The organism is Streptomyces sp. NPDC014006 (genome assembly GCF_043088925.1).
Classification (GTDB): domain Bacteria; phylum Actinomycetota; class Actinomycetes; order Streptomycetales; family Streptomycetaceae; genus Streptomyces.
Genome location: NZ_JBICAJ010000007.1, coordinates 257136 through 313017 on the forward strand (window position 1 = coordinate 257136; position 55882 = coordinate 313017).

General features: G+C 72.5%; 49 protein-coding genes (1 of these 49 running past the window's edge). 23 read left to right on the forward strand and 26 right to left on the reverse strand.

The window, feature by feature from the left end; all coding sequences use genetic code 11:
• Nucleotides 1-106: 106 nt before the first annotated feature.
• The 3 genes from ACF1GV_RS24560 to ACF1GV_RS24570 all read right to left on the reverse strand — a co-directional run bounded on the left by ACF1GV_RS24560 (nt 107) and on the right by ACF1GV_RS24570 (nt 3476).
• The gene (locus ACF1GV_RS24560; protein ID WP_391684587.1) at nt 107-1159 is read right to left on the reverse strand and encodes an alcohol dehydrogenase catalytic domain-containing protein; all 1053 of its coding nucleotides are present in this window, start codon (nt 1157-1159) and stop codon (nt 107-109) included.
• A gap of 22 nt (nt 1160-1181) precedes the next feature.
• The gene (locus ACF1GV_RS24565; RefSeq protein WP_391684590.1) at nt 1182-2198 is read right to left on the reverse strand and encodes an NADP-dependent oxidoreductase; all 1017 of its coding nucleotides are present in this window, start codon (nt 2196-2198) and stop codon (nt 1182-1184) included.
• A gap of 165 nt (nt 2199-2363) precedes the next feature.
• Entirely contained in the window at nt 2364-3476 is a 1113-nt protein-coding gene (locus tag ACF1GV_RS24570) for a catalase family protein (RefSeq protein ID WP_391684593.1), read from the reverse strand.
• A gap of 219 nt (nt 3477-3695) precedes the next feature.
• Between ACF1GV_RS24570 and ACF1GV_RS24575 the strand changes: the two genes are divergently transcribed.
• Both ACF1GV_RS24575 and ACF1GV_RS24580 read left to right on the forward strand, forming a co-directional pair.
• Nucleotides 3696-3947, forward strand: coding sequence for a hypothetical protein (locus tag ACF1GV_RS24575; protein ID WP_391684595.1), 252 nt, complete (start codon nt 3696-3698; stop codon nt 3945-3947).
• 11 nt (nt 3948-3958) lie between these two features.
• Nucleotides 3959-5158, forward strand: coding sequence for an SPFH domain-containing protein (locus ACF1GV_RS24580; RefSeq protein WP_363263448.1), 1200 nt, complete (start codon nt 3959-3961; stop codon nt 5156-5158).
• Between the two features lie 76 nt (nt 5159-5234).
• Here ACF1GV_RS24580 and ACF1GV_RS24585 read toward each other — a convergent pair whose 3' ends face one another.
• Together ACF1GV_RS24585 and ACF1GV_RS24590 are read right to left on the reverse strand one after the other, a co-directional pair.
• Entirely contained in the window at nt 5235-6002 is a 768-nt protein-coding gene (locus tag ACF1GV_RS24585; RefSeq protein WP_391684598.1) for a hypothetical protein, read from the reverse strand.
• 94 nt (nt 6003-6096) lie between these two features.
• Nucleotides 6097-7044: a hypothetical protein gene (locus ACF1GV_RS24590; RefSeq protein ID WP_391684601.1), complete on the reverse strand. Its 948-nt coding sequence runs from the start codon at nt 7042-7044 to the stop codon at nt 6097-6099.
• Nucleotides 7045-7380: 336 nt separating this feature from the next.
• Between ACF1GV_RS24590 and ACF1GV_RS24595 the strand changes: the two genes are divergently transcribed.
• From ACF1GV_RS24595 to ACF1GV_RS24605, 3 genes are all read left to right on the forward strand, one after another.
• A complete protein-coding gene (locus tag ACF1GV_RS24595; protein ID WP_391684603.1) occupies nt 7381-8133 on the forward strand; it encodes an ASCH domain-containing protein in 753 nt (250 codons plus the stop codon).
• Nucleotides 8134-8221: 88 nt separating this feature from the next.
• Nucleotides 8222-8509, forward strand: coding sequence for a hypothetical protein (locus ACF1GV_RS24600; RefSeq protein ID WP_391684606.1), 288 nt, complete (start codon nt 8222-8224; stop codon nt 8507-8509).
• 601 nt (nt 8510-9110) lie between these two features.
• Nucleotides 9111-9992 carry a prohibitin family protein gene (locus ACF1GV_RS24605; RefSeq protein ID WP_391684609.1) on the forward strand — a complete coding sequence of 294 codons (882 nt, stop codon included), beginning with the start codon at nt 9111-9113 and terminating at the stop codon, nt 9990-9992.
• Nucleotides 9993-10004: 12 nt separating this feature from the next.
• Here the strand turns inward: ACF1GV_RS24605 and ACF1GV_RS24610 are convergent, their stop codons facing one another.
• A complete protein-coding gene (locus tag ACF1GV_RS24610) occupies nt 10005-11207 on the reverse strand; it encodes an MFS transporter (RefSeq protein ID WP_391684612.1) in 1203 nt (400 codons plus the stop codon).
• 89 nt (nt 11208-11296) lie between these two features.
• Between ACF1GV_RS24610 and ACF1GV_RS24615 the strand changes: the two genes are divergently transcribed.
• From ACF1GV_RS24615 to ACF1GV_RS24625, 3 genes are all read left to right on the forward strand, one after another.
• The gene (locus ACF1GV_RS24615; RefSeq protein ID WP_391684614.1) at nt 11297-12307 is read left to right on the forward strand and encodes an ArsR/SmtB family transcription factor; all 1011 of its coding nucleotides are present in this window, start codon (nt 11297-11299) and stop codon (nt 12305-12307) included.
• Between the two features lie 23 nt (nt 12308-12330).
• Nucleotides 12331-12831, forward strand: a complete 501-nt coding sequence (locus tag ACF1GV_RS24620) for a glutathione peroxidase (RefSeq protein WP_391684616.1) — start codon at nt 12331-12333, stop codon at nt 12829-12831.
• Between the two features lie 67 nt (nt 12832-12898).
• A complete protein-coding gene (locus ACF1GV_RS24625; protein ID WP_391684619.1) occupies nt 12899-13774 on the forward strand; it encodes a MerR family transcriptional regulator in 876 nt (291 codons plus the stop codon).
• Nucleotides 13775-13933: 159 nt separating this feature from the next.
• On the opposite strand, the gene ACF1GV_RS24630 is transcribed toward ACF1GV_RS24625, so the two are convergent.
• The 3 genes from ACF1GV_RS24630 to ACF1GV_RS24640 form a co-directional block, all read right to left on the reverse strand.
• Nucleotides 13934-14125 (reverse strand): DUF397 domain-containing protein, encoded by a 192-nt coding sequence (locus tag ACF1GV_RS24630; RefSeq protein ID WP_363263461.1) that lies wholly within the window; start codon nt 14123-14125, stop codon nt 13934-13936.
• 205 nt (nt 14126-14330) lie between these two features.
• Nucleotides 14331-15188, reverse strand: coding sequence for a helix-turn-helix transcriptional regulator (locus ACF1GV_RS24635; protein ID WP_363263462.1), 858 nt, complete (start codon nt 15186-15188; stop codon nt 14331-14333).
• Nucleotides 15189-15500: 312 nt separating this feature from the next.
• Complete coding sequence (locus tag ACF1GV_RS24640) at nt 15501-16250, reverse strand: GPP34 family phosphoprotein (protein ID WP_391684623.1); 750 nt, start codon at nt 16248-16250, stop codon at nt 15501-15503.
• Nucleotides 16251-16475: 225 nt separating this feature from the next.
• Here ACF1GV_RS24640 and ACF1GV_RS24645 point away from each other — a divergent pair, with 225 nt between their 5' ends.
• The 3 genes from ACF1GV_RS24645 to ACF1GV_RS24655 all read left to right on the forward strand — a co-directional run bounded on the left by ACF1GV_RS24645 (nt 16476) and on the right by ACF1GV_RS24655 (nt 22829).
• Nucleotides 16476-19073, forward strand: coding sequence for a D-alanyl-D-alanine carboxypeptidase (locus ACF1GV_RS24645; protein ID WP_391684626.1), 2598 nt, complete (start codon nt 16476-16478; stop codon nt 19071-19073).
• A gap of 157 nt (nt 19074-19230) precedes the next feature.
• Nucleotides 19231-21093, forward strand: a complete 1863-nt coding sequence (locus ACF1GV_RS24650; protein ID WP_391684628.1) for an MFS transporter — start codon at nt 19231-19233, stop codon at nt 21091-21093.
• Nucleotides 21094-21278: 185 nt separating this feature from the next.
• Nucleotides 21279-22829 carry a sodium:solute symporter family protein gene (locus ACF1GV_RS24655; protein ID WP_391684631.1) on the forward strand — a complete coding sequence of 517 codons (1551 nt, stop codon included), beginning with the start codon at nt 21279-21281 and terminating at the stop codon, nt 22827-22829.
• 116 nt (nt 22830-22945) lie between these two features.
• Here ACF1GV_RS24655 and ACF1GV_RS24660 read toward each other — a convergent pair whose 3' ends face one another.
• Nucleotides 22946-24061, reverse strand: coding sequence for an ADP-ribosylglycohydrolase family protein (locus ACF1GV_RS24660; protein WP_391684634.1), 1116 nt, complete (start codon nt 24059-24061; stop codon nt 22946-22948).
• 252 nt (nt 24062-24313) lie between these two features.
• On the opposite strand from ACF1GV_RS24660, the gene ACF1GV_RS24665 reads away from it, so the two are divergent.
• Nucleotides 24314-24850 carry a DUF2165 domain-containing protein gene (locus ACF1GV_RS24665; protein WP_391684637.1) on the forward strand — a complete coding sequence of 179 codons (537 nt, stop codon included), beginning with the start codon at nt 24314-24316 and terminating at the stop codon, nt 24848-24850.
• On the opposite strand, the gene ACF1GV_RS24670 is transcribed toward ACF1GV_RS24665, so the two are convergent.
• The 3 genes from ACF1GV_RS24670 to ACF1GV_RS24680 form a co-directional block, all read right to left on the reverse strand.
• Entirely contained in the window at nt 24843-25400 is a 558-nt protein-coding gene (locus tag ACF1GV_RS24670; RefSeq protein WP_391684640.1) for a L,D-transpeptidase, read from the reverse strand. The genes ACF1GV_RS24665 and ACF1GV_RS24670 overlap by 8 nt on opposite strands.
• Nucleotides 25401-25482: 82 nt before the next feature.
• Nucleotides 25483-28068 carry a bifunctional FO biosynthesis protein CofGH gene (locus ACF1GV_RS24675; protein ID WP_391684643.1) on the reverse strand — a complete coding sequence of 862 codons (2586 nt, stop codon included), beginning with the start codon at nt 28066-28068 and terminating at the stop codon, nt 25483-25485.
• A gap of 51 nt (nt 28069-28119) precedes the next feature.
• Nucleotides 28120-28968, reverse strand: coding sequence for an LLM class F420-dependent oxidoreductase (locus tag ACF1GV_RS24680; protein WP_391684646.1), 849 nt, complete (start codon nt 28966-28968; stop codon nt 28120-28122).
• 143 nt (nt 28969-29111) lie between these two features.
• Between ACF1GV_RS24680 and ACF1GV_RS24685 the strand changes: the two genes are divergently transcribed.
• The 4 genes from ACF1GV_RS24685 to ACF1GV_RS24700 all read left to right on the forward strand — a co-directional run bounded on the left by ACF1GV_RS24685 (nt 29112) and on the right by ACF1GV_RS24700 (nt 34520).
• Nucleotides 29112-30635 carry a CehA/McbA family metallohydrolase gene (locus ACF1GV_RS24685; RefSeq protein ID WP_391684648.1) on the forward strand — a complete coding sequence of 508 codons (1524 nt, stop codon included), beginning with the start codon at nt 29112-29114 and terminating at the stop codon, nt 30633-30635.
• A gap of 18 nt (nt 30636-30653) precedes the next feature.
• Nucleotides 30654-31043, forward strand: coding sequence for a nitroreductase/quinone reductase family protein (locus tag ACF1GV_RS24690; RefSeq protein WP_391684650.1), 390 nt, complete (start codon nt 30654-30656; stop codon nt 31041-31043).
• Nucleotides 31044-31203: 160 nt separating this feature from the next.
• The gene (locus ACF1GV_RS24695) at nt 31204-34149 is read left to right on the forward strand and encodes a BTAD domain-containing putative transcriptional regulator (protein WP_391684652.1); all 2946 of its coding nucleotides are present in this window, start codon (nt 31204-31206) and stop codon (nt 34147-34149) included.
• 191 nt (nt 34150-34340) lie between these two features.
• Nucleotides 34341-34520: a hypothetical protein gene (locus ACF1GV_RS24700; protein ID WP_391684655.1), complete on the forward strand. Its 180-nt coding sequence runs from the start codon at nt 34341-34343 to the stop codon at nt 34518-34520.
• An 80-nt stretch (nt 34521-34600) separates the two neighbouring features.
• On the opposite strand, the gene ACF1GV_RS24705 is transcribed toward ACF1GV_RS24700, so the two are convergent.
• From ACF1GV_RS24705 to ACF1GV_RS24715, 3 genes are all read right to left on the reverse strand, one after another.
• Entirely contained in the window at nt 34601-35197 is a 597-nt protein-coding gene (locus tag ACF1GV_RS24705) for a hypothetical protein (RefSeq protein WP_391684658.1), read from the reverse strand.
• Nucleotides 35198-35332: 135 nt separating this feature from the next.
• On the reverse strand, nt 35333-37705 hold the full coding sequence (locus tag ACF1GV_RS24710; protein WP_391684661.1) for a PQQ-binding-like beta-propeller repeat protein: 2373 nt from the start codon (nt 37703-37705) through the stop codon (nt 35333-35335).
• 190 nt (nt 37706-37895) lie between these two features.
• Nucleotides 37896-38621 (reverse strand): VOC family protein, encoded by a 726-nt coding sequence (locus ACF1GV_RS24715; protein ID WP_391684663.1) that lies wholly within the window; start codon nt 38619-38621, stop codon nt 37896-37898.
• A 134-nt stretch (nt 38622-38755) separates the two neighbouring features.
• Here ACF1GV_RS24715 and ACF1GV_RS24720 point away from each other — a divergent pair, with 134 nt between their 5' ends.
• Nucleotides 38756-39391 (forward strand): TetR family transcriptional regulator, encoded by a 636-nt coding sequence (locus tag ACF1GV_RS24720; RefSeq protein ID WP_363263720.1) that lies wholly within the window; start codon nt 38756-38758, stop codon nt 39389-39391.
• A gap of 281 nt (nt 39392-39672) precedes the next feature.
• Here ACF1GV_RS24720 and ACF1GV_RS24725 read toward each other — a convergent pair whose 3' ends face one another.
• On the reverse strand, nt 39673-40125 hold the full coding sequence (locus ACF1GV_RS24725; protein ID WP_363263482.1) for an Lrp/AsnC family transcriptional regulator: 453 nt from the start codon (nt 40123-40125) through the stop codon (nt 39673-39675).
• Nucleotides 40126-40207: 82 nt separating this feature from the next.
• On the opposite strand from ACF1GV_RS24725, the gene ACF1GV_RS24730 reads away from it, so the two are divergent.
• A complete protein-coding gene (locus ACF1GV_RS24730; RefSeq protein ID WP_391684665.1) occupies nt 40208-40831 on the forward strand; it encodes a LysE family translocator in 624 nt (207 codons plus the stop codon).
• Nucleotides 40832-40848: 17 nt separating this feature from the next.
• On the opposite strand, the gene ACF1GV_RS24735 is transcribed toward ACF1GV_RS24730, so the two are convergent.
• Nucleotides 40849-42417, reverse strand: coding sequence for a hypothetical protein (locus tag ACF1GV_RS24735; protein WP_391684668.1), 1569 nt, complete (start codon nt 42415-42417; stop codon nt 40849-40851).
• Nucleotides 42418-42469: 52 nt separating this feature from the next.
• Here ACF1GV_RS24735 and ACF1GV_RS24740 point away from each other — a divergent pair, with 52 nt between their 5' ends.
• Nucleotides 42470-43135 (forward strand): pyridoxal 5'-phosphate synthase, encoded by a 666-nt coding sequence (locus ACF1GV_RS24740; RefSeq protein ID WP_391684670.1) that lies wholly within the window; start codon nt 42470-42472, stop codon nt 43133-43135.
• Here the strand turns inward: ACF1GV_RS24740 and ACF1GV_RS24745 are convergent.
• On the reverse strand, nt 43113-44027 hold the full coding sequence (locus ACF1GV_RS24745; protein ID WP_391684672.1) for a GNAT family N-acetyltransferase: 915 nt from the start codon (nt 44025-44027) through the stop codon (nt 43113-43115). The genes ACF1GV_RS24740 and ACF1GV_RS24745 overlap by 23 nt on opposite strands.
• The gene (locus tag ACF1GV_RS24750; RefSeq protein WP_391684674.1) at nt 44024-44635 is read right to left on the reverse strand and encodes a GNAT family N-acetyltransferase; all 612 of its coding nucleotides are present in this window, start codon (nt 44633-44635) and stop codon (nt 44024-44026) included. Before ACF1GV_RS24750 ends, ACF1GV_RS24745 begins: the two co-directional genes overlap by 4 nt.
• Nucleotides 44636-45088: 453 nt before the next feature.
• Between ACF1GV_RS24750 and ACF1GV_RS24755 the strand changes: the two genes are divergently transcribed.
• Nucleotides 45089-46285 carry a flavin-containing monooxygenase gene (locus ACF1GV_RS24755; RefSeq protein WP_391684677.1) on the forward strand — a complete coding sequence of 399 codons (1197 nt, stop codon included), beginning with the start codon at nt 45089-45091 and terminating at the stop codon, nt 46283-46285.
• A 158-nt stretch (nt 46286-46443) separates the two neighbouring features.
• On the opposite strand, the gene ACF1GV_RS24760 is transcribed toward ACF1GV_RS24755, so the two are convergent.
• A complete protein-coding gene (locus tag ACF1GV_RS24760) occupies nt 46444-47751 on the reverse strand; it encodes an MFS transporter (RefSeq protein WP_391684680.1) in 1308 nt (435 codons plus the stop codon).
• Nucleotides 47752-47822: 71 nt separating this feature from the next.
• Here ACF1GV_RS24760 and ACF1GV_RS24765 point away from each other — a divergent pair, with 71 nt between their 5' ends.
• Entirely contained in the window at nt 47823-48866 is a 1044-nt protein-coding gene (locus tag ACF1GV_RS24765) for a GlxA family transcriptional regulator (protein ID WP_391684683.1), read from the forward strand.
• Here the strand turns inward: ACF1GV_RS24765 and ACF1GV_RS24770 are convergent.
• From ACF1GV_RS24770 to ACF1GV_RS24785, 4 genes are all read right to left on the reverse strand, one after another.
• The gene (locus ACF1GV_RS24770; protein ID WP_391684685.1) at nt 48768-50030 is read right to left on the reverse strand and encodes an MFS transporter; all 1263 of its coding nucleotides are present in this window, start codon (nt 50028-50030) and stop codon (nt 48768-48770) included. The genes ACF1GV_RS24765 and ACF1GV_RS24770 overlap by 99 nt on opposite strands.
• A gap of 625 nt (nt 50031-50655) precedes the next feature.
• Entirely contained in the window at nt 50656-51132 is a 477-nt protein-coding gene (locus tag ACF1GV_RS24775) for an ATP-binding protein (RefSeq protein WP_391684687.1), read from the reverse strand.
• A gap of 460 nt (nt 51133-51592) precedes the next feature.
• The gene (locus ACF1GV_RS24780; RefSeq protein ID WP_391684690.1) at nt 51593-52105 is read right to left on the reverse strand and encodes an EF-hand domain-containing protein; all 513 of its coding nucleotides are present in this window, start codon (nt 52103-52105) and stop codon (nt 51593-51595) included.
• 156 nt (nt 52106-52261) lie between these two features.
• Entirely contained in the window at nt 52262-52636 is a 375-nt protein-coding gene (locus tag ACF1GV_RS24785) for an STAS domain-containing protein (RefSeq protein WP_391684692.1), read from the reverse strand.
• A 323-nt stretch (nt 52637-52959) separates the two neighbouring features.
• On the opposite strand from ACF1GV_RS24785, the gene ACF1GV_RS24790 reads away from it, so the two are divergent.
• Both ACF1GV_RS24790 and ACF1GV_RS24795 read left to right on the forward strand, forming a co-directional pair.
• On the forward strand, nt 52960-53541 hold the full coding sequence (locus ACF1GV_RS24790; protein ID WP_391684695.1) for a sigma-70 family RNA polymerase sigma factor: 582 nt from the start codon (nt 52960-52962) through the stop codon (nt 53539-53541).
• Nucleotides 53542-53720: 179 nt separating this feature from the next.
• Nucleotides 53721-55121: a maleylpyruvate isomerase N-terminal domain-containing protein gene (locus ACF1GV_RS24795; protein ID WP_391685094.1), complete on the forward strand. Its 1401-nt coding sequence runs from the start codon at nt 53721-53723 to the stop codon at nt 55119-55121.
• 111 nt (nt 55122-55232) lie between these two features.
• Here the strand turns inward: ACF1GV_RS24795 and purU are convergent, their stop codons facing one another.
• Nucleotides 55233-55882: the 3' portion of a formyltetrahydrofolate deformylase gene (gene purU, locus ACF1GV_RS24800; RefSeq protein WP_391684697.1), read on the reverse strand. It continues 232 nt past the right edge of the window; the window shows 650 of its 882 coding nt (coding positions 233-882); its start codon lies off the right edge, out of view; its stop codon occupies nt 55233-55235.

A 55882-nucleotide genomic window follows, 5' to 3' on the forward strand; every position in this document is an offset into this window, starting at 1 on the left:
GCACTGAGGGCCGTCGCGGGGTCGGCCGCCATCCCCGCCCCCCCTCCCCCCTCTCCGGCCCGCCCCCCCCCCCCCCCCCCGTCTCCGCCCCCGTGGGCGCCGCACGTCAGCCCGCCGGGTCCAGGAGGATCTTGCGGACGCCGTCGGCGCGGCCCGCGAACAGGTCGTACGCCTTGGGGCCCTCGGAGAGGGCGAAACGGTGGGAGACCACGGCTTCCGGCTTGATGCGGCCGGCCTGGGCGAGGGCGATCAGGGGAGGGAGTTCGTAGTGGACCGAGCAGAGGCCGATGGCGAACTCCAGTTCCTTGACCTGGGCCAGTCCCATGTGGAGGGGGAACGCCTTGTTCTGGCTGACCCCGATGACGCTGACCCGGCCGGCCTGGCGGACGGCCTTGAGGGCGAGTTCGATCGTGGCGTCCGAACCCACGGCCTCGACCACGGCGTCCGGTCCGCGGCCGTCCGTCATCTCGCGTACGGCCGTGCGCGCGTCCTCGCCCTCGACCGGCTCGACACCGAAGGTGGCCGCGAAGGCACGGCGTTCCGCGACCAGGTCGGCGCCGAGGACACGGGCGGCGCCCATGGCGAAGGCGGACTGGGCGGCCATGAGGCCGACCGGGCCGAGGCCCACGACGAGGACGGTCTCGCCGGGCTGGATGCGGGCGCGGCGGCAGCCGTACCAGGCCGTGGGGGCGTTGTCCGTGAGGACGACGGCGGCCTCGTCGGAGATGCCCTCGGGCAGGTGCACCAGGTTGACGTCGGCGTGGGGTACGGCCAGCGCTTCGGCCTGGCTACCCGGCAGTTGGGGGCTCACCCCGTAGCAGAGTTCGACGCTGGACTTGGCGCGCTCGCAGCGGGCGGTGAACCCGGCCGCGCAGGAGCGGCACTGGGCGCAGCCGACCGAGGCGGGCACCAGGACCCGGTCGCCGGGCTTGAACCGGGTGACCTGGCCGCCGGTCTCGACGACCACGCCGACGCATTCGTGCCCGGGTGTGTAGCCCGTTTCGGGGCTGAACGGGTTGCCGTGGTAGATGTGCAGGTCGCTGCCGCAGATACCGGCGGTGGTGACCTTGACGACCGCGTCGGTGGGGCTGGTCACGGCCGGGTCGGGGACATCCTCGTAGCGGATGTCGTGGCGGCCGTGGTAGGTCAGTGCCTTCACTGGTCTTCTCTTCCCCTCTGCCCTACGCGTCCGCGTCCGCGACCTGGAGCACGAGCTTGCCGTTGTTCTCGCCGCGGAACAGCCGCATCAGGGTCTCGGGGAACGCCGCGACTCCCCCGGGCACCACGTCCTCCAGCGACTTCAGCCGGCCCTGCGATCGCCACGCGGCCAGTTGCCCGATCCCCTCGGCGTACCGGTCGGCGTAGTCGAACACCACCATGCCCGTCATGGTGGCGCGGTTGACCAGCAGCGACATGTAGTTGGCGGGGCCTTGTGGCGTGGTGTTGTTGTACTGGGAGACGGCCCCGCAGATGACGACGCGGGCACCGCGCGCCAGACGCAGCAGCACGGCGTCCAGGACGTCGCCGCCGACGTTGTCGAAGTACACGTCGACGCCGTTCGGGGCGTGCTCGCGCAGCGCCTTGCGGATGTCGTCGGTCCGGTAGTCGATCGCGGCGTCGAACCCGAACTCGTCGACCACGAGCCGGCACTTGCGCTCGCCTCCGGCGATGCCGATGACCCGGCAGCCGAGGATCTTGGCGATCTGGCCGACGACGCTGCCGACGGCCCCCGCCGCCCCGGAGACCACGACGGTCTGGCCGGGCTCGGGACGCCCGATGTCGATGAGACCGAAGTAGGCCGTCAGCCCCGACATGCCGAGGGTGCCGAGGTACGTCGGCAGGGGGGCCGCCGCCGGGTCGACCTTGGTGACGCCGAGGCCGTCCGACAGGCAGTACTCCTGCACGCCGAAGGTGCCCGACACATGGTCTCCGACCGCGAAGCCGGTGTGCCGGGAGGCGATCACCTGGCCGATCGCACCGGCGCGCATCACTTCGCCGATCTCCACCGGGCGGATGTAGGACCTGCCCGCGTTCATCCAGCCGCGCATCGCCGGGTCGATCGACAGATAGAGCACCCGTACCAGGAACTCCCCGTCGCCGGGCTCATCGATCACCTCGTCGGTGTGCGCCCAGTCGGTGGGCTGCGGCTCCCCCACGGGGCGTGCGGCCAGGCGCACCTGGTGGTTGGCTCTGCGCATCTCGGGCTGCTCCTTCGGTGGATCGGGCCGGCTGCCACGCCGCCCTGGTCGTCGCGGGGCACCCGCGCCCCCACGGGCATACCATCCAGTCGGTATGCTCGTGAGGGTAGGGTGCCGTTCCTCCCAGAGCAAGCAGATCACCGCAAGGGAGGTGAACCGGGCAGGTCAGCCCACCAGCTCCGCGCTGCCGGCCGGCTCGCGCCGGTCCTGTCCGTTGACGCGGTGCCGTTCGATGGACGAGCGCCGGTACACCTCCTGCCGCACCCGCTGGATCTCGCCGAGGGGCCGGTGCTCCTCGCGCGATCGCCAGGGTGTGATCGACGTGGTGTCGGCGGCGGCCAGGTTGTCGTCCCCGCCGACGTCCTGGCGCGGGAGATCCACCCGGGCGACCGTCACCCAGGGAGACAGGTCTTCGGGCCACTTCACGGAGGTGTTGTCCACCGGCATCCGGGCCAGATCGGTGTTGAGCTGCACCTGGAGCTCGAAGGAGTGGTCGCGCTCCGCGGCCTCGGCCACCAGGGTGCGGCGGAACGCCTCGTTGTCCGCGCGCACGTCCACGATCTGGTGGGTGAGGGCGGACAGGGACGCGGCCGTCGGCACGGTACGGATCTTGGCGATGTGGTCGCCGTACCGGAATGCGCCCATGCTGTTGTAGGTGTACGACAGCAGGTTCCGGCGCGGGACCGCGGTGAACGACAGCATGGCGAGCAGTTCGTCCCACAGCCAGCTGCCGGGATCGGTGAGCGTTCCCCGGCGGGTCAGGAACTCCGCCATCCAGGTCTTGCGGCGGGCCGGGTCCACCAGTGCCTCGGGCAGTTCGGCGAACAGGTCTTCGATGACCATGTAGTCGTAGGCGGTGTTCGCGAAGAAGACCTCGTTGTTGATGAGGTTGAGGTCGAAGGTGCCGCTGTCGCGTTCATCGTCCAGCAGCGAAGGGCCGGGAACGCCGAACAGCTTGATGCCCATGCCGCACGCCGCGCCCAGTTGGTGGTCGGGGCGGTGATGACCCAGGCCGTTGGAGTAGCGGACGACGGCGTCGTACACGGCCGGGCGGGCGAAGAGGCCCTGGCGGTAGAAGCCGGTGTTGTCACCGACGGTGACCGTGGCCTTGAGGAGGCCGTAGGTCTTCCCGTGGGCCGTGCGGACGGCTCGACCGACGGCCTGGCGCTCCACGGAGGCGTGGGTGCGACGCGCCACCTGCTGCACGACCTCGTCCAACTCCTGCTGGTAGGTGGGGCGTTCGATGGGACGGTAGTCCTCGTGGCGTATGGGGTTCACGTTGCCGCCTTCCTGTGTCGTGGCGTCCTGCTCCAGACGTTAGTCTGCAACTTAATTGCGCACAATCTAACTTGTTGTGATGCACCACACGTCGGCGGGCAGACCGTGGAACGTCACGGCACCCCCCGGGGCCATGGCGAACGCTCCTGGCCGTTGGGTCCCGGGCGGGGTGGGTCTATCGTCGGAATCATGGGGGCAGGACGAGGAGGGCGGCCGGTGATGCCACAGGACGAGGCCGTGGTCGGCTGCACAGGGACGGTACTCATCGGAACGCGCGGATCCGCGGGTCCCGGTGAGATCCTGGTGCGGGTCAGAGGCGGCTCCGAGACGTTCCTCGCCTGGTCGGAGAACCCCCTGTCCGCGGGCGCGACGGTGCTCGTGATCGAATCGCGGGGATGCCGTGAGGTCGGCGTCATCGAGTGGGTGGATCCATTGGACGCGCTCGGCGGCAACACCGCCGACGCCGACTGAGGAGTACAGGCATGTTCGGATACCGCGTCCCCGCCCCCGACGAGGCGATGTTGATCTCGGGAGGCAGGCGGGGCCTGGGGGGCGCGCCGTTTCGCGTGGTGACGGGGCACGGCAAGTTCGTGCTCCCGGTCTTCCGCAAGGTCCGCTTCCTCACCCTGTCCATGTGCGAGTCCGAGGTCACCGAGACCTGCGTGACCAGGCAGGGCATCGCGTTGCACGTCCGCGCGGTCATCGCCTTCAAGGTCGGCAACGATCACGAGAGCATCATCAACGCGGGTCAGCGGTTTCTCTCCGACCAGGAGCAGATGTCGGTGCTCACCGGGCGGATCTTCGCCGGCCATCTGCGGGCCATCATCGGCTCGATGACGGTCGAGGAGATCGTCACCGAGCGGCAGAAGCTCGCCGCGGAGGTCCTGGACACCTCCAAGACCGAGATGGCGAAGATCGGTCTGACCGTCGACTCCCTTCAGATCCAGTCGATCGACGACGGTGACACCGGCTACATCGACGCGATGTCCGCGCCGCACAAGGCAGCCATCCAGCGGCAGGCCCAGATCGCGCAGGCGCAGGCCACCCAGGCCGCGGCCGAGGCGGAGCAGGCGGCGGCCCGCGCGCAGGCCGAGTACGCCAGGCAGACCGCCATCGTCAAGGCCGAGTACTCGGCGGAGGTGGACCGCGCTCAGGCGAAGGCCGCGCAGGCCGGACCGCTGGCGCAGGCGGACGCCCAGCAGGAGGTGCTCGCCGCCCAGACGGAACTGGCCCAGCGGCAGGCCCAGTTGCGCCAGCAGCAGTTGGTGGCCGAGATCGTGAAGCCCGCCGAGGCCGAGGCCGAGCGGGTCAGGATCCTCGCGGCCGCCGAGGCGCAGCGGATGAAGGTTCAGGCGGAGGCGGCGGCCTCGTACGACCGGGTCGCGCTCGACCGGATGCTGATCGACCAGCTCCCGCAGATCGTCAAGGAGGCGGCGGGCGGCCTCGCGGGCGCCAACGTCAACGTCCTCAACGGGGCGGACGGCCTCGGCGAGATCGCCGCCGGTCTGGTGTCCCAGGGTCTGACGATCCTCGACTCGGTCCGGCAGAACCTGAACGGCCAGGACTCCGACGGCCACCGCCCCGACGGCCGCCGCCCGGAGGAGAGCGAGGACAGCGGCCTTCTGCGACTGGCCGCCGGCAAGGAGCAGAAGCCGAAGGACGGCCGGGTGGACGTCGACTGAGCGCGGCAGCGGGCTTGTTCACCTGCGCGAGGCGTCCGATCGGCAACGGCCGGGCCCGGTCACCCGTCACGTTCGGTCAGTAGCCGTGGCCCGGCCAGTGCGGGTCCGTCCAGCGGGCCTCGCCGGTGAGCCCGAGCAGACGTATCCGGTGCCGCAGATCCGCCGGTGCGCCCGACTCGCGCAGCCGCGCCGCGGCATGGCCGAGGAGCCAGGCGACCAGTTCGGCGCGCATCTCCTCCTCGTCGTGCTCGTACCAGTGGACGCTCCACGGCAGGCTGTCTCGCAGCAGCTCGGACTCCCACTCCGCGGCCGCCTCGGCGAGATGCCGGTCGCTGAGGTGTCCGGTGTGCTTCTCCCAGTCGGCGAGCCAGGGGGCGAGCGTTCCGGATGCCTCGGCGCACATCGCGAAGACCTGGTGCGCCGGAACTGCGGCGTCCGGATCGGTGAGGCTCTGCGCCCACCAGGCGTGCAGGAACTCCCGTACCCGCTCGGCGTGCTCGTCGGGCCACTGCTGCCAGCGGCCGCGGGCGAAGGAGTAGCCGGCCTCTTCCAGTCCGGACAGGGGCTCCACGCGACCGGCGGCCAGCGCCCGGGCGAACTGCGGCAGGATGCGGCGCAGCACGGCCGCGTGATCCATCCAGTCGATGGCCTGCCAGGTCCGGCGCAGGAGGTCCGGCTCCAGTTCCACGTCCGGCGTCTTCAGAAGGGCGAGCTCCTCCGCGCTGCCCCAGTGGCATACGCAGTTGCACTCGTCCGGATGCGCGGTCATGCCGCGAAAGGTGACGGAGAGGCTGTCCAGGGCGGCGCTGAGGCGGCGGCGTGCGGGATGGTCGGCGAGCTGCATGATGTTCCCGGCCTTCGAGGACTCCGTGCGGCTTCCGCCGGCCGAAGACCGGTACCTTACCCGGTGACGCGGGGCCCTGCAGCGGCCGCCCGCTTCAGAGGTGCCGGTCGATCCTCTTCTCCTGCTCCAGCTTCTCCAACTCCGCGTCGGAGAGCGGGTGCAGGGTGTCCAGGAGTCGCCGGAGCCCGGGCTCGGCGACCGTCTGGCTGGTGACCTCGAACTCCGCTCGGCCCTGGCGGCGGGTGAGGCTGATCTCGTGGGTTCCGCCGGCGAAGTCGCGGATCCTGACCATGTCGCCGTGCGCGTCCACCGTGCAGGTCACGTTCTTCTCGGCGGGCTCGGGGCATCGGGGGGTCGTGGTGGACGGTGGGCGTACGACGAGCCCGGCGTAGCCCGTCTCGTAGCCCTCACGGATCGGGCGGTAGTCGACGATGAACGTGGCAGGGCCGACCTCGGCATGGGAGACCTGCAGGCCCGGCGGCGCGTCGCCCAGGAACAGGAGCTCCGGATGCTCCCGGTACCGCGCGGCTTGCGCCTCCTCCTCGCCCTGCCGTGCCAGCGCCGGGCCGACGAAGCCCCCGTAGGCCACCGCGCCCGCCAGCGCGGCCAGCGCCCCGAGCCGCACCCACCTGCTCGGCACGAAGAACGCCGCCGCCACGGCGTAGGGCACCCCGGCCAGTGCGATCCGGGTGCCGGCGCTGCCGAGGTCGACGTCCCGGCCGTAGGCGACCAGGCCCGCCACGACGCCGAGCGTGCCGAGGACGAAGACCAGTACGGCCCAGCCCAGCCGCCGCGGCAAGGAACCGTACAGCGGCAGCACGGTCCTCATCGGCAGGGCCGAGATGGTCAGCAGGCCCACGACCAGCGGCACACCGAGGACGAGGACCAGGACCGCCGCTCCGAGACCGTCGGCCCAGCCCGCCGCCAGCAGCCCCACACCGAACACCGGCACCGCAGCCGCCGTCATCGCCCAGACCAGGAGGAGATGCAGCGCCGTCAGCGCCCCTCTGCCGCCCTGCATGTCACGGAGCCTGTCCTTCATGCCACGGAGCCTGTCAGGCGCCGCCGCGGCACCACATGAGTACGCGTACTCAGCTGACCACCTCGCCGCGCACGCTGATCATTTCGCTGCAACGGAACGCAGCCGGTCGGCGAGTGCGGCGAAGCCGGAGTCCTGGAGCCCTCTGCTCGGGTCAACGCGATGAAGCCCGCGTGGGCTTGGGTCGGCGCCGGCCTCCGGCCACTGCATCACGGGCGACTTCGGCAGACCGATGAGGGGGCGCTCCGCTGCGCAGGTCACACGCGCACGATGGTCCCGGCCTCCCGCTCCGTCCGCCCCGCCTGCTCTCCCCCGCGTCGCCGCCCTAGGCTGCTGCTCATGGTCCACGATCTGCAGCAAGCCACCGAAGAGGACATGGAGTTGGTCGAGTTCGCTCGGCGCATTGTGGAGGACAACGGGGACGGGGAGGTGCACACCGTCGGTGCCGCCGTGCGCGACGTGAGCGGGCGGGTGTTCGGGGGGATCAACCTCTACCACTTCACCGGTGGGCCCTGCGCGGAGCTCGTCGCCCTGGGGCATGCCCGTGCCGCGGGGGCGCGTGAGCTGGCGGCCATCGTCGCCGTCGGAGACAACGGGCGCGGAGTGCTGGCGCCGTGCGGGCGGGATCGGCAGGTTCTTCTCGACCATCATCCGGGCATCCGTGTCCTCGTGCCCACGGACGAGGGGATCCGCAGCATCTCCGTCGCCGGTCTGCTGCCGCACAGCTATGTGTGGGCCGATCAGGACGTCTCCGGAGCGGGGCGCGCCGGGACGGTGACGCAGTCACTGGCCTTCCACCGGGACTATCTCGACGCCGTCCGCTCGGGGCACAAGACGACCACGGTGCGGCGAAGGACGACCGTCGCCACGGGGCCGGTCGACCTCGTCTTCGAGCTGGAGGAGGACCTGGTGCTCCCGGGCGTCGTGACGGCGATCCGTCACAAGACGGTCGGTGAGCTGACCGAACAGGATGCCGTCGCCGACGGGTTCCGCGATCTCGCGACGCTGCACGAGCGGCTGCGCTACCACTACCCAGGCATCGCTCCCGGTGATGACATCGCCATCGTCCACTTCCGCTTGGCCGACGCCTGAACCCCCGCGCGAACGTGCTCCCTCACCCACTTGGCGACCCCCGGGTGCCCCCGGTGCCGCTCCCTCAAGCACGGGAGCGGCGCCGGCCGTGGCCCTGAGGTTCGGTTACGACGACGGCGGCGCGCTGCGGCTGAGCCATTCCGGTGCCTTCGGGCTGGGCGCCGCGACCACGGTCACCCTGCTGCCCGGCGAACGGCTCGGCATCGTCGCACTGAAGGCCGACGACGTCTGCACGGGCGGCACCTTCACCTACCGCACCCAGGGCGAGAACGCCGTGGGCCTGTCCGGCGTCACCTTCCACGTCGACTCCGGCAAGGCCGCGAGCGTCACCGTCGAACATCTCGACGCCAACGAACTGGGCACGTTCACCCGCTGACCCCGACACCCGGCCCCACCCGGCACCTGCCTCCCCGAACCCGCTTGCCGGACGGGCGAGTTCGCCGGCCTCGCCCTCACGGCCGGTGCGTGGTGAGGTCGGCGACTCCGGTCGCCCGGACGTACGTCCCCCGGCACGGCATCCACAGTCCGACGACCACACCGGGGATGCCGGCCTCGCGGCGGACGTCCTCGATCGCCTCGTCCAGGCGGGTGGTCAGCTCGCGGCCGAGGCCGTGCGGTCAGCCCTGGTCCTGGTTCTGGTCCTGGTCGTGGGCGTCGTCGCACCCGGCGTGAGCGGCTGCGGGAGTCACCGCCGTCGGGGCCAGTGCCGACGCCACGAGCGCGGTGGTGAACAGGCGTCGGAGGGGATACGTCGCATGTCGGGGCGCCTTGTCGGGGAGGGGGCTGAGAAGGCAACGGCACCATCCGGGAACCGGAGGCAGCGCGTCCTGGGGTGCGCCGTCCTCACGAGTCCACGCGTTCGGTCCCCCGGTTCTCCGCGACGGGGTACCGACGTCATCCTCGATCGCTACGATGCGCGCCGGGGTCGCGGCCCAGGGGGGCGCGGAAACGTTTCCGGAGGGGGATTTCCTGTGTTCGTGCTGTTCATCCTGCTGCTCATAGGCGCCGTCGTGCTCTTTCTCGTCGGGCGCAGACGTGACGAGACGGGCTGGAGGATCGGGGCCGCGCTCAGTGCCGTCGCCGGACTGCTGGCCGGAGCGTTCGCGTGTGTCCACGTCGTGAGCGCCTACGAGGTCGGCGTCCCGGTGACCTTCGGGAAGATCGGTGCGCCGCTGACGTCCGGCGTCCACTTCAAGTCGCCGTTCACCGACGTCACGTCCTTCTCCACCCGCCCGGTCGACCTCGACCTCAACGGCAAGGACGTCGTCGAGGTCCGTTCCTCCCAGGGCGGTGTGCTGTACGCCGACGTCACCATCAAGTGGGCCGTGGTGCCGGCGAAGGCGGTCGAGCTGTACCGGCTGGCGGGCAGCGAGGACGCCGTTGAGCAGCGGCTGGTGCTGCCCGACAGCCGCGAGATCATCCGCAACGTGTTCGCGAAGCACACCAGCGAGGAGGGCTACGCCTCCGCCCGCGAGCAGATCGGCGCCGAGATCGCCGACCTCGTCAAGCAGCGGCTGGCGCCACGCGGGATCGACGTCACCACCGTCAACCTGCGCAATGTGCGGCCGTCGGACAAGCTGCAGGACCAGATCGACAAGAAGATCCAGCAGGAGCAGGCCACCGAGCGAGCCACCGAGGCGGCCCGCACGGCGAAGGCGGAGGCCGAGCGCAAGCGGATCGAGGCGGAGGGCATCGCCGCCGCCAACAAGATCATCGAGCGGTCGCTGAGCGACAAGGTGCTGTACAACCAGTGCCTGGAGGCCTACAAGGAAGCCGCGAAGGCCAACCCGGTGTACGCCGTCCCGTGCGGCACCGACGCGAACGGCACGCCGGTCATCGTGGACGGCAGCAAGAAGTGACGCCACGAGTCGTCATGGCGCCTCCGCGCGCTCCTCGTCGAGCAGCACTCCGCCCGGTGCGCCCGCCGTCCCGGCCCGCGCCAGCCACGCCGTCACCGTCAGGGAGGTCAGGGACAGCAGGGCCATCGCCGAGGCCGGGGACGTCAGTTGGGCCAGCGTGCCCGCGAGTGTGGCGCTCGCTCCCTGGAGGGTGAGCATGCCCGCCGAGTGCAGGCCGAGTGCGTGGCCGCTCAGGTCGTCGGGGGTGAGCCGCATGAGGCGTTCCTGCTGCAGCAGGCTCGCGCTGAAGCCCGCCGACGCCGTCGTGACCAGCACGGCCGCAAGCCACAGCGGGGGGTGCAGGGCAAACGCGGCGTAGGGGGCCGCCAGCAGGACCAGCAGGGGGGTGATCAGGCGGGGGCGCAGGACGGGCGGCACGAAACGGCCCGCCGCCAGGTCACCCAGCAGCATCCCCAGCGCCGCGCACGCGAACAGCGTGCCCGCCGACGCGGGGGTGTACGGGACGTACAGGGACTCGCAGCCGACGATCAGGCCGTTCGGGATCCACAGGCCCAGATACGTCAGGCGGCGGGGGCGGGACCGCCACAACGTGCCGTTCGTCCGCCAGGTGGTGCTGACCGACGGGCGGCCCGTCGCCCGCGGGGGCCGTGCGGTCAGCCCCCAGCGGGTCGCCGCCGCCGACACGACGTACAGCGCCGCCGAGAGCAGCAGGGTCGTGTGCGGGCTCAGGTACGCCAGCAGGGCCCCGCCCAGGCCGTAGCCCGTGATCTGCATCAGGCCGCTCATCATGGTGAACACCGAACGGCCCAGCAGATAGCCGTCCTTGGTGAGGATCTGGTTCAGCAGGCCCCAGCGCACTCCGCCGCCGAGCGACGCCACCAGGCCCTGCGTGAGGATCACCAGGAACACCGACCAGATCGGCAGGGCGGGGATCGCGAGGAGGGCGGTGCCCGCCGCGAACGTCAGGGAGATCGCCGTCAGTGCCCGCCGAGGGGGCAGGCGGTCCGCGCCCGACAGAAGCAGGGTCGCGCCCAGGACCTGGGCGAGGGACGGGCCGAACATGCTCACCGCCGCCAGCAGCGGTGAGTCCGTCGCCCGGTACACCAGCGTCGCCAGTGCCAGGCCGCCGGTCGTCTGGGCCGCGGTCAGGGCCGCGCTGGACAGGAAGAGCGGGGTGAACTCGGGGGTGCGGAACAGGTCGCGGTAGCTGCGCATGCCCCACAGGGTCGAAGCTGCCGGGGGTGCGGCCGTACTCTTTCGCCCACACGCGAAAGGTCGGGTGGCACGCGAGAGGCCGGTGGGGCATGGGCTGGTGGCAGGTCAACGCGGACACACTGGCCGGCAGCCGGTTCGTGATCTCACCGCTCGCGGAGGTCTTCGCCTCCCTGACACTGCTGCACTCGGCGAGCGGGTCCCATCCCGGGGAGCAGGAGTGGCTCCGCACCCACCTGCCCGCCTACCGCGCCCTGCTGGCCCGCGACAGCGTGACCGCGTCGCTGGTGCGGGCCGGGCTCGGCCGGGAGTGGATCGCCGACTTCCTCACGCCGACGCCGTACGACGGGGAGGACTTCGGCGACGCCGTCGCGCGGGTACGGCAGGTCGGGGGCGCGCGGGCACGCGCGCATCTGCGCATGTCCCTCGCCGGGGCGCTGCCCGCCGAGCTGGAGCGTGACGATCTGCCCGAGCGGGCGGCGGCGCTGCTGGAGTGGGTGTGGGAGGAGACCGTCCTGACCTGCTGGGAGCGGCGCCGGCGGGTGCTGGAGGCCGATGTGGTCGCACGGACGGCGCAGGTCAGCCGGGGTGGCTGGGCGGCGGTACTGGACTCGCTCCGGCCGGGGACACGGTGGCTGGGCGAGAACCGGTTCCAGGTCAATCCGCACGAGTACCCGCCGCGCGAGATCGCCGGCGCGGAGCTGGTGTTCGTGCCGGTCACCCCGCGCACCGGGTGGGTGAGCTGGGAGGACGGTCGGCGGTACGCGGTGGTCTATCCGTGTGTGGGCGCGCTGGCCGGGGACGGCGGGCCCCGGGTGCCGGCGAGTCTGGGCGGGCTGCTGGGGCCGGGGCGGGCCGCGGTGCTCGTGCTGCTCGCCTCGCCGATGAGCACGACCCAGCTGGTCGCCGTCACCGGTCAGGGGCTCGGATCGGTCGGGCGGCATCTGCGGGTGCTGCGGGACGCCGGTCTGGTGCTGCGGCGTCGGGCGGGGCGGTCGGTGCTGTACACGCGGACGGCGGCGGGGGACGTGCTCGTCGAGGCGGCGGGCGCCCGCCCCGAGGCCCCCACCGGTGACCCCTCCACGCCCGCCGCCATCGTGTAACCCCACCCCGCTAGGCTCCGCTCATGACTACTGACGCCTCCTCCCCCCTCGACGTCGAGATCGGCGCCCTCACCGGTGGGCCCGCCGACCTGAAGAGTTACGCCGGGCAGGTCGTGCTCGTCGTGAACGTGGCCTCCAAGTGCGGGCTGACCCCGCAGTACAACGGCCTGGAGAAGCTGCACGAGCGGTACGCCGAGCGCGGCTTCACGGTGCTCGGCGTGCCGTGCAACCAGTTCCTCGGGCAGGAGCCGGGCAGCGCCGAGGAGATCGCCGAGTTCTGCTCGGCGACGTACGGCGTGACCTTCCCTATGACCGAGAAGGTCGACGTCAACGGCGAGCACCGGCACCCGCTGTACCAGCGCCTCGTCGGGGCCGCGGACGCCGAGGGGCACAGCGGGGACATCCGCTGGAACTTCGAGAAGTTCCTGATCGGGCGGGACGGCCAGGTCGTCGCCCGCTTCTCGCCGCAGACCGAGCCGGAGGCGGCGGCACTCGTCGCGGCCGTCGAGAAGGCGCTCGGCTAGCCGGACCGGGTTGACCTTGCCCCTGGGGCAAGGACCAGCGTTCCCGTCACCGGGCCAGGTGCGCCCGGTGACGGAGGATGGCGTCGTGGACGACGACCTGCTGACGATCGGCGCGTTCGCCGCGCGGGCCCGGCTCTCGCCGAAGGCCCTGCGGCTGTACGACCGCCTCGGCCTGCTGCGCCCGGCACGCGTCGACGGGGTCAGTGGCTACCGCTACTACCGCGGCGGCCAGATCGACCGCGCCCGGACGGTCGCGCTGCTGCGGCAGCTGGACATGCCGCTGACCGTGATCGCCGAGGTGGTCGAGGCCGCCGAGCGGGACGGGGGCGCGGCCGCCGACCGGCTCGGCGCGTACTGGGCCGGCGTCGAGGAGCGGATCGCGCGGCAGCGCACACTCGCCGGGTTCCTCCGTGGACGACTGTCCGGAAGGGGATTCGAGATGTACGACGCGTTCGAGGTGGAGACGGTCGAGGTGCCCGCGCAGGTGGTGCTCGCCGAGAAGCGGCACACGCTGGCGGACGAGCTGCCCGCGTGGATCGGGGCGTCCATGGGGCGGCTGGGGGCAGCGGCCCGGGAGTGCGGTGGGGTCGTGGCGTCGCCGTTCGTCGTCTACCACGCCGAGGTGTCCATGGAGAGCGACGGCCCGGCCGAGTCCTGTGTGCCCGTCGCCGACGAGGAGGCGGCCCGGGCGTGGGCGGCCGCCCGCGGGCGGGCCTGGGAGACGGTGGTACGGGTGGAGCCGGCACGCCGGCTGGCGTACACGCGGATCACGAAGGCGCAGGTCGCGCACCCGCAGATCCTCGCCGCCTTCGAAGCGGTGGAGGCGTGGATGAAGGAGCGGGGGCTGGAGTACGACGGCCCGTGCCGGGAGATCTACTTCGCCGACTGGGACGCTGCCGGCCCCGAGGACCCGGTGTGCGATGTGGCCTTCCCCGTGCGGTGACCGCCGGGTGTCACGGCTGAACCGGCTTTCCCCGGACGGGACTATCGGGTCCGGCGGGGAAAGCCGAGCCCTCTCGGCAAGGACGGCGAGCTCGTCGAGAGGGCCCTCTTCGTGGCGCTGTGTCGTGGGGGGTACGCGGGTCTCAGGAAGACCCTCCCCTCAGGACTTGACCGCGGTGACGAAGGCGCTCCACGCCTCGGCCGGGAAGGACAGGATGGGCCCCTCGGGGACCTTGGAGTCCCGTACGGCCATGGCGGCCACGACCGGCGACTTGATTTCGACACACGCGCCATTGCCCGTGGAGTAGGAGGACTTGGTCCACGAGTCCGTGGCGCCCTGACGAATTGCCATGTCTGCTCCGTATTGCCTGAGGAGGGTTGTTCGAATCACGCCAACCTTGTTGCCTGATTGGCGTGATCGACGCTACTCGTCCCCCTCGGGTCGCGAAGCGACTATTCACTCGTTGGACGGCATATTCCAGAGGAGACTTCCATCCCGGCCGTTGACTGGTGTACCGTGCGGCACTTTCAACGGCCGGGCCCGCACAAGGCGGTCGTCAGCGGGCGTACTCCTTGGCGATCCGCGAGATGTACTGCAGCGACTGGTCCACGTTCAGCGCCTGCGCCCGCAAGTGCTCGTACATCATGGCGTACTTGTGGACGTCGTTCGGCTTCTCCAGGTAGAGGTCGCTGGTGACGCCCTCGATGTAGACGACGCTGGAGTCCGCGGCGTCCGGGAACTCCAGGATCGCGTACTGGCCGTTGAGGCCGGGATGGGCGCCCATCTCGAACGGGATGACCTGCACGGTGACGTGCGGGAGCTGCGACTGCTCGACCAGGTACTCCAGTTGGTCGCGCATCACGGACTCGTTGCCGACCACTCTGCGCAGCGCCGCCTCGTCCAGCACCGCCCACAGCCGCAGCGGGTTCTCCGGCGCGGTGATGCGTTCCTGCCGGCGCATGCGCACCTGCACACGCTTGTCGATGTCGGCCTGCGCGGTCTCCGGCAGCGCGCCCGCGATGAGCGCCTCCGCGTACTGCCGGGTCTGCAGCAGACCGGGCACCACCTGCGGGTCGTACACCCTCAAGCTCGCCGCGTCCGTCTCCAGCCCGATGTAGACGCTGTAGGGGATGTCTCCGAAGGTGTGCCACCAGCCCTGCTGGCGGGAGTCCTTGGCCATCTGCATCAGCGAGTCGACGACCCGCTGGTCCTCGACCTCGTAGACGCTGCACAGGTCGCGGACGTCGCGCTGGCTGATGCTGCGGCGGCCGTTCTCCAGCCGGCTGATCTTCGACTGGGAGACGAGGAGCCGCTCGGCGACCTCCTCGGCCGTCATGCCCTTGAGCTCACGGAGCCTGCGCAGCTCCTGGCCCAGCCGGCGCCGCCTGACAGTGGGATTGACATTGGACGCCACGGGACGTGCACCTCCGGCTGCGTGCCTGTTGCTAGCAACTTTGCGTATCTGCTGTTGAGCAGACTGCCACCAAGCGGGTTCCTACCGCTGCCGAACGGTGGATATGCGGCGAAGACGCGTACGGGCCCTCGCACGTGGGTACGAGCCGGCCTCAGCGGTGTGCGTGCGGGCATGCGTTCGCGCGGGGCGGCGCGGCCGGGCCCTTCGAGGGCGTACGGCCGAGCCACCCCGCGCGGACGCGCGGCTCCCGAACGGGTCCTGGTGGTGGCGCCGGAGGGCGCCGGTGGTGCGGTGCGGTGCCGTGACCGCGGCTCAGTGGGCCACGACGCGCGCCATGCCGGCCCGGTGCGGCTGCACCGGAACCCCGTGAGCGGGTTCCGTCGCCGACCGGGCTCCGCCGGCCTGCCGGCTGGGGGGCGCTCCGCGGCGTGGCTGTGCCGCCGCGCCGTTCTGCACGTCCATGACGGCGTGCGCGACCAGCCCGCCCATGGGGTCGTGCCGGATCAGGTCCCGCAACCGGGAACGGGACGAACGGCCCTCGTTGCCCGGGTACAGGTGCTTGCCGAGACCGACCGCGTGGGCCAGGGCGGCGAGCGCCGCGGTCCGCGGGTCCGGCGGTACGCCGGTGCGGATCGCCGAATCCAGCCGGGCCCTGATCTCCCGGCTGATCTCGTTGTCCGTCGCCTGATAGCGCGTCGTCGGCAGCACTCCGCACATCTGGCCCTCGACGGCATGCACCATGCCGCACCGCTCCAGATGCGAGAGGTAGGTCTGGCGGAGCCCGAGACGCGGCCCGCCGATCCAGTGGACGGCCCGTACCGGAGCGCCGCGCCTTCGCAGCAACTCCAACGCGCAGTCCAGAGTTGGATCTCCTGTCGGCCGTGGTACCACCACGGCGATACGATCCCCGTCTGGGGCTATCCGTCCGGCCAGCGCCAGCTCCACTAGCTGTGCTCCGGCCAGACCCAGGTCGAGCGACTGCGGCTGTGCAGTGGTACCCGTGGTCGGGTCCAGTGCCAGCAGCAGAAGCTCCTCCGGAAGTGTTCTGCGGCTCCTGCCCATCCATGCCTCCCCGCGTGGATGAATGACAGGGTGACCCCTCTCACATTGGTCTGTCGAGGGTGCGTGACCTGTTTGTAAGGGAACCGGCAGGTATGTCGTTCTCGTCCTACGCAGAAGTCAGGCCCGCAGACAGGACACTGGTACATGGTTCGGACAGTGCCGTGGGGCGATGTCCGGGCGGCGGTTCACGGTTTCGGCAGACGCACGGAGGGCGTGCGGCGGCGTATGGAGGAGGCATCGGTGGCGGGCGAGTCCCCCGACAGGTCGAAGCAGCGCGAGTCGTCGGCAGAACCGACGCCGGGGAGCGCGACGTCGGTTCCCGAGGCCCGGAACGAACGTTCCGGCGACTCCGCCGCGGGGGGCCCTGACCCTCGGCTGGCGGTGGCCCGCGAGGCCGAGCCGCCCCGCGGGGGTGTGGACACGGCCACCCGGGTGCTGTCGGTGCGCGACCTGGCGGAGGACGCCGGGGAGAGCGAGGCCGACGGCGATTCCGAGGCTGGTTCCGAGGGCGCCTCCGCGGGTGATTCCGAGGGTGGCTCCGAGGGCGGGGCGGACGGCGAGGAGACGGCGGCGGCCCCGGAAGACGACGCCTCCGACGACGCGCCGCGGGGCGGGACGTCGGACGACGACGCGCCGGAGGACGAAGTTCCGGAAGGCAGCGCGCCGGAGCACGAGACCCCGGCCGATGACACACCGAAGGACGAGGCTCCAAAGGACGAGGCCCCGGACGGCGACGCCTCCGGTACGGACGGCGACGCTTCGGGTACCGGAGGTGACGCGCGGCTGCGTGAGGCCGTGGCGGCCTGGGTGAGGTCGGCGGACTCCGACGGTGGTCCGCCGGAGGCGCAGGGCTCCGAGGGGTCGGAGAAGGCCGTGAAGGCCCCTGCGGAGGGCGCGGAGGGTGCCTCGGCGGACGCCGGGGCCCCGGAGAAGGCCGCCGAAGGCGAGAAGGCCGACTCGCGTACGGCGGACGAGGCCGGCGCCCCTGCGGACGCCGAGGATGCCGAGGACGCCGCCGCCCCCGAGGACACTCCCGCCGGCAAGGGCGGCGATCAGCCCACCACCATGCTCAAGATCGGCGACGCCCCCAGGGCGCGCGTCGGCAAGGGCAACGTCGACCAGCCGACCACCATGCTGAAGCTCGGCGACGTCAAGCCGAAGCCCGCCGGGCAGCCCAAGGACGCCGAGGACAGCACGTCCGGCAAGTCCGCCAAGGACGGCAAGTCCAAGGACAGCCCGTCCGACAAGGCCCCCGAGGACGCGAAGTCCGCCGAGTCCGAGGCAGAGCGGACCAGCAAGTTCGTCGCGCTCAAGCCCCTCGACGACCCCTCGACCCGTAAGCCCTCGCGGCCCGCGCAGCCGCCCGTGAGCGAGGCCACGACCGCTCTGCGCCGGGTCACCCCGGACGCCAAGCCCGCCGGCGCCAAGCCCGTGCCCGCTCCCGCGGAGCCGAAGGCGGCCGCCCCGCAGGCGGCCCCCGCCGAGGCCACCGCGGCCATCCCGCAGGTCGGCCCCGAGCGCACCACGCAGCAGCCGCTGCCGCCGAAGCCGCCGCTGGACCTGCTGGCCGAGCTGACGAACACCCCGCCGCCGCCGCAGACCCCGCTGCGGACGGCGGTGCGCCGGGTCAAGATCTGGACGCCGCTGGTCCTGCTGCTGGTGATCGTCTTTGCGATCGCGCAGGCCGTGCGTCCGCTGCCGACGCCGACGCTCGACCTGACTGCCCAGGACAGCTACACCTTCGACGGCGGCAAGGCCGCCATCCCGTGGCCGGCCTCCGGGCAGGCCGCCCTCGATGTGCAGGGCATCGGCACGTTCGGCTCGTCGGGTGACCAGAAGCCCGTGCCGATCGCCAGCGTCGCCAAGGTGATGACCGCGTACATCGTCCTGCGCGACCACCCGCTCAAGAGCGGGGCCGACGGACCGAAGATCGGCATCGACCAGACCGCCCAGGCCCAGTCCGACGCCGGTCAGGAGTCGACCGTGCATGTGACCGCCGGTGACTCGATCACCGAGCGGGAGGCGCTGGAGAGCATCCTCATCGCGTCCGCCAACAACGTGGCCCGTCTGCTGGCCCGCTGGGACTCCGGCTCGGAGCAGGCGTTCGTGGCGAAGATGAACACCACCGCCAAGAGCCTCGGCATGGCCGACACGACGTACACCGACCCCTCGGGTCTGAACAACACGACGGTCAGCACGGCCGTGGACCAGGTGAAGCTGGCCAAGCAGGCGATGGAGCAGCCCGCGTTCCGCGAGGTCGCGGCGATGATGGAGTACGTCGACTACAAGGGCGTCAAGCACCCCAACTGGAACGGCCTGGTCGGTCACAACCACGTCGTCGGCATCAAGACCGGCACCACCACGTCGGCGCTCGGCAACCTGGTCTTCGCGGCCAAGAAGGACGTGAACGGTGTGTCCCGCCGGATCGTCGGTGCGGTGGTGCGCCAGCCCGCCGGCGGCCCGGAGAACACCATTCTCAGTGCCGCCCTGGACGGCGGCGACAAGCTGATCCGTGCCGCACAGGCGGCGCTGCAGTCGAGGACGATCCTGAAGAAGGGCGACGTCGTCGGCTACGTGGACGACGGTGTGGGCGGCCGGACGCCGGTCGTCGTCACGCAGAACGTCACGGCGGTCGGCTGGGCCGGGCTGAAGGTGAAGCTGTCGTTCGCGGCGGACGCCCTGCCGCACACGGCGAAGGCCGGTACGAAGGTCGGCACGCTCACCGTCGGTGACGGTTCGAGCGAGGCGGTGAAGGTCCCGGTCGCCCTGCAGAAGGACCTGACCGAGCCGGGCTTCGCGGCCAAGCTGACCCGCCTGGGCTGACGCCCCGGCACGCGCGGGCCCGCTCACCCGGGCCCGCGCCCGCCGTCGGCGGAGCAGCACGGCAGAGCCCCCCGGCCGGGTGCGTGCTAGCGTCCCGAGACGGGACGGGTCGCGGTCGCGGCCGAGAACAGAAGACGGGAACTGGGAGTGCCTTCAGGTGGCCACAGCGGAGCCGACACGCGCCGACGACGCCGGTACGGGATCGAGTACCGGCCCTCGAATAGCGCTGCCTGAAACAGGCCCGTCCGGCGGCGGCGACGACCGCCGTGACCGCTTCCGGTCCGCCTTCCTCGCGCTGCGGGAGCGGATGCTGCGCCACCCGGTGCTGTGGGTCACCGCCCTCGCGGGCGTCCTGCACATCGTCTGGTTCTTCACCTTCGCCAACAGCGGCGGCGATCTCGCGGCGCAGGACGCGTGGGCGGAGTTCGTCGGCCGGCACCCGGACTCGGCCTACAACCTTGCCTGGTACGGCGGTATGCACCCGGTGTCGTACAGCGTGGTGTCGCCGTATCTGATGTCGGTGCTCGGCGTCCGTACGACGATGATGATCGCCGGTACGGTCTCGGCGGGGCTGCTGACGCTGATCCTGATCCGCAGCCGCGCGGTGCGCAATCCGCTGTGGGCGACGATGGCCGGGGTGTTCGCCCTGATCTGCAACGCCATCTCGGGGCGGGTCACCTTCGGTCTGGGCATGATGTTCGCGCTCGGCGCGGTCGCGGCGGTCTTCTGCTGGCCGTACCGCTGGCGCCACAAACGCTGGGCGAAGGCGCTGTGCGCGGCGCCGCTCGCCGCGCTCGCGACGATGGCCTCGCCGGTGGCGGGGCTGTTCGTGGGTCTGGTGGCGGTCGCGCTGTTCCTGCAGAAGCGGCGGCCGGGCGCGTGGGCGCTGGGGATCGCGCCGTCGGCGGTGGTGGCGGTCTCGGCGTGGCTGTTCCCGTTCTCCGGTACGCAGCCGATGTCGTTCGGATCGGCGTCCCTGCCGCTGCTGTTCTCGGCGATCGTCTACTTCGCCGTCCCGCGTACGTGGCGGACGGTCCGGTTCACGGCGGCCGTGTACGGGCTCGCGGTGCTGCTGGTGTGGCTGATCAGCTCGCAGATCGGCTCGAACATCACCCGGCTCGCGATGCTGTTCGCGGGGGTCGCGCTGGTGGCGGCGCTGCCGTTCACCGTGCCGAAGTCCCGCAAGTGGTACGCGGTGGTGGTGGCCTTCGTCGGCTTCGTCGGCTGGATCGGCTACAAGACGGTCGACGACATCATCCACACCGCTCCGGCCGCCAACTGGTCGCGTGAGCTGGCCCCGCTGGTGAACCAGCTCCAGCAGGTGGGCGCGGAGAAGGGCCGGGTGGAGGTCGTCCCGGCGCGTTCGCACCGCGAGGCGTCCGCGCTCGCGCCGTACGTGAACCTGGCCCGCGGCTGGAACCGCCAGGCCGACATGGAGCGCAACCCGCTCTTCTACGACGACACCCTCAACTCGGCGAACTACCACGAATGGCTCCAGCGCTGGGCCGTGCACTACGTGGTCGTGCCGAAGGACGAGCCGGACGGCGACGGCGGGCAGCGCGAGCGGGCTCTGGTGCAGCGCGGGCTGCCGTATCTGCAGCAGATCTGGGGCGACGACCAGTGGCAGCTGTTCCGGGTCACCGACCCGGCGCCGCTGGCCGAGCCGGACGCGGTCGTGGTGCGCGCCGAGCAGGGCGAGATGACGATCCAGGTGAGCAAGCCGGGCCGGATCCTGGTGCGCATCCCGTACTCGCCGTGGCTGAGCATCGTGGACGCCGAGGGCAAGAGCCTGAAGGCGCCACAGGAGACGGACGCCTCCAGGCACCGCGCCGAGGGCACGCCGAAGTCGTACGACAACGTCAACGGCTGTCTGATGCAGACGGACGAGGACGCCGACGGCGACAGGTGGACCGTGCTGCTGGCGCCGAAGGCGGGCACGTACCGGCTGGCGGCGCCCTACCAGCTTCCGCGCGGCACGCCCTGCCCCGACGAGCTGAAGCAGATCGTGCGGACGCCGTAGGAATCGGGCGGGGATCAGGCGGGAACCAGCGTGGACGGACCCGGGAGCCGGTATCTGCTCCCGGGTCCGCCCACTTCCCGGGTGTTCATGTGAGTGAACGCCAGACATCAAGTCGAACGTTTTTACCGTGACTTGACCTTACGCTCGCTTGTCGTGTTCATGGGACTGACCCCACGATCGGCCGCATGAACAGTCTCGACTGGGCCGTACTCATCGGCTACTTCGGTGTGATGGTGGCGATCGGCGTCTGGTCGCACAAGCGGGTGGACGACGTCAGCGACTTCTTCACCGCCGGCGGGAAGATGCCCTGGTGGCTGTCCGGCATCTCGCACCACATGTCGGGCTACAGCGCGGTGATGTTCACCGGGTACGCGGGCATCGCCTACACCTACGGCGTCACCTCCTTCATCACCTGGTCCTTCCCGATCGCCCTCGGTATCGCCATCGGCTCGAAGCTGTTCGCGCCGCGCATCAACCGGCTGCGCTCGCGGCTCCACGTGGCCTCCCCGCTGGAGTATCTGAAGAACCGGTACAACCTGCCCACCCAGCAGGCGCTGGCCTGGTCCGGGATGCTGCTGAAGATCGTCGACGTGGGCGCGAAGTGGGCGGCCATCTCGACCCTGCTGTCGGTGTTCACCGGGATCTCGCTCAACCAGGGCATCCTCATCACCGGCGCCATCACGGCCGTGTACTGCACGATCGGCGGGCTGTGGGCGGACGCGCTGACCGAACTCGGGCAGTTCGTCATCCAGCTGCTGGCCGGGGTCGCCATGTTCGTGGCGGTGGTGCTGAAGCTGAACGACAAGGGCATCGGATTCCTCGGCGCCTGGGACGAACCGGCCCTGCACGGGCACGGCAAGCCGCTCGTCGGCCCCTACAGCACGGTGTTCCTGCTCGCGTTTTTGTTCATCAAGCTCTTCGAGTACAACGGCGGCATGCTCAACCAGGCCCAGCGCTACATGGCCACGGGCAGCGCGCACCAGGCCGAGCGCTCGGCGCGGCTGTCGGCGGTGCTGTGGCTCGTCTGGCCGGTGGTCCTGTTCTTCCCGATGTGGATGGCCCCGCTCCTGGTCCACGCGCAGAAGCCGGACGGCTCCGACTCCTACGCCCTGATGACCGAACAGCTCCTGCCGCACGGTGTGCTGGGCCTGGTGATCGTCGGGTTCTTCTCGCACACCATGGCCATGTGCTCCTCCGACGCGAACGCCATCGCCGCGGTGTTCACCCGGGACGTGGCGCCGGTGCTGTCGCGGCGGGCGCGGGAGTGGGGGCAGCGCTCGGGCCTGGTCGCCGCGCGGGTGACGACCGTGGTCTTCCTGGGGCTGTCCATGGCGGTGGCGACGCAGGTCAACTCCCCCACGTTCAAGGACATCATCACCGTCGTCATCAAGTGGGTGGCGGGTCTGATGGGCCCGATCGCCATCCCGATGATGCTGGGCCTGCTGCGCCCCTTCCGCCGCTCCGGCCCGACGGCCGCCCTGACCAGCTGGGGGCTGGGCCTGCTGGCCTTCTGGCTGGTCAACTACCCGATCAGCTGGCAGGTCGAGGGCGGCGTGCCGCTGCAGTACCAGGTGTCGATCCCGCTGGCGGTGTCCCTGGTGCTGTACATCGGGATCGGCTGGGTGAAGCCGGAGGACACCCCGGAACGGCTGGCGATCATCGCACGGGTCAACGGCGACGACGACGCGGCGGCAGCGGTTCGGTCTCCGGCGCAGGGAGTGGTGGGAGCGCCGTAGGGGCACCTCGCCGTCGACCGGTGCGGGGGCGTGTTGGCTGGTCGCGCAGTTCCCGCGCCCCCGGGGAGGTGCAGCCGACGCCGGCTTGAAGCCGCCGCGCCGGCCCACCCGCCCCCTCAGGCGCGCGGATACCTGGCCAGCCATCCCGGTGACGCTCCCATCGGCCCGTGCAGCGCCGGGCCCTGGGTCATTTCCATGGCGAAGTCGTCGGCGAGTTCCAGGAGTGTGGGGCGGCCCTCCAGTTCGGCCAGCCAGGCCGGAGGGAGGGCCGTCTCGCCGTGCAGGGCGCCGAGGAGGCCGCCGGTGAGGGCGCCCGCCGGGCCGGAGGGACCGTCGTGGTTCACGGCGAGGCGCAGACCGTGGCGGACGTCCTCGCCGACCAGGGCGCAGTAGACGGCGGCGCCGAGCACACCGGCCGCGGTGCCGTCCCCGAGGAGTTCGGTGACGCGGGCCGGGGTGGGCAGGCCCTGCCGCACCGCGCCCAGGGCGTGCTGGAGGGCGTCGGAGACCGGCCGGTGGCCGGGACGGGCGGCGAGCAGCGCGAGCGCCTGCTGGACCGCGCCGTCCAGACTCTGACTGCGCGCGAGACCGTGCACGATCGCCGCGTAGGCCCCCGCCGCGAGGCCGGCGACCGGATGCCCGTGGGTGTGCGCGGCGCACTCCACGGCCAGCTGGACGACCAGCTGCGGCTCCCAGCCGACGAGCAGCCCGAAGGGGGCGGAGCGGGCGGCGGCCTCGGGGCCGTCCTCGGCGGGGTTCCTGGGCGCCTGAAGGGTGCCCATCGTCTCGTCGCCGAGCCCGAGGAGCAGTGCGCGGGGCGGCTCGCGGCGGGCGTACAGCCACTCCTCGCGGGCCAGCCAGCCGTCGTCCTTGCGGCGCTCGTCGGGCCCCCAGTCCCGCTGGGTCGCCAGCCAGCGCCGGTACGCCCGGTGCAGATCGGTCGGCGGATGCCAGGCGCCGGTGTCGCGGCGCACCTGGGCGCGGATCAGCCCGTCCACGGTGAACAGGGTGAGCTGCGTGCGATGGCTGACGGCGCCGCGCCGGCCCTGCGCCGGCACCAGGTCGGCGACGCCCTCGGGACCGTACGCCTCCCGGATCGCGGCCAGGCCGAGCCCGTCCACGGGCGAGCCGAGCGCGTCCCCGACGGCCGCCCCGAGGAGCGTGCCGCGCACCCGGCTGCGGAAGTCCTGCTGCTCGGCTCGTCCCCAGACGGCACCGGACGTCGCGCCCACCCAGACCTCCCGGGACCGTCCATACGTACGACGCGCAGCACTGTAATCGAACGGAGGTGAGGGGTTCAGGGGCGGAAAGGGGCGGAAAATGTGCGCGGCGGCGGGCCGGGGCCGGTCAGGGCTCCCGGTCCGCCCCGGCCCCGTGCCGCGCGTGCTGTCGCTGCCCGGCCGCCCCCGGCGGCCAAGGGCGATACCGCGCGGGGAAGTTGAGTACTGCACGGACGGTGTCGGCGGTTGGGCACAATGATCGGCATGACCACCCCCACCTCACGCGCGCTTCCGCTCGCCGCCGGGCTTCTCACCGGTGTGCTCGCGCTCTACATCGCTCTCGTCGCCTTCGGGAACATCACTGATTTCGGGACGAATCAGGCGTTCGTCCAGCACGTCCTGGCCATGGACACCACGTTCAAGGACGACGACCTGATGTGGCGGGCCATCACCGGCAAGGGCCTGCAGAACGCCGCCTACGTCGCGATCATCGCGTGGGAGACCCTCGCCGCGCTCGTGCTGATAGCCGGGACCGTCTGCTGGGCGCGCCGGGACCACGTCCGCGCCCGGCGGCTGTCCACCTACGGCCTGCTGATGCTGATGCTGCTGTTCGGCGCCGGATTCATCGCGATCGGCGGCGAGTGGTTCGCCATGTGGCAGTCGAAGAACTGGAACGGTCTCGACGCCGCGACCCGCATCTTCCTGATCAGCGGCGTCGTGCTCATCGTCAACCACCTGGCCGGCGGGGACCCCGTCACCGCCGGGCACCGGGCCCCCGCCGAGGAGCAGTCCGCTAGCTGACCACCGCGACCGTCGTCCCCGGCGTCGCGAACGTCCACAGCGCCGCCCCGTCGGCCGCCCGCATCCGGATGCCGCCCGTGCGGCTCCCCGCGGCGGGCGGCGGCGGGGAGGAGCCGTCGACCGCGTTGGAGAACGCGATCGACACCCCCGATTTCGCCGTGAAGTACACGATGTGCTCGATCCGCACTCCGTCGGAGCCGGTCGTGGTCTCGCGCCGCGTCGACACCTTGTACGTCCCCGGGTCGGGGCTGACCGTGCCCGCCCACACCGCGAACGTGCGGCGCGGGGCGTCACTCGCGTCCACCAGCCACAGCCGGTGCCGACCGAGCGAGTACACGACCCGTCGCCCGGTGCCCGAGCCGTCCGGAACCGCGGGCGGCACCGCGGGCGCCGGGTGCGGACGCGCCGACGCCGACGCCCCCGGCCGGGCCGCCGGCGCCGTGGGCTTCGCCCCCTGGTCGGCCTGTACCGTCAGCGCCGCGACCGCGGCGACCGCGCCCACGGTCAGCGCGGTGGTCCAGGCCCACGAGGGCAGCCGTCGGGCAGGCACCGCTACGCATCTCCTCAGTCTCCGGCCCCCGGCATGTCGGGGGCCGGATCATCGTACTGCCCTGGCGTGGGCGCCCCGCCGGTCAGTCCAGCACCGGCAGCAGTTCCGGCAGGTGGCCGTCCGAGGCCTCGGCCGCGCGCCGCCTTTCCTCCGGGACCTCGCCGTACAGCGTCGTGCGGGGCCTGGCCGGGCGGCCCGCCGCCTCAGCCACCGCGATCAGGTCCTTGACCGACTTGTAGGAGCCGTAGGAGGAGCCCGCCATGCGGGAGATCGTCTCCTCCATCAGGGTGCCGCCCAGGTCGTTGGCGCCGGAGCGCAGCATTTCGGCGGCACCCTCCGTACCGAGCTTGACCCAGCTGGTCTGGATGTTCGGGATGTACGGGTGCAGCAGCAGGCGGGCCATCGCGGTGACCGCGCGGTTGTCCCGCATCGTGGGGCCCGGGCGGGCGATGCCCGCGAGGTAGACGGGCGCGTTGGTGTGCACGAAGGGCAGGGTCACGAACTCCGTGAAGCCGCCCGTGCGCTGCTGGATCCGTGCGAGCGTGCGCAGGTGGCCCAGCCAGTGGCGGGGCTGGTCGACATGGCCGTACATCATCGTCGAGGAGGAGCGGATGCCCAGCTCGTGGGCCGTCTCGATCACCTCGATCCAGGTGGCCGCGGGCAGCTTGCCCTTGGTCAGCACCCAGCGGACCTCGTCGTCCAGGATCTCGGCGGCCGTGCCGGGGATCGTGTCCAGGCCGGCCTCCTTGGCCGCCGTCAGCCACTCGCGGATCGACATGCCGGTGCGGGTCGCGCCGTTGACCACCTCCATCGGCGAGAACGCGTGCACATGCATGCCGGGGACGCGCGCCTTCACGGCCTTCGCGATGTCGAAGTACGCCGTGCCGGGCAGGTCCGGGTGGATGCCGCCCTGCATGCACACCTCCACCGCGCCGACCTCCCACGCCTGCTGGGCGCGGTCGGCGACCTGGTCGAGGGAGAGCGTGTAGGCGTCGGCGTCCGTGCGGCGCTGGGCGAAGGCGCAGAAGCGGCAGCCGGTGTAGCAGACGTTGGTGAAGTTGATGTTCCGGGTGACGATGTACGTCACGTCGTCGCCGACCGCCGACCTGCGCACGTCGTCGGCCACCTGGCACAGGGCGTCCAGGGCCGCCCCGTCGGCGTGCAGCAGCGCCAGCGCCTCGGCGTCCGTGAGCTTGGCCGGATCGTCGGCGGCCGTGCGCAGCGCCTGGCGGACGTCGGTGTCGATGCGCTGCGGCGCCATGCCGGGGGCGGCCGCCTCGCGCAGGGCGGCCCAGTCGCCGTACACCTCGTCGAAGTCGTCACGGCGGTCGGACGTGCGGCCCTCGGTGTCGATCGAGGTGTGCAGGTCGGTGCGGCCGGTGGCGGTGAAGACCTCCTCCGGTTCCTGCCACGGGTGGCCCTCGACGACGGCGTCCTCGCGGGCCAGGCCGGTGTCCGGGTCGGCCAGGGCGCGCACGTGCGGCAGCAGCCGCGGGTCCAGCCAGGGCTCGCCGCGCCGCACGAACTCCGGGTAGACGCAGAGCCGTTCGCGCAGCTCGAAGCCCGCCGCGCGGGACTTCGCGGCCAGCTCGTCGATCTGCGGCCAGGGCCGTTCGGGGTTGACGTGGTCGATGGTGAGGGGCGACACGCCGCCCCAGTCGTCGATGCCGGCGCCGATGAGCCGCTCGTACTCGGCGTCGACGAGGTTCGGCGGGGCCTGGAGACAGGCGCTCGGGCCCATGATGAGCCGGGCCACGGCCACCGTGGCGAGAAGGTCGTCCAGTTCGGCGTCCGGCATGCCGCGCATCGCGGTGTCCGGCTTGGCGCGGAAGTTCTGGATGATCAGTTCCTGGATGCCGTGGTAGGCCCTCGACACCTTCCGCAGCGCGAACAGGGACTCCGCGCGCTCCTCGTACGTCTCGCCGATGCCGATCAGCAGGCCGGAGGTGAAGGGGACGGAGGAGCGGCCGGCGTTCTCCAGGACGCGCAGGCGTACGGCCGGTTCCTTGTCCGGGGAGCCGTGGTGCGGGCCGCCCGGCTCCGACCACAGCCGGGTCGCGGTCGTCTCCAGCATCATGCCCATCGACGGGGCGACCGGCTTCAGGCGCTGGAAGTCCGTCCACGTCAGGACACCCGGGTTGAGGTGCGGGAGCAGGCCCGTCTCCTCCAGGATGCGGATGGAGACGGCGCGGACGTAGGCGATGGTGTCGTCGTAGCCGTGCGCGTCGAGCCACTCGCGCGCCTCGGGCCAGCGGTCCTCCGGCTTGTCGCCGAGCGTGATGAGGGCTTCCTTGCAGCCGAGGGCCGCGCCCTTGCGGGCGATGTCGAGGACCTCGTCGGGTGACATGAACATCCCGTGCCCGGCGCGCCGCAGCTTGCCGGGCACGGTGACGAAGGTGCAGTAGTGGCACTTGTCCCGGCACAGCCGGGTGAGCGGGATGAAGACGCTCTTGGAGTACGTGATGACGCCGGGGCGGCCCGCCTGTTCCAGGCCCGCGTCGCGGACCCGGGCGGCACAGGCGGCGAGGCCGGTCAGGTCCTCGCCGCGGGCCTGGAGCAGCACCGCCGCCTCGGCGACGTCGAGGGCGACGCCGTCCCGGGCGCGTTTGAGCGCGCGACGCATGGAGTTCTCGGTGGGGCCGGATCCGGGGGTCGCGGAGGTCGTCATCCCTCGAGGATACGAGCGTGATCAGGAAAGCCTCCGAGGGTAGGAGCTCGATCAGGGAAGGTGGGGGGCGTACTCGTCCAGCGTCCGCAGCACCTCCCTCTCCCCGGCCGGGGGCAGTTGCAGCACCACCTCCTCGATGCCGAGGTCGGCGTAGTGGGCGAGCTTGCCCGGGGTCGGGTGGACCGCGTAGGGGACGACCTGGAGGACGGAGGGGTCCCGGCCCGCGTCCGTCCAGGCCGTGCGCAGCAGGGGCACGGACTCCGTCAGGCCGCGGCCGCCGATCGGGAGCCAGCCGTCGGCGTACGCGCAGATGTCCGCGAACAGCTTCGGGCCGGCCGCCCCGCCGAGGAGGGTGCGCGGGCCGAGGACCGGGCCGCGCGGCGTCTGTACGGGCTTGGGGTGCGCGAGGCTCGGGCGCACGCTGCCGAACTCGCCCGCGTGGCCGGTCGGTTCCGGCGCCCACAGGGCCCGCATCAGCGCCATCCGGTCCCGGACGAGGGCCCGCCGGGTCCGCCACCGCACCCCGTGGTCGTCGGCCTCCTCGACGTTCCAGCCCAAGCCGACGCCCAGCGTGACGCGGCCTCCGGAGAGGTGGTCGAGGGTCGCGATCTGCTTGGCCAGGTCGATCGGGTCGTGCTGGGCGACGAGCGTGATGCCGGTGCCCAGGCCCAGCCGTTCGGTGACGGCGGCGGCCTGCCCGAGGGCCACGAACGGGTCGAGGGTGCGGCCGTACTCGCGCGGCAGGTCGCCGCCGGCCAGGTAGGGGGTGGTGCGTTCGACGGGGATGTGGGTGTGCTCGGGCAGGTAGAGCCCGGCGAAGCCGCGCTGCTCCAGCTCGCGGGCCAGGCGGACGGGCGTGATGGTCTCGTCGGTGAGGAAGACCGTGACGGAGATACGCATGGGGGATCTGTACCGCGCGGGACGGCGGTAGTCGATACCGTCCGGTCGGTCCAGATCCGTACGGCGAACACGCGCCGGGCACGCCGCTCCCCGATTCCCTTGCGGTCTACCGGAGTTCACGCCCGCCCGGCACAGTGGCGGCCATGTGTGACGACAGAGCAGACGGAAACGCCATCGGCAGACGCGCCCTGTTCGTGACGGGAGCCGCCGCCGCGCTTACGTTGGGGAGCGTGACCTTCGCTGCAGCGGCCGACGGGGGCCGGGGCGGCCAGGAGACGCAGACCGTGCGCGGCACGCTGCCCCCCGGCGCCCCCGACTTCGTGTACGTCCCGGTCGAAGTGCCGCCCGGGGTACGGGAGATCAAGGTCGCCTACACCTATGACAAGCCCTCCGTGCCGGCCGGCACCCCGGGCAACGCGCTCGACATCGGCCTCTTCGACGAGCGCGGCACCGACCTCGGCGGCAAGGGCTTCCGCGGCTGGTCGGGCGGCGCCCGCACGGAGTTCTTCGTACGGGCCGACGACGCCACCCCCGGCTATCTGCCGGGCCCGGTGCGCGCGGGCACCTGGCACGTCGCGCTGGGCCCGTACACCGTGGCCCCGCAGGGTCTGACGTACGAGCTGACCATCACGCTCACCTACGGGGAGCCCGGTGAGACGCCGAAGCCCGCGTACCCCCCGGAGCGCGCCGAGGGGCGGGGCCGGGCCTGGTACCGGGGCGACTGCCACCTGCACTCCTGGCACTCCGACGGCCGCCGCACGCCTGCCGAGATCGGCGCCCTCGCCCGGGCCGCGGGCCTGGACTTCATCAACACCTCCGACCACAACACCAACTCCTGCCACCCGCACTGGGCGGACGTGGCCGGCGACGACCTGCTGGTGATGCTCGGCGAGGAGGTCACCACCCGCAACGGCCACGTCGTGGCCCTCGGCACCGACCCGGGCACCTTCGTCGACTGGCGCTACCGGGCCCGCGACAACCGGTTCGGGAAGTTCGCCCGCCGCGTCCGCCAGGCCGGCGGTCTGGTCGTACCCGCGCATCCGCACGCCACCTGCGTCGGCTGCAACTGGAAGTTCGGCTTCGGCGACGCCGACGCGATCGAGGTGTGGAACGGGCCGTACACCCCCGACGACGAGGTGGCACTCGCCGACTGGGACAGCATGCTGGTCGCCTCCGTGCGCGAGGGACGCGACTGGATCCCGGCGATGGGTAACAGCGACGCCCACCGCGACCCGGACCCCGTGGGCATGCCGCAGACCGTCGTCCTCGCCGACGGCCTGACCCGCCAGGCGATCCAGGACGGCATCCGCGCCGGCCGCTCCTATGTCGCCGAGTCCGCCGAGGTCACGCTGTCCTTCGGGGCGAGCGGAGGGCGGGGCCGGCACGCCGGGATCGGTGAGCGGCTGGAGGTGGACCGGGACACCCCGGTGAGCGTGCGCCTGGAGGTCTCGGGCGCCCCGCATTGCACCGTGCGGTTCGTCACCGACCAGGGCGTGCTGTTCACCGCCGCCCCGCTGCCGGTGTCGGGCGCGGGAACCGTGGAGTGGCGTACCACCGCGTCGTACGCTGCCTACGTCCGCGCCGAGCTGCGGCACGAGGCGGCGGCGGGTCCGCTGCCGGGCGCGCTCGCGGCGTTCACCAACCCGATCTTCCTCGGCCACCGCTGACCTTCGACTGGAGCGTTCGTGTCCCGCCTCGCCGATCTCCGCCACCGGTACACCACCGCGTTCCAGCGCCGCCTCAACCCGGTGCTGCGCCGGCTGCCCACGCAGACGGTGCTGGAGACGACGGGGCGGGTCTCCGGGCTGCCCCGGCAGACCCCGGTGGGCGGGCGGCGGATCGGCGGCTCCTTCTGGCTGGTGTCGGAGTTCGGGCTGCGCTCGCAGTACGTGCGCAACATCCAGGCGGATCCGCGGGTGCGGGTGCGCCTGCGGGGCCGCTGGTACACCGGCACCGCCCGCCTTCTGCCCGACGACGACCCGGTCGCCCGGCTGCGCCGCCTGCCGCGCGTCAACAGCGTCGGGGTGCGGGTCCTCGGCACCGATCTGCTCACGGTCCGGGTCGACCTGGACTGATCGGCCGGCCCGGCGGGGGCCGCTTCTCCCCGGGGACCGTTTGTGTGGGTCCTGTGACCGCCCGCCCGGCGCCCTGTGATCGGTGTCGCCCACGGCTGACGCATCCGCCACGAACAAGGCAAACTGACGGGGTTGCTCGGGATCTCCAGGGGGGACGGCGATGGACGGTGTTCCGCGGGTGCCGGAGCAGAGGCGCCCTGACTCCGCGGCGGAGTCGGCGGCCTTGCGCTTCGGTGTGCTCGGCCCGGTGCGGGCCTGGCGCGGCGAGGACCCGCTGGCGACCGGTTCCCCTCAGCAGCGGGCCCTGCTCGCCGCGCTGCTGCTGCGCGAGGGCCGCACGGCCACGGCCGCCGAACTGATCGACGCCCTGTGGGGCGAGGAGCCGCCGTCGCAGGCGCTGGCGGCGCTGCGCACCTACGCCTCCCGGCTGCGCAAGGTGCTGGACGCGGGCGTGCTGGTCAGCGAGTCCGGCGGCTACGCGATCCGCGGCCCGCGCACGCTCGACCTGGCCCTCGCGCAGGACCTGACGGCCGAGGCGGACAAGGCCCGGGCGGCCGGGGACCTGTGCCGGGCCCGTGAGGCACTGCGCCGGGCGCTCGCCCTGTGGGACGGGGAGGCGCTGGCGGGCGTACCGGGCCCGTACGCGGAGGCGCAGCGGGTCCGTCTGGAGGAGTGGCGGCTGCAACTGCTGGAGTCCTGCCTGGACATGGACCTGGAGCAGGGCTGCCACGCCGAGGCGGTCTCCGAACTCACCGCGCTGACCGCAGCCCACCCCCTGCGCGAGCGGCTGCGCGAACTGCTGATGCTGGCCCTGTACCGCAGCGGCCGCCAGGCGGAGGCCCTCGCGGTGTACGCCGACACCCGCCGCCTGCTCGCCGAGGAACTCGGCGTGGATCCGCGCCCGGACCTGCGGGAGCTGCAGCAGCGGATCCTGCGCGCCGACCCGGCGCTGGCTCAGCCCTCCTCGGCGCCCACCGAGCCGGTGACGCCGCGGCCGCGCCCCGCGCAACTGCCCGCCACCGTCCCGGACTTCACCGGCCGGGCGGCCTTCGTCCGCGAGCTCGGCGAGATCCTCGCCTCCGCCGAGGGCCGGGTGATGGCCGTGTCGGCGCTGGCCGGCATCGGCGGCGTCGGCAAGACGACGCTGGCGGTGCACGTCGCCCACCAGGCCCGCGCGGCCTTCCCCGACGGGCAGCTCTACGTCGATCTGCAGGGCGCGGGAGCGCGGGCCGCCGAACCCGAGACGGTCCTCGGCTCCTTCCTGCGCGCCCTCGGCACGGCGGACTCCGCGATCCCGGACTCCCTGGAGGAACGGGCGGCGCTGTACCGCTCGGTGCTCGACGGCCGCCGTGTCCTGGTCCTGCTGGACAACGCCCGCGACGCGGCCCAGGTACGGCCTCTGCTGCCGGGCACGGCGGGGTGCGCGGCGCTGGTGACCTCCCGGGTGCGCATGCTGGACCTGGCCGGGGCGCACCTGGTCGACCTGGACGTGATGGCGCCGGACGAGGCGCTGGCCCTGTTCACGAAGATCGTGGGCGAGGAGCGGGTGGGCTCGGAGCGTGAGGCGGCGCTGGACGTGGTCGCGGCGTGCGGCTTCCTCCCGCTGGCGATCCGCATCGCGGCGTCCCGTCTGGCGGCGCGGCGCACGTGGACGGTGTCGGTGCTGGCGGCCAAGCTCGCCGACGAACGCCGGCGCCTGGACGAACTCCAGGCCGGGGACCTGGCGGTGAAGGCGACGTTCGAACTGGGCTACGGCCAGCTGGAACCGGCCCAGGCCCGCGCCTTCCGTCTGCTGGGCCTGGCCGACGGCCCGGACATCTCCCTCGCGGCGGCCGCGGCGGTCCTCGATCTGCCGGCCGAGGACACGGAAGACCTCCTGGAGTCCCTGGTCGACACGTCCCTGCTGGAATCGGCGGCGCCCGGCCGCTACCGCTTCCACGACCTGGTCCGCCTCTACGCCCGCGCCTGCGCGGAGCGCGACGAGTGGCCGCCGCGGGAACGGGAGGCGGCCGTGTCCCGCCTCCTGGACTTCTACCTGTCCACGGCGGCGGGCGTGTACGCGGTCGAACGGCCGGGGGACCGGCTGGTGGACCACTTGGCGGGCACGGAGTATCCGGGGCTGGTCTTCGCGGACCGGCACGCGGCCCAGGACTGGCTGTACGCGGAGGCGCACACCGTTCTGGCGCTGGTGCAGCAGTGCGCCCGTCGGCCGATGCTGCGGCGCGCGGTGGATCTGCTGTGGGCGGTGAAGGACCTGGCGGAATCGGGGGCCAACTCCAAGCAGTACGAGGTCGCCGCGCACGCCCTCAGGGAAGCGGCCGACCTCGCGGACGACCCGCGGTCCCAGAGCCGCGCCCTCGTCACCCTCACCAACGTCCATCTCGTGGCCGGCCGCTTCCAGCAAGCGGATGACGCCGCGCACCTGGCGATGGAGCTGGCCCACTCCGCGGACGACCGGGCACCCGTCTGCTGGGCCGCCAACGACCGCGGCATCATCGCGCTCTACCAGAACCGTCACGCCGACGGCGAGGCGTATCTGCGGCAGGCCATCGAGAGCTTCCGTCAGGACCGGAACCTCGCCGGCGAGGCCAGTGCCCTGTGCAACCTCTCACGCATCCACCTGGCGATGGGCGAAGTCGCCAGCGCGGTGGACCTCGCGCAGCAGGGCATCGTCATCTACGACCGACTGGGCCACACCCTGCGCGGAGCCAACGGCCGCTACGCACTCGGTCTGGCACTGACCGGACAGGGCGACCTGGACGCTGCCGTGGACCGCCTGACCGAGGCGCTCGGGGTGTTCCGGGACAGCAGGCAGCGCCTGTGGGAGGGAATGACCCTGTTCCGGCTCGCGGAGGCCCATCTCGCCGGCCGGCAACCGGCCAGGGCGGCCGCCCTCGTCGAGCAGGCGCTCGCCCTGCTGCGCGGCATCGGAGGCGAATGGCGGCGCGGCAACGTCCTGACCGTTCTCGGCCGTGCGCTGCAGGCTCTCGGGCAGAGCGGCCGGGCGCACGCCTGCTGGCAGGAAGCCCTCGGCATCTTCGAACAGCTGGGTTCGCCCGAGGCCGCGGACGTCCGCGGCCTGCTGGCTCCCTCGGCGGTCGCGTAGCGCACGGCGGCACGTTCATCGTTCGTTTATCGCGGGCAGGCACTCTCGTCCTGTCGATCCGTCGCGTCGGGGGGCAGACGGGTCAGCGGTGATCACCACCGCTAGGGTGAACGACCCTGATATGCCCGCCCGGCGGCCATCGGGGGAGCTGCCGGGCGGGCTTCGCCACCATTCAAGGGAGTTGCAGATCGATGAGCGATGCCAAGAAGGACTCCACGGTCAAGCCGCTCGACAACCACGCCACGGACGTCGACACCGTCACCACGCTCGACAACCACGCGACCGACGAGCAGATCACCACGCTGGACAACCACGCCACCGGCATCACGATGAAGCCGCTCGACAACCACGCCACGGACGAGACCGCGTGATCTGACCACCTCCGCAGGGGGATCCGGCCGCGGCGGCACGGAGGGGGAGTCGCCGCGGCCGTGGCTTTTCCGCTCGGGGGTCAGGGGGTCGACGTCACCGGGTCCGCCAGTTCGCCGACCTTGCAGCGGCGGACGGCGGCCGCGTTGCCGACGACGTACTCCTTCGTGGCGGTCGTTCCGCCTGCGGGGACCTCGACGTGGTCCACTTCGGAGTCGACCAGCTTGCCCTTGGCGTCCAGGAAGCTGATCCGCACCTCGAAGGTGCCGTCCTGGGCGTTGGGATTGCGCAACTCCACCGTGGCGTACGGCTGTTTCCTCGTCGCGCAGCTCACCAGCTTGACGATCGCGCCCTGCTGGGGCGTCGCGGTCGCGTCGGCGGCGCTGTCGTCGGCGTAGCTGTCGTCGCCGGCGGAGGTGTCGCCGGCGTACGTGTCGTCGTCGTCATCGTCGTCGTAGGCGTCGTGGTCCTGGTGCGAACTGCTGCAGCCGCCCCCGCCCGAGCTGTGCCGGCTGCTGCTCTTGCCGCTCCTGGAGGAGCCGGACTTGGACTTGCTGACCTTGCTGCCGCCGCTGCTGCCGCCACTGCTGCTGTGGCTGCCCGTGGAGAACCCCGTCAGCGACAGCACCACCAGCGCCGACACGGTCAGGAACCTGAACTCGCGACCCCATCTGCTCATGGGGTCACCCTAGGGGCAGCTGGTCACGGACATGTCACCGCGCGGCGACCGTCCCGTACCCCGCGCGATGTCGGCCGTGGCAGCGGCGCGGCGGCCGCTCCAGGCATCCCGCACATCCGCGTCCGGAGGCCGGCGTCACGCCGTCCGCGCCGTCCCCGTTCCCTTCTCCGCGTCGAGCGCGTACACGCAGCGGTCCTTGCTGCACGCGTACACGACCCCGTCGCGCACCAGGGGCGAGCCGGTGATCTCACCGCCCGTGGCGAGCTTCCAGCGCAGCCGGCCGTCGTCGGCCTTGAGCGTGTAGAGGAGGTGGTCGGTGGAGCCGAAGTGGATGCGGCCCTCCGCCACCGCGGGCGCGCCCACGATGTCGCCACCCGCCTGGAAGCGCCACTTGGGCGTGCCCGTCACCGCGTCCAGCGTGTAGAGGCCCTTGCCGCTGCCGACGTGGACGTGCCCGGCGACGACCAGGACCGGTTCGACGGAGGCGCGGGACTCGGTGGCGATGCGCCAGCGGTCGCGGCCGTCGGTGGCGTCGAGGGCGTACACCGTGCCGAGGTAGTCCGCCAGGTACACCCCGCCGCCGGTCACCGCCGGGCCCGGCACGAAGGCCGGCGGGGAGAGGAACACCGCGGGCGCCTCGAAGTGCCAGCGCACCATGCCGCTCGCCACGTCGAGGGCGAGCACGCGGGTGCCGGCGCTGACGTAGACGTAGCCGTCGGGGGCCTGGGTCAGGCGCAGCGGGACGCCGCCGCAGGAGGCCGCGTCACCGATGGGGTACGACCAGCGCTCGTCGCCTGTGCGGGCGTCGAGGGCGCGCAGCCGGGCCTCCTGCCAGACGTAGACGGTGCCCTCGTGCAGGGCGGGCCCGGCCTCGGGGGACTCGAAGTCGGTCTGGACGCCGGTGATCTCCCACAGCTTCTGCCCGTTCGACGCCTCCCAGGCCTGGACGCCGCCGCCTCGGGTGCCGGTGACGACCGTGCCGCGCTCGGCCTTGAGGGAGTACACCCACGCGTCGGTCTGCAGCCGCCACAGGTCGCTGCCCGTGCGGGCGTCGAGGGCGAAGAGGGTGGGGCCGTCGGAGGCGTGGACCCGGCCGTCGGTGACCGCCATCGACCAGGCCACGTCCCGGGTCTTGAAGCGGCGCCGGCCGGTGGCCACGTCGAGGGCGTGCACCTCGAAGGAGGTGACGTAGACCAGGTCGCCGCCGACGGCCGGGGTGCCCCAGACGTCGTTCGACATGCGGAAACGCCACGGCCGCCAGCCGCTCTGCTGCTGCTCGGGCGGCGCCGGCGGCGGATGGGGTACGGCCGGGTCGGCGCCGCCCACGCCGGGGCGCGGCTTGGACCAGGAAGCGGCGAGGGCGGCCTCGGGCGCCGGTGCCTTGACGGCGGCGGCGCGGAGGTCGGCGACACGGGGGCCGGGGCCGATCGGCACGGCGGCGCCGGCCAGGTGGACCGGGCCCGTGTCGGGCGCTCCCGCGGAGACCGGCGCAGCGGGGACGGCGGGGGCGTGCGGGGGCGGCGGCGGGATGGCGGGTCCGGCACCCTGACCGCCGCCGGATCCGCCGCGGCCGCCGCTGCGCGGGCCCGCCGGGGCCGGCTTGGCGGCGGGGCGGCCGCCGCGGCGGGTCTCGATCATGGCGACGGCCTTCTCCGGCAGCCATGCCGAGGCCGTACCGCTGTCGTCGGAGCCGGAGCCGAACAGGTGCGGGGCGAGCTGGGCCTGGAGGTCGGCCGGGCTGGGGCGGGCGGCGGCCTCCATCTGCATGCAGGACTCGATCAGCGGGCGCAGCTCGTCGGGCAGGCCCTCCAGGTCGGGGCCCTCGCGCAGCAGCATGAACACGGTCTCGACCGGGTTGGCGCCGTGGAAGGGCGGGTGGCCGGTGGCCGCGAAGACCAGGGTGGAGCCGAGGGAGAACACGTCGCTGGCGCCGGTGACGCTGCGGGAGTCCTTGGCCTGCTCGGGGGACATGTAGGCGGGGGTGCCGACGGCGACGTTCGTCATCGTCAAACGGGTGTTCGATACACCGGAGGCGATACCGAAGTCGATCACCCGGGGGCCGTCCTCGACGACGAGGACGTTGGAGGGCTTCAGGTCGCGGTGGACGAGCCCGGCGCCGTGGATGGACTGCAGCGCCTCGGCGACACCGGCCGCCAGCCAGCGCACCGCCTGGGCCGGCAGCGGCCCGCACTCGTTCACTATCTCCTCGAGGGAGGGGGCGGGCACGTACGCGGTGGCCAGCCACGGGACGGCGGCGCGCGGGTCGGCGTCGACGACGGCCGCCGTGTAGAAGCCGGAGACCGCGCGGGCCGCCTCCACCTCGCGGGTGAAACGGACCCGGAACAGCTGGTCCTCGGCCAGCTCGGTGCGCACCGTCTTGATCGCCACGCGCCGGCCGGACGCCGAGCGTGCCAGATAGACCAGCCCCATGCCGCCGGCACCCAGCCGTCCCAGCACCTCGAACGGCCCGATCCGCCGCGGATCGTGCTGCGTCAGCTGATCCACCACTTGCCTGCCACCTCCCCGTACGAGCCGCGTATCACCTGCTTGTGGACACGGCCGAAGTGCAGCGTCTCACCACCGCACCGCCGTGGCGGCACGCACCCTGATTCTTCCTGTCCCGGGCACCGGTTGCGAACCCGGTGACGAGAGGGGTGTCTCACACTATTTCAGGATGAAAGTGACAGTTCAGACGCCGTTACGGCCGCTCCAGCACCGCGAACGACGCCCCCTGGTCGTCCGTGACCACCGCCACCGTGCCGTAGGACGTCGTGAACGGGTCCGCCTGCACCCGCCCGCCGAGCCGCTGCACCCGGCCGAGGGCCTCCGCACAGTCCCCCACCCGGAAGTGGACCAGGAAGTGCGGTGGCATCTCGGCGGGGAAGACGTCGACGACCGGGGCGCGGCCGAAGCGGGGCTCGGCGCCGGACCCGAACAGCGCGTCGTGGAAGAGGTCGCCGTAGAAGGTGTTGGCGGCGGCGGTGTCGCGTGCGTACAGCTCAACCCAGGCGAAGGTGCCCTCGTCCCGGCTGCGGCCGAAGCCGGGGTGGCTGCCCGGCTGCCACAGGCCGAAGACGGCACCCTCGGGGTCGGTGGCCAAGGCGGCGACGCCCAGCTCGCCGACCTCCAGCGGGGCGGTGACCACCTGTCCGCCGGCCGCCCGGATACGGCGGGAGAGCGCCTCGGCGTCGGGGGTGGCGAAGTGGACGGTCCAGACGGTGGGCAGCCGCCCGTCGGTCTTGCGGGCGAGCGCGGCGACCGGTTCCCCGTCCAGGCGGGCCCATACCGAGTCGCCGTGGGCGGCCTCGAAGGTCCACCCGAAGAGCTCACCGTAGAACCGCTTGCCCGCCTCCACGTCCGGCAGCTGGGCGTCCACCCAGCAGGGGGCGCCCTCGGGGTACGTGGATGAGCTGTTTTCGGCCATGCCGCCAAAGTAGCGGGACCACGCGCACCGCGCAGACCAGGCACACCAGCCTCCGCACCCCCGTGCACCCCATTTGCAGTCGGCCAAATCGCGCTACGACACCCCCTCGGTAAGCTGACGGCATGACAGGACAAGTGCGTACCGTCGACGGCCGCGTGGCCGGCCGGCGAGGGCAGGCGACCCGCCAGAAGCTGCTCGACTGCCTCAGCGAGATGCTCAGCTCCTCTCCGTACCGGGATGTCAAGGTCATCGACGTGGCCCGGAAGGCGGGCACTTCGCCCGCGACCTTCTACCAGTACTTCCCGGACGTCGAAGGCGCCGTCCTGGAGATCGCCGACCAAATGACCGCCGAGGGCGCCGTCTTGGCCGAGCTGGTGAAGGGCCGGTCGTGGGCCGGCAAGGCCGGCTGGCAGAGCGCGCAGGAACTCGTCGACGGCTTCCTCGAGTTCTGGCGCCAGAACGACGCGATCCTGCGCGTGATCGATCTCGGCGCCGCAGAGGGCGACAAGCGCTTCAACAAGATCCGCATGAAGATCCTCAACGCGGTGAACGGCTCCCTCGCGGAGTCGATCTCCGAGCTGCAGGCCAAGGGCAGGATCGACAAGGACGTGAACCCCGCGGCGATCGCCGGCGCGCTCGTCGCGATGCTCGCGGCGGTGGCCTCCCACCAGAAGGGTTTCACGGCGTGGGGTGTGAAGCAGGCCGAACTGAAACCGAACCTCGCGCTGTTGGTGCATCTGGGCGTCACCGGCAAGAAGCCGACGCGGTAGGCGCCGGCACTCCGCCCGGCCTGTTGCACCGAGCTCCGAGTCCTGTCTGGCAGGCGGTGGTCCACCCAGGTGGACCACCGCCTGCTGCGTATCCGGCTCCGCCGTGTTACGGAGTACGGCCCCGCGGTTTCCGCCCCGGGGGCTGACACCCCCTATTCCCGCCCCGGGCTCCCCAGCGGGCGCCGGTTCGGCAGCGCCCCAAGGAGGCGCGGGGAACTGCGCGACCACCACGACGGCGCCGCGGACGGAAGACGGCCCGTCCCGGTACAGACAGCGGAGCGTCACGCCGGCAGCGGGCGGTCCTTGACCACGTGCTTCATCACCAGCGTGGACGTCAGGCGCTGGACGCCCGGCAGGGTGGCCAGGCGGTCGTCGTAGAGGCGCTGGTAGGCGGCGAGGTCCGCGGCGACCACGCGGAGCAGGTAGTCCGGTTCGCCGAACAGCCGCTGCGCCTCCACCACCTCCGGCACCTCCCCGAGGGCCCGCTCGAAGCCGGCGACCGTCTCCCGGTCCTCCTGCCGCATCGAGACGAAGACCAGCGCCTCGAAGGTCAGCCCCACCGCCGCCGGGTCCACCATCGCCCGGTATCCGCTGATCGCGCCCGACCGCTCCAGCTCACGCAGCCTGCGATGGCACGGCGAGACACTCAGGCGCACCCGCGCGGCCAGCTCCGTCACGGTCAGCCGCCCGTCCTGCTGAAGCTCGGCAAGGATTTTCCGGTCCACGTCGTCCATGGGGCAAATCTTCCCCCGACGTGCGAGAGCAGGGGCAAATTTCGGGAACACTTTCGGGCGGATCGCGCCTAATGTCCCCGGTATGGACTCCGCGACCCTCCTCTCCTTCCTCGCCCTGGACTTTCTGCTGGTCTGCGTGCCGGGCGCCGACTGGGCGTACGCGATCGCCGCGGGCCTCGGCGGCCGCAGGGTGACCCTGGCCGTGGCCGGTCTGGTCGCCGGGTACGCGGTGCACACGGCGCTGGCGGCGGCGGGGCTCGCGGTGCTCGTGGCGGGCTCTCCGGCGCTGCTGACCGCGCTGACCGTGGTGGGCGCGGGGTACCTGGTGTGGCTGGGCTGGAACGTGCTGCGCCGGCCCGTGACGCCGGACGCCGGGGAGTCGATGGACGCGCGGGGCGGCCTGCGGGTCTTCGGGCGCGGGGCCGCGATCAGCGGCCTGAACCCCAAGGGGCTGCTGCTCTACCTCTCCGTCCTGCCCCAGTTCCTCACCGTGCGCGGCAACCGTCTGCCGGTGCCGGCGCAGACCGCCGTGCTGGGCGTGCTGCACATGGCGTGCTGCACCGCCGTCTACCTGGCGGTCGGCCTGCTGGCCCGCGCGGTGCTGGGCGCCCGGCCGGCCGCCGCCCGCGCGGTCACCCGGACGTCGGGTGCGGCCATGCTGGGCATCGGCGCGTTCTTGCTGGTGGAGCGCCTGGCCACGCTGTGAGAACGGCCGTGCCGGGGTCAGGGCCGTCCGGGTGCCGTCAGCAGCCGCCCCTCCACCGTGCCGATCACCACCCGGCCGTCCTCGGCGGCGGTCAGGCAGGTCGGGGTGTAGGTGTGCCCGTCGAGGGTGAGGGGCGTACGGCGTACGACCGTGCCGTCCGTGGCGCGCAGGGTGAGCAGTTCGCGCTCGCCCGTCACCGCGTGGAGGTGGCCGTCGTGGACGTCGACGTCGGTCACCCGGGTGCCGAAGCGGTGCACCCAGAGCGGATCGCCGCCCGGGAAGGCGCGGCGCACCAGGTGGTCGTCCCGGCGGACCGTGCAGGCGTGCACGAGTCCCGGGCCGGCCGCGTCGTCGACGTACACGGCGGGCCCCGCGTGCGGGGACGCGCCGGGCGTGCCGTCCCAGGACAGCGGGAAGAGCCGCTCGACACCGGCCGGGGAGAGCCGGACGACCCACTTGTCCAGGTGTTCCGTGCGGGTGCCCTCCTCGCCGTAGCCGCGCAGGACCAGCAGATGCGGCGAGCGGCGCACCCGCAGGCCGAACGAACGGTCGCTCTCCCCCAGCGGCACTTGAGCCAGACGCCGCCCGCTCGGAGTGTACACGACGCTGTCGTACGGGGGCCAGCGCGGGCCGGGGAAGATGTCGCGGGAGTCTCGGGCCACCCAGGCGCCGTCGGCGCGCCAGGCGAGGGCGACGGGGAAGTCGAGCTTCTGCTCGGCCAGTTGGCTGCCGTCGGCGAGCGAGAGGCGGCGCAGGAAGGTCGTCGGGTTGCTGCTGTCGCCGTAGCGGACGGTCACCCAGGCGCTCTCCTCGTCCGGCGAGACGTACAAATGACCGCCGTTGCGGTGGAAGGACTCCTCCGGCTCCGGCACCGACCACAGCAGGGTGCCCTCCGGCGACCAGCACTCCAGCAGGGTCCCGGTCTGCAGGGCGGCGAGCACCCGGCCGTCGCGCAGCGACTCCACGAGGGCCACCCCGGAGCGGCGGTTCCAGGCCCGGCCGTGCTCGGCGGCGAGAGCGGCGAGGTACTGCTGCGGATGCCTGATCTCCGGTCCCTCCATCCGGCTCCAGTCGACCACCATCTCCCCGCGCGGCCAGCCGAGCGGCGCCGCGAGGTCCTCGGCACGCACACCGGACCAGTCGTCCCGCACGACGGTGGCGCGGGTGTGGGTGGTGCGGCCCGGGTCCGCGAAGTCGACGACGGGTTCGGCGAAGAGCACCTCCAGCCGCCGGGCGTCCCGCCAGCGCAGATGGACGACCCCGGCACCGGCGACGGTCATGCCGGTCCGGCGGCGCGTCCCGGGCTCGTACAGGTACAGCCCGCCCCGGCGCTCGAACTCGTCCCCGGCCTCGGTGCCGACGGCGAGGACGGGCAGCCGCGGATGGAAGGCGATCAGCTCGACGCCCTCCCGAAGCCGGAACTGGTCCCACAGGGCCAGATCGGCCGTCCGGTACACGGCGACACGGCCGTGATCGGCGCCGTCGGTCGCGTGGCAGCTGACGGCGAGCCAGCGGCCGTCGGCGCTGACGGCGGTGATGTACGGGTGACCGATCTCGGGGAACGGGTCGTCGGGTATCAGACGCATCCGGCCGAGGCTACCGCCCGGTGATCTTCGCGGCCCGGCCATACTTCCGCTCATGGCAACCCACCTGCACGAGCTGCTGAGGTCACTTCGGGTGTGGGACCCGGAGGTGACCCGGCTGCCGTCCCTCGATCCGGACGCCGCCCCCGCCGATCCGCTCGCCCTCTTCGAGGAGTGGTTCGCGGACGCGGTGGCGGCCGGGCAGCCGGAACCGCACACCATGTCGCTGGCCACCGCGGACGCGGAGGGCCTCCCGGACGTGCGGATCGTCATGCTGCACGGCGCCGACGCCGACGGCTGGGCCTTCGCCTCGCACGCCGTCAGCCACAAGGGCCGCCAGCTCGCCGCACGGCCGTATGCCGCCCTCTGCTTCTACTGGCCGGTGCTGGGACGGCAGGTGAGGGTGCGCGGGCCGGTCACCGTGGCGCCGCCCGCCCAGGCCCAGGCGGACCTGCACGCCCGCTCCACGGGAGCGCTGGCGGCCGCGCTCACCGGGCGGCAGAGCGAGCCGCTGGAGTCCGTCGAGGAGTTGCGGCGCGCCTCGCAGGCCGCGTGGGACCGGGCCCGGCGCGAGCCGGACGCCCAGGCACCGACGTGGACGCTGTACCGGCTGCGGCCCGAGGAGGTGGAGTTTTTCCAGGGGGACGAGGCGCGGCGGCATGTGCGGGTGGCGTACCGGCGGCAGGACGGTGAGTGGGTCAGGGGGTTGCTGTGGCCGTGACTTCGGCGGCTGAGGCGTCTGAGGCGTCTGAGGCGTCTGCCGGTGTGAACTCCCATACCGTGAAGTCGGCCACCGGACGGTAGCCGATCCGCTGGTACAGGGCGTTGCTGGTGGGGTTGGCCAGGTCGGTGAAGAGGAGGACCTCGTCGGCGCCGGCGGCGAGCGCGGCGCGGCTGACCTCGACGGTGGCGGCGCCCGCGTAGCCGCGGCCGCGCAGGTCCGCCGGGGTGTAGACGGGGGCCACCCGGACCTGCCCGGCGACCAGACGGGTCACACCGGCCATGGCGACCGGGGTGCCGTCCGGCCTCTCCCAGAGGGTGACGCCGCCGTAGGCGATCCGCGCGTCGGCCCAGGCCCCGGCGTCGGTCGGCACGGATTCGCCGACCGCCTCCGCGAACTCGGCGAACCAGCGGGCGAGCAGGGCGCGGTCACCGGCGGTGGCGACGCGGGGGCGTCCGGGCGGGGACGGCTGGGGTGCCGTCAACTCGGCGAGGCGGTACAGGCGTTGCCGCTTGCCGGCCTGGCCCGTGGCGCCGGTGCGGCTCTGCCAGGCCGCCGCGAAGGCCGCCGCCGTGTCCTGGTCGGCGGTGACGCCGGACGGGTCGTGGCCCTCGGCGGCCAGATGCGCGGCGAGGGCGTCGGCGTCGGACTCGGACAGGGCGGTGACGTTGAGGGGCCACGGGGGCGTGCGCACGAAGACGGCCTCGACGGTGCCGGCGCGTTCCAGGACGCCGAAGACGGGGTCGCCGTCGCCGAACGCGTGCAGGCCTCGGTGGCGCAGCGCGTCGGTCACGGAGAGGGGGAGGGTGTGGGCGGCCGGACGGGAGTGCAGGAAGGTGGCGGCGCGGGCGAGGAAGGCGTCGAGGTCCGGGGTGCTCCACCAGTCGCTCATGCGGGTGCCTCCTGGGAATCGGGGCCGGCCTTGGCGTTGTCGTGCGGCTCGGGGTCGGTGGCGAGGCGGGCGTGCAGGTGGCAGTCGCGGAAGGCGTCACGGCGGCCCGCCTCCCACATCGCACCGCGCAGAGTGCCCTCGTAACGGAAACCGCAGCGTTCGGCGACCTTGCAGGAGACGTCGTGGCCCACGGCGTGGTCGAGTTCGAGGCGGTGCAGGGCGAGGTCGGTGAACGCCCAGCGGGTGGCGACGGACAGGGCGCGGGTGGCGATGCCCTGGCCGCGGGCCTCGGGGAGGATCCAGTAGCCGACGGTGGCGGAGCGCATGGCGCGGTCGATCCGGCTGACGCCGATGTGCCCGAGCGGGGTGCCGCTGTCCGCGTCCTCCACGCAGAACGCCACACCGGTGCCGGCGTCGGCCGCGTCGGCCTTGGCACGGAGGGTGGCGCGGGCGTCGGCGAGGGTGGCGATGGGGCGCAGCGGGGTGTTCCAGCGCTGGAACTCCGGGTCGGAGCAGCCGCGGAGGAACGTCTCGACGTCTGCGTCCGAAGCGGGGTCCCAGCGGCGGAGGCGGAGGTCGTGGGTGCGGAGGGCCGGGGCGGGGGTCATCCGGTCATTGAACATGAGGGGGTGGGGTGGGGGGCGGGGATTTTCCCTGCGGGTGCCTGCCGGCGGCTTGGGTGGGGCGAGGTTGTCGTTCGAGTGCGGGTGCCTGCCGGCGGCTTGGGTGGGGCGAGGTTGTCGTTCGAGTGCGGGGTTCGTTGTGGCTGGTCGCCTTTGCCTGCGGCGGCCTGCGCGGGTTTCGTTGTGGCTGGTCGCGCAGTTCTCCGCGCCCCTTTTGTGCCTGCGGCGGCCCGTTGCTGTCCGGTGGCCGGTTGCGGTAGCGCCTTGCGGTGTCTGTGAGTCGGGGCCGCGGTGGGGGCGGACGGTCCACCGAGCCCGGCGACTTTCTCGCCCGGATCACCCGTACCACCGGCGGATCTTCACAGCCGTGATCAATCCGCAACCAATTCCCCTCTTGACCGAGACCCATCAAACGCGGGCGTGATTACGCTCGCGCTCATGGTCGACTCCCCCACGTCCCCGCGCCCCGCGACCCCGGCGGACCGCCCCGTGTACGTCGTCGGCGGCGGCCCCGGTGGTCTGTCCGTGGCGTACGCGTTGCGGGCCCGGGGCGTACGGGCCGTCGTACTGGAGAGGGCGGACCGGGTCGGCGCGTCCTGGCGCGGTCACTACGACCGGCTGCACCTGCACACCACCCGCCGTCTGTCCGGCCTGCCGGGGCTGCCGATGCCCCGCCGGTTCGGGCGCTGGGTGGCCCGGGACGACGTGGTGCGGTACCTGGAGAAGTACGCCGAGCACCACGAACTGGAGATCGTCACCGGCGTCGAGGTGACGCGCATCGACCGCAAGCCCGACGGCTGGCTGCTGCACGCCACCGGCGGCCGGCAGCTGACCGGCGCCGCGGTGGTCGTCGCCACCGGCTTCAACCACACGCCGTACGTGCCCGACTGGCCCGGCCGGGACACCTACACCGGCGAGTTCCTGCACGCCGGCCACTACCGCAACGCCGAACCGTACGCCGGCCGCGACGTCCTGGTCGTCGGCGTCGGCAACACCGGTGCGGAGATCGCCGTCGACCTGGTGGAGGGCGGCGCCGCACGGGTACGGCTCGCGGTGCGCACCGCCCCGCACATCGTGCGCCGCTCGACCGCGGGCTGGGCCGCCCAGTACACCGGTGTTCTGGTACGCCGCCTGCCGGTGCCCCTGGTGGACGCGCTCGCCCGGCCCCTGGCCCGGATCAGCGTGCCCGACCTGTCCGCACACGGCCTGCCCCGCCCCGGCACCGGCCTGTACAGCAGGGTCACCGAGGGCGCCATCCCGGTACAGGACGTCGGCCTCATCGACGCCGTACGCACCGAGCGGGTGGAGATCGTCGCGGCCGTGGAGGGCTTCGAGAGCGGCAAGGTGCTGCTCGCCGACGGCACCCGGATCGAGCCGGACACGGTAATCGCCGCCACCGGTTACACCCGCGGACTGGAAAGCCTCGTCGGCCACTTGACCGTACTGAACGAAGACGGCCGCCCCACAACCCACGGTGCCCGCACCCCCCACAACGCGCCGGGCCTGTACTTCACGGGCTACACCAACCCCATCAGCGGCATGCTCCGCGAACTGGCCCTGGACGCGGAGAAGATAGCCAAGGCCGTCATCCGAGCCCACGGCACCCACATCTCCCGACTGCCCGCGCACAGCTAGACAGGCACCGCCGACGGGCCGCAGCCCCCGACTCACAGACAACGCAAGGCGCTACCGCAACCGGCCACCGGACAGCAACGGGCCGCCGCAGGCAAAAAAAAAGGGGCGCGGGGAACTGCGCGACCAGCCACAACGAAACCCGCAGGCGAACGACAACCTCACCCCACCGGAGCCGGCGCAGCCCCCCGCCCCCCACCCCGAATGACCAACGCCATCAACGCGGCCACCGCACACAACGCCCCCGACGCGTACCACACCACGTCATAGCTCCCGAAGACATCCCGAGCCACTCCCCCCAGCCCGGCCACCACCGCCGCCCCCACCTGGTGAGAGGCAAGCACCCACCCGAAGACGATCGCGCTGTCCTCCCCGTACCGCTCCCGGCACAGGGCCAGCGTCGGCGGAACGGTGGCCACCCAGTCCAGCCCGTAGAAGACGATGAAGAACAGCATCGGCGGATGCACACTCGGCGCCAGCAGCATCGGCAGAAACAGCAGCGACACCCCCCGCAGCGCGTAGTACACCGCCAGCAGCCGCCGCGGCGAGAACCGATCGGTGAACCAGCCGGAGGCAATCGTGCCGACGACGTCGAACACCCCGATCACCGCCAGCAGCGAAGCCGCAGCCGTCACCGGCATCCCATGGTCATGCGCCGCAGGCACGAAGTGGGTCTGTACCAGCCCGTTCGTGGAGGCGCCGCAGATCGCGAACGTCCCGGCCAGCAGCCAGAATTGCCCCGTCCGCACCGCGGAGAACAGCACGGTGAGCGCACGTCGCGCCGCACCCGTCACGGGTGCGGGCTTCGGCACGAACGCGGACGCGCCGTACGGCTTGGCGCCCACGTCGGCCGGGTGGTCGCGCAGCAGCAGCCAGACGAACGGGACGACGGCGAGCGCGGCGAGGGAGACCGTGACGGCGGCCGGCCGCCAGTCCTGGTTGCGCTCCAGCATCCAGGACAGCAGCGGCAGGAAGATCAGCTGCCCGGACGCGGAGCCGGCCGTGAGGATGCCGCTGACCAGACCGCGCCGCTCGGTGAACCAGCGGTTGGTGACGGTCGCCGCGAACGCCAGCGCCATCGAGCCGGAGCCGAGCCCGACCAGCAGGCCCCAGCACAGCCACAGTTGCCAGGCCGCCGTCATCCACACGGTCAGGCCGGAGCCGATCGCGATCACGGTCAGCGCCGCGGCGACCACGCGGCGGATGCCGAAACGGTCCATCAGCGCGGCGGCGAAGGGCGCGGTGAGGCCGTACAGGGCGAGGTTGAGGGAGACGGCGGCGCCGATGGTCCCCCGCGACCAGCCGAACTCCGCGTGCAGCGGGTCGATCAGCAGTCCGGGCAGGGAGCGGAAGGCGGCCGCTCCGACGATCGTCACGAAGGTGACCGCGGCGACGAACCACGCGCGGTGGATGCGTGGCCGCCGTACGGGCTCCTGCTGGGCGGTGAGTGCTTCGGTCGTCTGCGTCACGTCCTAGAGCTTCCTGGGTGGGCCACTCTCGAACGAGTGGCCCGAGGGACAGCGTTCGCTAGGATCGGGCCATGGACTCAGCCGACCCCGCCGACTCCGCGGACGGCTTCCGTCCGCACCGCATCGTCGTCCTCGCCCTCGACGGGCTGCTCCCCTTCGAACTCGGCATCCCGCACCGCATCTTCGGCCGCCCCAAGGACGCGCTGGGACGGCCCCTGTACGAGGTGGTGACGTGCTCGGTGCGCCCGCCGGGCCCGGTGCAGACGGACGCCGACTTCAGCGTGTACGCCCCCCACGGCCCCGAGGCGCTGGCCCAGGCCGACACGGTGATCGTCCCGGCGTCGTACGAACTCGGCCCGCTGTACGACGAGGGCGTGCTCACCGACGAGCTGGCCGCCGCGCTCGCGCTGATCCGCCCCGGCACCCGGCTCGCCTCCATCTGCACCGGCGTGTACGTCCTGGCCGCCGCCGGCTACCTGGACGGCCGCCCGGCGACCACGCACTGGGCCGACGCCGAGCGCTTCCAGCGCCTCTTCCCGAAGATCGCGGTGGACGCGGACGTGCTGTTCATCGACGACGGTGACGTGCTCACCTCGGCCGGGGTGGCCGCCGGGATCGATCTGTGCCTGCACATGGTGCGCCGCGACCACGGCACGGCCGTCGCGAACGACGTGGCCCGCCGCACGGTCGTTCCGCCGCACCGCGACGGCGGGCAGGCGCAGTACATCGACCGGCCGGTGCCCGATCCGCAGCAGGCGACCACGACCGCGGCGCGGGCCTGGGCGCTGGGGCGGCTGCACGAGCCGATCCAGCTGCGGGACATGGCCGCGCAGGAGTCGATGTCGGTGCGCACCTTCACCCGCCGCTTCCGCGAGGAGACCGGCGTCAGCCCCGGCCAGTGGCTCACCCAGCAGCGCGTGGAGCGGGCCCGGCACCTGCTGGAGTCCACCGGTCTGTCCGTCGACCAGGTCGCCCGGGACGCCGGCTTCGGCACGGCCCAGTCGATGCGGCAGCACCTACAGGCCGCGCTCGGCGTCACCCCCACCGCCTATCGCCGCACTTTCCGCACCACGGCCGGCCGCGTCGACGGTGGCGAGGTCGGAGCCCTGGGCTGACCGCGCCGCGCAGCGCTCGCCCCACCAGCCGACGGCCGTCAGCAGCAGGGTCAGACCGACCCCGGCGAGGACGGCCGTGGACGGCGTCGTCACCTTCAGCAGGGCCCCGGCCAGGGAGCCGGTCGCCGCGTATCCGGCGCCGGCGGCCGCGTACATCACGGAGTAGCCGGCGGCCAGGGCGCTCGCCGGCAGCGCCTCGCGCAGGGCGAGGTTGCGGGTGAGCATGGCGCAGGACTGCAGCAGGCCGGCCGCGGTGAGCGTCGCCGCGATCGCGGCGGTGTGCGGTATCAGCGCGGCCAGGGTCACGCACAGGGCCGTGCCGGTCATCAGCACCAGGCTGCGCGTGGGCAGCGGCCAGGGCCAGTTGCGCAGCCCGTACAGGAAGGCGCCGACTCCCGCGGCCACCGCCATCAAGGTGAGCAGCGGGCCGGACCAGCCGACGCCGACGCCGCGCTGTTCGAGCAGGGCGGGCAGCATGATCTCGGCGAGGCCGAGCGTGGTGAGGCTGGCCGCACCGGTGACGTAGACGGGCCAGGCCCCGGCGAGGACCCGCGCCCCTGCTCTGCCGCCGCTTGTGCCGTCTCCCGCGCCCGTGGTCCAGCCGGCCGGCAGCAGCCACAGGCCCGCGACGGACGTCGCCATCAGCGCGGCCGCCAGCAGCAGCGGCACCCGTGGAGCGGCGCCGAGAGCGAGACCGGCGACGAGGGCCGGGGAGATCGCCCATACGCCCGACATCAGGATCGACTCGGTGGACATCGCCTGCGGCACGGCCCGTTCGGGAACGAGCGCGGTGAGCAGGCTGCGCAGGCCGCCGGCGGCCCCGGCGGGCGCCGCCCCGGCGAGGAGGGCGAAGGCGGCGAGGACCGTCGCGGGCGCACCGGGCCAGGCGCCGAGCCCGGCGAAACCGGCGGCTCCGGCCAGCAGTCCCGCCGCCAGGTGCGGACGGGCCCGGTCGGGACGCAGCCGTGTGCCGAGCAGGGGGGCGCCCACGATCTCGCCTATGACGTAGGCCGTGGCGAGGGCCGCGCCCAGGGAATAGCCGCCGGGCCGCTCGCGGACCAGGAACACCACGGCCAGCGGGGCCATGGCGACCGGCATCCGGGCACCGAGGGCCGTGGCGGCCCAGGCCAGCACCTGTTTCGAGGCAACGTCGCGGTAGGTCATGTCATGACGGTAAAGCGCGGCACCGACAGCCCGCTCCGCCTGTGGAAAACCTGGTCCGGCTCAGCCGCGTCCCCGTTCGCCGACCGGGAGTTGACGGTGCGTCATGCGCTGGGAGGTGCCACGCGGCCCGGCGCGATGACGGCACGCGTCGCCGCCGCGGGCCGGAGTGGGAAGGGGAGTCCGGGAAAAGGGAACGGGAATCCGGAAAATTTGTCCACAGCCTGTGGACAGAGATCGCGCTTCCCATGGCCGACGGCGCGCGGCTGCCCGCCCCGAGCACGGCACCGCGCACCGTCGGCCGGCTTCGGCGCACCAGCCCCGGCTCCCCCGCCCTGAGCCCTCGGACAACCGCCGCCGAACCGGACGACCCGCACTCGCCGAGGACGCCCGCCACCGGCGCCCTCGCCGTCCCCTCACGGCGGATCGCTGACCACAAGCGTGATCAAACGGACACTCGTCGTCAACATGGCGAAGGAGAAATGTTACTTACACCCCGTTTGTCACGGGCGCGCACGGAAGCACACCCCGGGCGCACGGCAACTCCCCGGGGATCGCACAGCAGGGCAGGGCACAGCAGAGCAGGGTCGCGTCGCGGCGCGCGGCTCACGACACCCGGGCCCGCCGGTCACACCGCCTCGAACGCCAGCCCCTCGTACGGCGCCACCAGGCCTCCGCAGATGCTCGCGGAGTCCCGCGTCGCGCTGCACCGGTCCAGTTCGCACCAGATGCGCTTGCCCGCGCCTTCGCGACTCCAGCCCCACCGGTCGGCGAGTCCGTCGACGAGGGCGAGGCCCCGACCGCCGGTGGCGTCGCCGCCCACGCAGCGCGGCACGGGCGCGCACTCACTGGAGTCGGCCACCTCCAGCCGCACCGTCGCCGATTCGGCCGCGACGCCCGGCAGGGACAACCGCAGCACGGCCGGATGGCCGGTGTGCACCACGGCGTTGGTGACGAGCTCCGACACGAGCAGGATCAGCGTCTCGGCGAGGGGTTCGTCGGCCGCTATCCCCGAACCGGCGAGCCTCGAGCGGGCCCACCGCCTGGCCCGTCCGACCTCCGCGGGGTCGGGCCGGATCTCCAGCTGCACTTGAAGCACCTGCACCGCTCACACCATCCGAACCGGCGGACACATGGCCGCGCGCCACGCGAGCACCACGACGACGAGAGCCACGATCGTAGCCATTTTCTGCATGGCCAGGACAATGGCCGGAGCCTGGATCACGGAACGTGAAACCCTTGTACGCCAGCTTGGTTGACGTACCGTCACCTCAACAAGCGCTTCGGGCATATTCCAGCGCGAAGGAGTACCCGTGCGGCATACTGTGCGACGCTCGTCAGGGGGAGTCGAACAGGCACCACCGGCATGGCTCGTACCGGGAACCACTCGCATCTCACACAAGGTACCGGAGCCACCCCTCGACTCCGGGCCGTGACGACCCCCTCCGAGGACACAACCCGGTATCGACGCTCCGTGACACCGCATTGCCACGATCCGCGACATCTTTGGCCATGGCTCAACTCCCTCGCCGGTCGCACAACTCCCGCGCCCTGTACGGCCGGCGTTACTGCGGCACCGTGAACCAGCGGGCGAACGCGGGCACGCTCTCCGCCTCGCCGACCTTGCCGTCGCCGTCCGCGTCCAGCGTGGCGGCCGCGACCTCGGCCGGCTCCCGCGCGACGCCCAGGGCGTGCAGCACGCGCGCGGTGTCGGCGACGGTGGCGAAGCCGTCGCCGTCGGTGTCGGCCACCGCGAGGGCCGCGTGCAGGAAGGGGCGGGCGATCTCGGCGAACCGCTCCGGGTTGTCGCGCAGCCGCTTGACCGCGCAGGTGACGAACTCCTCGCGGGTGATGCGCTGGTCGCCGTCCCGGTCGGCCATCCCGGCCATGCCCTGCCAGAACGCCTCGGCGCCGGCGTACAGCGTCTGCCCCTTGTCGGAGCGGGCAGCGACGCCGAACTCCGCGAGCAGCGCCTTCGCGGCGACACTGAAGTCCGCGCGGTCGATCCAGCCGTTGCCGTCCTGGTCGAAAGTGGCGAACCGGGCGGCGATCTCACGCTCGTACTCGCTGCTGACCATCTCTTCTTCGGCCGCCTTAGGTCGGGGTGGGTGGTGCATCCGGCATGCGAGCGTACGACGTACGAACGAGCGCGGCGGGGAGGTGACGGCGGCTGTACCGAGACCGGCGGAAAACCGGGACAACACTGTGGCAATCGGTGTGAAACGACTCACACATCAGGCCGACAACGGCTCCTCACCGAGGGCGCCCTCGAGGTCGGCGTGCACATCGAACAGACGGCGCACGCCGAGGGCTCCGAGGACCCGGTTGACGTGAGAACCGTCCACAGCCCCCTGGGCGGGCAGCACCAGGCGCAGCCGGCCCTGGCACGAGCGCAGCAGGCGGCGGGCGGCGATGAGGACGCCGACCCCGCTGGAGTCGCAGAACTGCACCTGGGACAGGTCGAGGACGAGGCTGTGCCGGCCTTCGGCGATCACGTCGTGCACCCGTTGCCGCAGCACCGGCGACGTGACCAGGTCCAGCTCACCCGACACCTGGAGCACGGCCCACGCCCCTTGCTCCGAGTCGGTCACTTTGAACGTCACCACCACGCCCCTTGCTCGCCAAACGGAAGGAATTCTTACACTTCCTTGCAGCGCGGCTGCCCAGCGGCGTTTCCCTGAAACGCCCCGTCAAAAACGGGCCCCGATCAGGATCGGCTTGTTTCAGTCGAATTCAATCTCATTTCGATATTGTTCGATCGGGCGCTGTGGTGTTCCGGGGGCGGCTCCTCCGGGTAAGCGCCCTAGCACGCACGACCCCGAGGGGGGCGCACATTGACACAAAGGGGCGTGCGTTGTCAGACGTGCCGACTACATTCGAGATGTCGATGGGCGCACGCTGAAGACGGGCACGGGCTGGGTGAGGGGGCCGTATGGCGAAGAAGGACGCACCGCCCCGCTGGGACCGCAAGATGCAGCAGCGGCTGGCACGCGGGGAGGCGGCAGCCCTCGGCGAGCTCTACGACCGTTTCGCCTCCCTCGTGCACGGGCTCGCGCACCGCGTGCTCGGCGACGAGCGGGCCGCCGACGGCGTGACCCGCGAGGTCTTCGCCCATGTCTGGGAACACCCGGACAGCTACGACCCGAAGCGGGGTCCGCTGCGCACCTGGGTGGCCGACCTCACCCGCCGGATGGCCGTGCAGCGGCTGCGGGCCACCGAGACCGCGGCGCTCGCCCAAGGGGCGCCCGGCTCCCCCGACGAGCTGGAGCGCAAGGTGCGGCACGCCTCGGTGGCGGCCCGCGCCGACTACATCGTGCAGGCCATGCCGGCCCCGCTGCGCGCCGCTCTGGAACTGGCGTACTTCCAGCGCCGCGACTACCGCCAGACCGCGGCCGACCTCGGCGTCACCGAGGACGAGGCCCGCCGCCGGCTCCGCCTCGGCCTGCAACTGCTGTCCACGGCCCACGACGCCGGCACGCCCGGGGCACCACCGGAGTACGGGGGTGCCGCGTGAACGACGCGGAGGGCTTCGCGTCCCACGGCGACGACCTGCCGGGGACCGCCGGCGAGAAGGAGGGCCGGGAGACGGCACACGGCACGGGCGCGATGACCGGCGGCCGGGTCGGACCGGAACCGCGTGGCACGGACGCCTGGGGGGACATTCCGGTGCAGGGGGTGAGCGGTGGGGAATTCATGGAGCCCGGGAGTTCCGCACAGCCCGGCGAGTCCGGGGAGCCCAGGGGTCCCGGGGAGCCTCGGCAAGGGGCTTTCGGGGAGGCGTACGGGTCCGGTGACGGGGGTGGTGCCGCCGGAGGTCCCGGCGGCACCGGTGGGCCCGGTCGCCCCGGAAACGGAAACGGCGACGGGGCCGGCGGTTCCGGCGTGCCCGATCCCGGCAGGCCCCCGCGGATACCCCTGCCCCGGGCGGCCGTCGAGGACAGCGGGCAGCCGCTGCCCGACCCACCACCGGCACCTCAGCCGCCCGCCCTGCCGCACCCGGTGCTGAAGTCGCTGCTCGGGGCGTGGGCGCTGGCCGCCTGCTCCGCGGAGGAGACCGCGGCCGTGGAGGAGCACCTGGGCGGCTGCGGCACCTGCGCCGTCGAGGCGCGGCGGCTGCGCGAGGCCGTCGGCCTGCTCCAGCGTTCCGAGAGCCTCGACCTCGACCCCGGCCTGCGCACCCGGGTGCTCCAGGGCTGCCTCGACCGGCGCCCGCCGCGCATCCCGGTGCCGGAGTGGGCGAGGGCGTACGACGCAGAGACGGCGCGGCTGGACGCGTTGCTGCAGGACTTCGGGGACGCCGAGTGGCACGCGCCCGTGCGGCTGCGCTGGTTCGAGACAGACGCGACCACCACCCGCCGTACCACCGTCGCCGGGGTGATCGCGCATCTGCTGGCCGTCGACGGACTGGTCGCGGTGGCGCTCGGCCTCGACGACCCGCTTGCGGACGTGTCCCCGCAGGCTCCGACGCCCGCGGGGCGCACGGAGTCGTACTGGCGCGCCTCGCGCTTCCCGCCCACCCGCTCGGTGCGCGGGCCCTGGCGGGAGCAGAGCCATGACCTGGTGCGCACCGTGTCGTTCACCGGCAGCACCGCAGGCCTGCTCCAGGTGCCGTACGGGGAGGGCGAACTGCCGCTGCGGGACGCGCTGCTGGACCGCGCCTTCGAGTGCTGGGTGCACGCCGGTGACATCGCCGAAGCGGTGGACTACCCCTACGCCCCGCCCGCACCGCGGCACTTGAACGGCATGATCGACCTGGCGGCGCGGATGCTGCCGCAGGCACTGGCGGCGCGCCGGCAGGCCGGGCTGACTGCGCCCGGCGCGACACGCCACCTCGTGTCCGCCGGGCGGCCGGGGCGGAGCCTGCGGCTGGAGATCGAGGGCTCGGGCGGGGGCGAGTGGCTGATCCCGCTGGACTCACCGGCGGCGGTGGCCTCCGCGGAGCACGAGGTGGCCCATGTCGCCCTGGACGACGTGGAGTTCTGCCAGCTGGCGGCCGGCCACGTTTCTCCTGCGGAGGCTGCGGCAGGGCAGGCCGGGGACAAGGAGGCGATCAGGGATGTGCTGTTCGCCGTGGCGGGGTTGAGCAGAATGTAGGGGGCAGCGTGCGGCGGGGGGTGACTGCACCCACCCAAGGGGCGCGGTGAACCGCGCGACCAGCCCCGTACGACCCGCAGCCGCGCGCGACCGCCGAAACCGCCCCGCCGCTCAGGCGAAGACGACCGTCCGGCGGCCGTTCAGCAGAATCCGGCGCTCGGCGTGCCACTTCACGGCTCGCGCCAGCGCCTGGCACTCCACGTCACGGCCGATCGCCACCAGCTGGTCCGGCGTGACGTCGTGGCCGACGCGTTCGACTTCCTGCTCGATGATCGGGCCCTCGTCGAGGTCCGCCGTGACGTAGTGCGCGGTCGCGCCGATGAGCTTCACACCGCGGGCGTGCGCCTGGTGGTACGGCTTGGCGCCCTTGAAGCTCGGCAGGAAGGAGTGGTGGATGTTGATGATCCGCCCGGAGAGCTGCTTGCACAGGTCGTCGGAGAGCACCTGCATGTAGCGGGCGAGGACGACCAGCTCCACCTTCTGCTCGCGCACGAGCTCCAGCAGCCGGGCCTCGGCCTCCGCCTTGGTGTCCTTCGTCACCGGGATGTGGTGGAAGGGAATGTTGTAGGAGCCCACCAGCTCGGCGAACTCGGTGTGGTTGGAGACCACCGCCGCGATCTCCACCGGCAGCGCCCCGATCCGGGCGCGGAAGAGCAGGTCGTTCAGGCAGTGCCCGAACTTGCTGACCATGAGGACGATGCGCATCTTCTCGTCGGCCCGGTTGATCTGCCAGTCCATGTGGAAGGAGTCACCGATCGCCG

What these genes read in the sequence shown, in the direction of transcription:
- ACF1GV_RS24565 (WP_391684590.1), bottom strand. Translation starts at nt 2,198, where the DNA reads ATGCGCAGAGCCAACCACCAGGTGCGCCTGGCCGCACGCCCCGTGGGG.
- ACF1GV_RS24575 (WP_391684595.1), top strand. Translation starts at nt 3,696, where the DNA reads ATGCCACAGGACGAGGCCGTGGTCGGCTGCACAGGGACGGTACTCATC.
- ACF1GV_RS24580 (WP_363263448.1), top strand. Translation starts at nt 3,959, where the DNA reads ATGTTCGGATACCGCGTCCCCGCCCCCGACGAGGCGATGTTGATCTCG.
- ACF1GV_RS24585 (WP_391684598.1), bottom strand. Translation starts at nt 6,002, where the DNA reads ATGCAGCTCGCCGACCATCCCGCACGCCGCCGCCTCAGCGCCGCCCTG.
- ACF1GV_RS24590 (WP_391684601.1), bottom strand. Translation starts at nt 7,044, where the DNA reads ATGAAGGACAGGCTCCGTGACATGCAGGGCGGCAGAGGGGCGCTGACG.
- ACF1GV_RS24595 (WP_391684603.1), top strand. Translation starts at nt 7,381, where the DNA reads ATGGTCCACGATCTGCAGCAAGCCACCGAAGAGGACATGGAGTTGGTC.
- ACF1GV_RS24610 (WP_391684612.1), bottom strand. Translation starts at nt 11,207, where the DNA reads ATGCGCAGCTACCGCGACCTGTTCCGCACCCCCGAGTTCACCCCGCTC.
- ACF1GV_RS24615 (WP_391684614.1), top strand. Translation starts at nt 11,297, where the DNA reads ATGGGCTGGTGGCAGGTCAACGCGGACACACTGGCCGGCAGCCGGTTC.
- ACF1GV_RS24620 (WP_391684616.1), top strand. Translation starts at nt 12,331, where the DNA reads ATGACTACTGACGCCTCCTCCCCCCTCGACGTCGAGATCGGCGCCCTC.
- ACF1GV_RS24630 (WP_363263461.1), bottom strand. Translation starts at nt 14,125, where the DNA reads ATGGCAATTCGTCAGGGCGCCACGGACTCGTGGACCAAGTCCTCCTAC.
- ACF1GV_RS24640 (WP_391684623.1), bottom strand. Translation starts at nt 16,250, where the DNA reads ATGGGCAGGAGCCGCAGAACACTTCCGGAGGAGCTTCTGCTGCTGGCA.
- ACF1GV_RS24645 (WP_391684626.1), top strand. Translation starts at nt 16,476, where the DNA reads ATGGAGGAGGCATCGGTGGCGGGCGAGTCCCCCGACAGGTCGAAGCAG.
- ACF1GV_RS24655 (WP_391684631.1), top strand. Translation starts at nt 21,279, where the DNA reads ATGAACAGTCTCGACTGGGCCGTACTCATCGGCTACTTCGGTGTGATG.
- ACF1GV_RS24665 (WP_391684637.1), top strand. Translation starts at nt 24,314, where the DNA reads ATGACCACCCCCACCTCACGCGCGCTTCCGCTCGCCGCCGGGCTTCTC.
- ACF1GV_RS24675 (WP_391684643.1), bottom strand. Translation starts at nt 28,068, where the DNA reads ATGACGACCTCCGCGACCCCCGGATCCGGCCCCACCGAGAACTCCATG.
- ACF1GV_RS24680 (WP_391684646.1), bottom strand. Translation starts at nt 28,968, where the DNA reads ATGCGTATCTCCGTCACGGTCTTCCTCACCGACGAGACCATCACGCCC.
- ACF1GV_RS24685 (WP_391684648.1), top strand. Translation starts at nt 29,112, where the DNA reads ATGTGTGACGACAGAGCAGACGGAAACGCCATCGGCAGACGCGCCCTG.
- ACF1GV_RS24695 (WP_391684652.1), top strand. Translation starts at nt 31,204, where the DNA reads ATGGACGGTGTTCCGCGGGTGCCGGAGCAGAGGCGCCCTGACTCCGCG.
- ACF1GV_RS24700 (WP_391684655.1), top strand. Translation starts at nt 34,341, where the DNA reads ATGAGCGATGCCAAGAAGGACTCCACGGTCAAGCCGCTCGACAACCAC.
- ACF1GV_RS24705 (WP_391684658.1), bottom strand. Translation starts at nt 35,197, where the DNA reads ATGAGCAGATGGGGTCGCGAGTTCAGGTTCCTGACCGTGTCGGCGCTG.
- ACF1GV_RS24715 (WP_391684663.1), bottom strand. Translation starts at nt 38,621, where the DNA reads ATGGCCGAAAACAGCTCATCCACGTACCCCGAGGGCGCCCCCTGCTGG.
- ACF1GV_RS24725 (WP_363263482.1), bottom strand. Translation starts at nt 40,125, where the DNA reads ATGGACGACGTGGACCGGAAAATCCTTGCCGAGCTTCAGCAGGACGGG.
- ACF1GV_RS24730 (WP_391684665.1), top strand. Translation starts at nt 40,208, where the DNA reads ATGGACTCCGCGACCCTCCTCTCCTTCCTCGCCCTGGACTTTCTGCTG.
- ACF1GV_RS24735 (WP_391684668.1), bottom strand. Translation starts at nt 42,417, where the DNA reads ATGCGTCTGATACCCGACGACCCGTTCCCCGAGATCGGTCACCCGTAC.
- ACF1GV_RS24740 (WP_391684670.1), top strand. Translation starts at nt 42,470, where the DNA reads ATGGCAACCCACCTGCACGAGCTGCTGAGGTCACTTCGGGTGTGGGAC.
- ACF1GV_RS24745 (WP_391684672.1), bottom strand. Translation starts at nt 44,027, where the DNA reads ATGAGCGACTGGTGGAGCACCCCGGACCTCGACGCCTTCCTCGCCCGC.
- ACF1GV_RS24750 (WP_391684674.1), bottom strand. Translation starts at nt 44,635, where the DNA reads ATGACCCCCGCCCCGGCCCTCCGCACCCACGACCTCCGCCTCCGCCGC.
- ACF1GV_RS24755 (WP_391684677.1), top strand. Translation starts at nt 45,089, where the DNA reads ATGGTCGACTCCCCCACGTCCCCGCGCCCCGCGACCCCGGCGGACCGC.
- ACF1GV_RS24765 (WP_391684683.1), top strand. Translation starts at nt 47,823, where the DNA reads ATGGACTCAGCCGACCCCGCCGACTCCGCGGACGGCTTCCGTCCGCAC.
- ACF1GV_RS24770 (WP_391684685.1), bottom strand. Translation starts at nt 50,030, where the DNA reads ATGACCTACCGCGACGTTGCCTCGAAACAGGTGCTGGCCTGGGCCGCC.
- ACF1GV_RS24780 (WP_391684690.1), bottom strand. Translation starts at nt 52,105, where the DNA reads ATGGTCAGCAGCGAGTACGAGCGTGAGATCGCCGCCCGGTTCGCCACT.
- ACF1GV_RS24790 (WP_391684695.1), top strand. Translation starts at nt 52,960, where the DNA reads ATGGCGAAGAAGGACGCACCGCCCCGCTGGGACCGCAAGATGCAGCAG.
- ACF1GV_RS24795 (WP_391685094.1), top strand. Translation starts at nt 53,721, where the DNA reads ATGGAGCCCGGGAGTTCCGCACAGCCCGGCGAGTCCGGGGAGCCCAGG.